Origin of the sequence: Paenarthrobacter sp. TAF1, from assembly GCF_052113825.1 — a bacterium.
In the GTDB taxonomy this organism is placed as follows: Bacteria; Actinomycetota; Actinomycetes; order Actinomycetales; family Micrococcaceae; genus Arthrobacter; species Arthrobacter nicotinovorans.
The window spans coordinates 1-55388 of record NZ_JBFRDO010000005.1 but is presented as its reverse complement, the minus strand read 5'-3'; the positions used below and the strand labels follow the sequence as shown (position 1 = coordinate 55388).

Genomic DNA, 55388 nt, shown 5'->3' with positions numbered 1-55388 from the left:
GCCTAGCCGTTCATGATCTCCCCGCGTTGTTTCATGTAGTCCTCCATGGCGATCTGGCCATTGGTGAACTTCGCATCCAGTTCAGCCAGCTTGCGGGCGCGGTAGCCCTGGGGCTCGGAACCGGCAGTGGGAAACGGCGCGGGAGCGGGCTGTCCGGCCCGGTAGGAATCGCTTGGGTAGGAACCGCTTGGGTAGGAGGCGTTCGACGGCGGCGCGACCTGCGGAGCCTCGTCTGCAGGGCGGATGACTGCCGGCCCTGGCGGGTAGCCCGGGTAATTCTGTTGCGGGTAGTCCTGCGGCGGGTAATTTTGTGGTGGGAAACCCTGTTGCGGATAATCCTGACCACGAAAATTCCCGTTCTGCAGGCGGCGGGCCTTGGACCGGTTGTACATGCGGATTCCCATGGGAATCAGCCACGAGCAGACGATGATCCAGAAGATCAGATTGTTCACAGTGCAGGCCTCCTAGGTCTTAACCCCAGCTTAGCCCTGTGCCCATCACAGCAGCTTGGCCTCCATGCCCAGGAAAATCCCGTAGCGTTCCGCTTCGGCTTCCAGGGCCATCTGCTCTTCCTTGGTTGTCGGCTTGTCCATCCGGACTTCGAGCCCGCACATGCCCCCTGCGAAGCTGTGCCGCCACCATCCGGCCAGCCTGCCGTCCACGAGGACTACATGCATGGGGCCGTTGTCCTCAGGCAAGTACGGTGCGGTGCCGCCCAGGTAGTGGCGGGATTGCGAGTACCCCATCACGTATTCGTCGAAGCATTGGATGAGGTCGACGCGGGGGAGCACGGAACCGGCCGCTGGACCGGCAGGAGCCTCCAGGGCTTCTACGTCAGCCGAGGCGCCGTAAAAGTCCAGGTCATCGAAGGAGACCCGGGCCAACGTTCCCGGTGATAATTCCGCGGCGACGTTGAGTCCCAACGTGACGTCTTTCATGGTCAGCCCGGACCACGCCGAACAGTCCTTCACGGTAGCCGGTCCGCGACTGCTGAAATACCGCAGGGCCATCTGCCCCAGGGCGTGTTCCCGGTCCGCTCCGCTGAGCGGCCCGGAAAAAGGAGCGGTGACGCGTTCGGAGAACAAAGCGTAGGTCTGCTTCAGGGCTCCTCCAGCCGAACGAACCGGAGCGCCGCTCACCAGAATGCCGCTGATTTCGGCGTGCATGAGGTGGTAGATGAAACCCAGCCCCTTGCCGGGAAAGCCGGCCTGGCCCAGAACATCAGCCAACTCCTCGCGGGTCTTGTGGGCACCATCCGCCACGGCTGCTGCAAGAATCCTCCCACTGTGGGCGGCAGTTTCCCCGTCCACCCCGGTCCGCTTGTACATGCCCTTGTTGCCTTGATGCAGCCGGTCAGCGGACAACGCCATCAACCAGCCCAAGTCATCCCTGTGCACAAAATGCCATGTGGGGCGCAGGATGTGCGTCCGCAGGATGGTTCCGTCGGCAACGGCCTGTTCTACTGCAGCTGCAGTGCTCGAGGGCGTCCGCTGCGCCACGGTCCAACGGGCATAGGCGAATTCCTGCGACTGGACGGCCAGGAGATTGCGCACCACATCCCCTGGAGCTGCACCCAGGGGAGGACGTAACTGTTGCCGTCGGAGACGCAACTGCCGGACCCCCGCTGTACGGGGAGAGTCATCACTCGCCATGCTGGTTCACCGGCCCATCGCTCCCGGCTAGCTCCGCGGCATCACGGTACCGGCGGCACCAAAGACCGGTCCCGGCGTCGGACGCTTTGGCGTGATGCCGTCGCCGGACGATTGGTGACGGAGCCTCCGGATAACCCAAGGTACGAAGTATTCCCGTGCCCAGACCAGGTCCGATGAGCGGGCTTCCCGCCATGTCCGGGGAGGAAGGGCCTTGGGTACCAGCGGCTCCAGGGTGTGCTGGACGTTCAATGCCTCCAGGACCATCATGGCGATGGTGTGGTGGCCCAGGGGGGAGAAATGCAGGCGGTCGGCATCCCACATCTGGGTGTCAGCGAGCTGCCGCAAGGACCACATGTCGGCAATGATGGCGTCATGGCGGGCTGCGACCGTTCGCAGGTTCTCGTTGTAGATGGCAACTTTGCCCCGGATGCGGCCAAGGACCGAGGACGCAGTATCCGGACCGTTGAAGAGGACCACCGTGGCCCCACCCGAGCCCAATTCGCCGACGGCGGCGTCGAGTTTCTCGGCCAGAAGGTCGGGATCACCGCCGGGGCGGATGAGGTCGTTTCCTCCGGCGGAAATGGAGACGAGGTCCGGTTGCAGTTCCAGGCAGGGGCCGACTTGCTCGTCGACGATCTGCTGCAGCAACCGGCCCCGGATGGCGAGGTTGGCGTAGGCGAAGTCCTCGTGTCCGCGTCCCAGCTCTTCGGCGACACGGTCCGCCCAGCCGCGGTAACCGCCGGGATTGGCAGGTTCGGGATCGCCGATGCCTTCCGTGAACGAATCACCCAACGCCACGTAACGGCTCCACGGGTGCTTTTGGGCGGGTTCGCCCGGTTTCACTAAATGATTGTTCTCACTCACGCTCATATCCTGCCCCCAGAGGGCCGACCTACGCCACCGTAGGTTGTTACTTACGGGTAACTGCAAGAATGGAGGCATGACTGAAGCCCCCGCTTTTCCAGCACCTGTTGTCCTCTGGTCCCACGAGGAAGCCGAACGCGCCGGCAAGCCCCTCCTGGTCCTGCTGCACGGCTACGGATCCAACGAGGACGATCTCTTCAGCCTGGCCGGGCTCCTCCCCGAGGGGTTCGTCGTGGCATCGCTGCGTGCACCGATGCCCATGGGCCCGGGTTTTACGTGGTTCCCGCTCACTGCGTCCATCGACTACTCCCTGGACGCCGTGAAGCTTGCCGCCGAATACGCCCTGGAATGGCTGGACACGGTAAAGGTCAACCATTCCTCGGTTACGCTTCTTGGCTTCTCCATGGGCATGGCCATGGCGACCACCATGCTCCGGTACCGTCCCGCGGACTTCGCGGCCGTCGTCGGGCTTTCAGGCTTCGTGATCGACGCCGGTGGCGACGCCGCGTTCAAGGACGACGAGCTGGACGGATCGGTGCCGATGTTCTGGGGCCGTGACCAGCAGGATCCTGTCATTACGCCGGACAAGATCGAATACACCATGGGCTGGGTCCGCAAGCATGTGGACCTTACCAAGGTCCTCTACACGGGCATGTGGCACGGCATCAACCAGCAGGAAATCGGGCACGTAGGCGAGTTCCTCACCCACAAGGTCCTCGCCCCCTAAGGGGCGTTGTTTCAGGCGGTGGTGATCCGCACTGTCTGACCGTTGACGGTCACGGTGTCACCGGCGTGGAGTTGGCGGCCGCGCCGTTCATCGATCTCGCCGTTGACCTTCACCAGGCCGTTCTTGATGAGCTCCGTGGCCTCTACGCCGTCCTCCACCAAGCTGGCGAGCTTGAGCAGTTGGCCAAGGCGGATCATGTCGTCACGGATGGGGATCTCTTCAATTTCGGGGTTGCTCATACAGCAATGATGCCTGAAGTAGTGTTGAGACGGTGCCGCAGCCTTCTCCCCGTTCAGCCCTTCCGTTGGCCGTTGGCCTGCCCATTGCAGTAGCAACGGGCCTGGTCATTCCGTTGCAGGGAAGGATCAACGGGGCGCTCGGCGCCAAACTCGACGACGGCATCGCCGCAGCTGTGGTGAGCTTCACCACAGGCCTGCTGCTGATCAGCGCGATATCCTTGGCGACGCCCAAAGGAAGAGCCGGTCTCCAACGAATCATCCCCGCCGTGCGGAACCGCAGCTTTCCCCGCTTCTACGTCATGGCCGGTGCGATCGGTGCATTGTTCGTCTTCGCGCAGTCTTTCACGGTGGCACTGCTCGGAGTCGCGCTGTTCACCGTGGCAGCCGTGACAGGGCAGACGCTGAGCGGTTTGCTCGTTGACCGCATGGGCATCGGGCCGGGAGGGCGCCGCGCCATCACAGGGGTGCGGGTCCTCGGCAGCGTCCTGACCGTCGCCGCCGTCGCCTGGGCTGTCTCGCCGCGCTTCGGCGGAGACGCCGACCTCGCCTCGCTGGTGCTGCCCGTCCTTCTTCCCTTGGCTGCAGGCTTCCTGATGAGCTTCCAGCAAGCCATGAACGGCACCGCCACGGTTCATTACGGCACGCCCGTGGCGGCGACCTTGGTCAACTTCGTGGCAGGTTCAGCGGTTCTCTGGACAGCGTGGCTCATCAAGCTCGCCGTCGCGGGACCGGGTAATCCGCTTCCGGCTGAGTGGTGGTACTACCTCGGTGGCCCCATGGGTTGCGTCTTTATCGGGCTGGCGGCCCTGCTGGTCCGCAGCCTGGGCGTGCTGATCACCGGCCTGGGCATGATTGCCGGGCAGTTGGTCGGGTCTCTGGTGCTCGACGTCGTGATCCCCAGCCCCGGCGCGGTGGTCGCCTTGCCCACGGTGCTGGGTACGGTCCTCACCCTCGCCGCGATCATCGTCGCCACCTTGCCCTGGCCCAAGGGAGCTTTCGCACGGAGAGGTGCGGCGAAAGGCCGGTAGGGTAGGAGTCAGTAAATTTCCCCCAAACCCCGCCGGACAACCTCGTCCGGAATCCGGGGTCAAACCACCGCGGACCGCACCCAGCGGCCCTGTAGAACAAATGGAGTCACCCATGGCAGCAAAATCCGTCCTTGACCAGGTCATTTCCCTCTCCAAGCGGAGGGGCTTTGTCTTCCAGGCCGGTGAAATCTATGGTGGCTCCCGTTCTGCCTGGGATTACGGCCCCCTCGGCGCAGAGCTGAAGGAAAACATCAAGCGCCAGTGGTGGCAAAGCATGGTCCGCGGCCGCGAGGACGTAGTGGGCCTGGATTCCTCCGTTATCCTGCCCCGCCAGGTATGGGAAGCGTCCGGCCACGTGGAGGTCTTCTCCGATCCCCTGGTTGAGTGCCTCTCCTGCCACAAGCGCTACCGCGCGGACCACCTCGAAGAAGAGTATGAGGAAAAGAAGGGCCGCCCGGCAGAGAACGGCCTGGCGGACATCGTCTGCGCCAACTGCGGTACGCGTGGTCAGTGGACCGAACCCCAGGAATTCTCCGGCCTCCTGAAGACCTTCCTTGGCCCCGTGGCCAGTGACGAAGGCATGCACTACCTGCGCCCGGAAACGGCACAAGGAATCTTTGTGAACTTCAACAACGTGCTCACCACCTCGCGCAAGAAGCCGCCGTTCGGCATCGGCCAGATCGGCAAGTCCTTCCGCAACGAAATCACGCCGGGCAACTTCATTTTCCGCACCCGCGAGTTCGAGCAGATGGAGATGGAGTTCTTCGTCGAGCCCGGCACGGATGAAGAGTGGCACCAGTACTGGATGAAGGAACGCATGTCCTGGTACACGGGCCTGGGTATCCGCGAAGAGAACCTGCGCTTCTTTGAGCACCCCTTGGAGAAGCTCAGCCACTACTCGAAGGGCACCACGGACATCGAGTACCGCTTCGGCTTCCAGGGTTCCGAGTGGGGCGAGCTCGAGGGCATCGCCAACCGCACGGACTTCGACCTCTCCACCCACGCCAAGGCCTCCGGCACGGACCTGAGCTACTTCAACCAGGCCACCAACGAGCGCTACACGCCGTACGTCATCGAGCCCGCCGCCGGCCTGACCCGCTCCTTCATGGCGTTCCTGATCGACGCCTACACCGAGGACGAGGCACCCAACGCCAAGGGCGGCGTCGACGTCCGCACGGTACTGAAGCTGGATCCGCGCCTGGCACCGGTCAAGGCTGCCGTCCTGCCGCTGAGCCGCAACGAGGACCTGTCCCCGAAGGCCAAGGCGCTGGGCGCCCAGCTGCGCAAGAACTGGAACATCGACTTCGACGACGCCGGTGCCATCGGCCGCCGCTACCGTCGCCAGGACGAAATCGGTACGCCGTTCTGCATCACCGTGGACTTTGACACCCTCGAAGACCAGGCCGTGACCATCCGTGAGCGCGACACCATGAGCCAGGAACGCGTTTCCCTGGACAAGGTTGAGGGCTACCTGGCCGCGCGTTTGATCGGCGCTTAGCCATGGCCTTGGAATACCGCGAATGGAAGGAAGGCGACGACCTCGCCCTTCTGGAAATCTGGGGTGGTCCTGAGACCCTCCCGGCAGAACAGTTCCGTGCTGCCCTTGCACCATCGAGCAACCAACCGTGGCGCCGGTGCATCGTGGCCGAGGACGTAGTCGACGGCGTACGGATTCCCGTTGCCGCCGGCGTGGTCCACGAGGCTTCCCTGCACCCGGAACGCCTGTGGGCCTACATCGAGGTTGCCAAGGACCACCGCCGCAGCGGCGTTGGTGCCACCCTCCTGACGATGCTTCGCCGCGAAGCCGGGAACTCGCCGTCGGGCGTTTCCAAGCTCCGCAGCAAAGTTGAACCGGACACTGCAGGTGCGGCGTTCGCCGCTGCCGCCGGGCTGGCACCGATCCAGCGCTCCCAGCTGGTGGTGGTGGATCCTGAGCCCCTGACGCTGCCGCGTTTCGGGGACGGTTCCGAGGAAGCAGCATCGGAGCGGGTGGAGGATCTTGCGACCGGCTCGGTTGAGCTCAGCGACGTTGTTGGTAAGTACTACTCCCACGTCCATCATTGGGACAGCCCGGGGGAGCTGAGCATCGCCACTGTCCAGCGACTGTTCCTGCACGATCTCACCGGCGCCCATGGTGCCATTGTGCTGCGGGCACCCAAAGCCAGCGCCTTCGGCGATGGTGTTCCGGCGAGCCGCAAGGGAAAGATCCAGGCTTTTGCCATCAGCTACGCCCAGGGTGGCACCGACGAACCGTCGGACGTCTTCCTTGGGCACGATCCCAGTCTGTCCGCCGAGGACGCTGCGTTTGCGGTGCGGGATCTGCTGGCGCTCATTGCCTATCAGCACCCAGTGTTGCTTGAAGTCGATGAGTCCATGACGGCCCTGCGGACAGTCCTTGGGCCGCTGCTGGAATCCGGTAAGGCCCATGTCCGGGGTGCGGATACGTTGATTGTGAGCGACTGAGCGACTGAGCGATCGACGGCGTCGCGGTCGCCGTTGGACTACTGGCAATCCTGTCTGGCCCATGTTTCATGGGTCAGGCAGGATTTGCCGTTTCCGGGGTGGTTCCCGAAGGTTCTTGACGCGGCAAACGCTCAGGAGTAGTCCTATCGAAGTAAGCCCCCACGCCATCACATCCGGGGGGAGAAGCGTGTGGAAACATCCGGTCTCACGTCTGAATCGATGGTAAGCACTATGAACAAAATCGCCCTCGACGGGCTCCGAGAACAGTTGCGCGGACAACTCGTGACTCCCGAAGATCCTGACTACGACGCGGCACGCGCCGTCTTCAACGCCATGGTGGACAAGCGTCCTGCCGGCGTCATCCGTGTAGCCCAGGTCTCCGACGTCATCGCCGGCGTGAACTTCGCCCGGGAAAACTCCATGCCACTGGCCATCAGGGGAGGTGGGCACAGCGCTCCCGGATTCGGCACGTGGGACGACGCATTGGTTCTGGACTTCGTTAATCGCCCGGGGGTGCGGGTGGACCCGCAAAATTCCAGGGCCCGTGCCGAGGCAGGTACTACCTGGGCCGACTTCAACCACGCCACCCATGCCTTCGGGCTCGCCACCACCGGCGGCATCGTGGGATCCACCGGTGTGGCGGGTCTGACCTTGGGCGGGGGAATTGGCTACCTGGCAAGAAAGTACGGGCTCTCCTGCGACAACCTGGTCTCTGCGGATGTGGTGACCGCCGATGGCAACTTCCTGATCGCCAGCGACGAACAAAATCAAGACCTGTTCTGGGCCATTCGTGGCGGGGGAGGAAACTTCGGCGTGGTGACTTCCCTCGAGTTCCAGCTCCATCCCGTGGATATGGTCCATGCGGGAATCATCATTTATGGTGCCGAGAACATCCCGGCTGTTGCCCGGTTCTACCGCGACTACATAGCATCCGCGCCCGAAGAGTTCGGCGCCTTCCTGGGCTTCCACCAAGGACCGCCCGTTCCTTTCCTCCCCGAGGAATGGCACGGAAAGTCCGTTTGCGTCGTCGTGGGAATGTGGACGGGCGATCCAGCCGAAGGCGAGGCTCGCTGGCAGCCCTTCCTGGACGCCGCCCCGGTGGCGGGCTCCATGGTGGCTCCCATGCCGTATCCGGCCCTGAATGTGGCATTTGACGGGCTCAACCAGAAAGGCATGCAGGGGTATTGGAAAGCCAACTTCCTGCGCGATCTCAACGACGGCGCGATCGCTGCCCACGCACAGTTCGGGGCCACAGTGACCAGCGTCAACACTGCGGTCCACGTCTATCCCATAGATGGAGCAGTGTCCCGCGTAGGCGTGCAGGACACTGCCTTTGCCCACCGCGACATGAAGTTCGCTCCGGTCATCGCCACCCAGTGGCCCGACCCTGCGGACAACGAAGCAAACATCGCATGGGCCCGAGCATATGCAGCTGCGTTGGCCCCGCACTCGGAAGCTGGTGGATACATCAATTTCATGGACTCCGAGGACCAGAACCGAATCGCGGACAATTACGGACCTAACTGGGAAAGGCTGGTAGCGGTCAAAGCCAAATACGACCCCGACAACCTCTTCCGCGTAAACCAGAACATCGCGCCGGCCTGAGTCGGGAGTCCGCACGTAAACGGCACCTATGGCTCGGCATGGCGTCGATAAGCTAACTGGATGACGATGATCGAGGCCTTTGGGCCTACCTTGCTGGGCGTCGTCCTCCTCGTGGCCCTGACCGCGGTAGTGCTGACCGTTTATCGGGTGCCCTACCGGTGGGCGCCGGCTCTGGCGATCCCGAGGGGGACGGTGCAGTTGATGGTCATCAGTGTCATCCTCAGCGGTGTCATCTCGAGTCCATCGTTTGTTGCCGCAGCGTTGCTGGTCATGTTTGCCGTTGCTGCAATGACGGCCACCCGGCGGATGGGCTGGAGTTGGAAGAACCTTGGCCTCGTGGGCGGATCCATGGGGCTCGGTGTTGCCGTGACGCTCGAGGAAGTGGAAGGATGGTTGGCCTTGGGCCGACACCTCGTCAGTCAATGCTGGAGCTGGCCCGCCACACTGTGTATTCGGCGTTGATTCCGTCCATAGACCAAACAAAGACGACGGGGCTTGTGACTCTGCCGGGTGCTTTTGTCGGGGCTATATTCGGTGGCATTTCACCGCTTGAGGCCGGACGGTTCCAGATCGTGGTGCTGGCCGGAATCATGGCGGCCGGTGCTTTGACCGCAGTTTTGGTCATCGCTTCCCGCGCCGCTGTTCAGCTGCGTCCAGCGCCATTGAGCCGGTGATGGGGCTACCGGCGATATTTGAAGGCCCGAGGAGCAGGTAGCTGTTGAGGATGCCCGTGGCCAGCCTATGGCATGGACATTGGGAGAATGATCCTCATACAGGTGCCTTGCGGGCCCGTGGAAACCACGTCAGCGGAGCCTCCGGCGGCGACGGCGATGTCGCGGACAAGGGCCAGCCCGATGCCGAAACTGCGCTGCTGCTGGCCCACGCCTTGATGGGTTGTCCGGGCGAATCGGTCGAAGATCCGGTCCCGGTCAATGCCGGTGATGCCCGGGCCTGTATCAGTCACGGTAATGATGGCCTGGCCGCCGGCAACGTTGGTGGCGACCGCTATCTGGCCGCCTGCCGGAGTATGGACAAGGGCGTTCTCCGCCAGACCCAGGATTGCACGGTGAAGCCTTTGCGGCGCAATGACCGCCCGTGGTTGTCCCTGGTTGGAACAATTCAGGGTAATGTCCCGGTTGGCAGCCAACAGCCGGACGCTGTCCACCACGTCCTGGGCAACGCCAGCGACGTCAGTCACCACAGCATACGGTTCCTGCGCCGCTCCGCTGGCGGATTCAAGGAGTTCGTTGACGATCGCGGTCAGGGCGGACGTGTCGCTTCGGATTCTAGCCAGCGCTTGGCCGTCCGCCGTATCAGGTGTTGTGCTGCGCTGCACCAGTTGAATTCTGGCGTCCAGGATAGCCAGGGGCGTGCGCATCTCGTGACTCGCGTCCTGAACGAAACGCCGTTGGATGGCCAGTGCCTCGCCCAGCGGCCGGATCGCGCTGCGGGCGCTGAGCCAGCCAATACCCCCGGCCAGCAGGACTCCCACCGCCCCGGCGATGGTCATCGCTTTGATCAGATCCTTGGTATCGAGATAGGCGTACACCGCGCCCGGCTCAGCCGGTTCCGGGCTGCCGGACTGGTTGAGCAGGTACAGCGTAGCCGCCGCCAGGAGGCACAGGACCGCAATGGCGCAGGCGGCACTGATGCGAAGAGCGATTCGCAGGGATGCCCGACGCAGGAATGCTTGATCCTGACCCCCAGAAGCGGGTTCTTTAGTCATTCGCATCACCAATCTGATATCCCAAGCCGTGCACGGTCCGAATAACAGATTTCGAAATTTTTCGTCGCAGGTGGTGTACGTAGGTATCGATCATCCCTGGCAGGTCACCCTGGCTTAACGTGGCATTGAGCAGCTCTTCGCGCGTGTAGACGCGATCTGGTTTCGCCGCCATCGTAGCCAACAGTTCGCTCTCCTTCGCCGTCAGGGAGGCTTGGAATCCATGGATGGACCGGATGGACCTGGCAGCAGGGTCCAGTTCCCAATCTCCAATAGTGAAAGTCTTGGGCTCTGGCTGGTAATTGCGGGTCAACGCCCTCAGCCGCGCACCCAGTTCCAGCGCGTCGAAGGGCTTGGTCATGTAGTCATTGGCGCCCGCATCGAGTCCCCTGACCTTCTCATCTGTTGCGCCGAGCGCGGTAAGGATGAGGACAGGGGTGGCGATGCCTTTGGACCGGAGCGCGCCAATCAGCGCGACACCGTCCATGCCGGGCAGGCCCCGGTCCACTACCATCACATCCCAGCTCCGGGAAAGTCCCAGATGCAGGCCCTCATGGCCGTCTACCGCGACGTGGATTTGGTAGTCCGGCTCGAGGAGTTCGGCGATAAGCGGTCCCAGGACGGTGTCGTCTTCGACCAGAAGCAGGGACGGCTTGGTGGGTGTGCTCACGAATCCATTCTCGCTTGTTGGTCACTTTCCGGCTTACGGGCCCGCTTGCGCTTGAGGAACTCGATGCCCCACGGCAACACGGAGACGAGGACCATGACAATTGCTATGAGATCAATGTTCTTCGACACGAAGTCAAACCGCCCCAGCCAGGAGCCAAGCAAGGTCACGGAGGTCGCCCAGAGGATTGCCCCAGTGACATTCCAGAGAGCGAAGGATTTATAGTCATAGCGCGCGATTCCCGCGCTCAGCGGCGCGAAGGTCCGTACCACGGGCACAAAGCGCGCCAGGAGCAGGGCCGGGCCCCCTCGGAGACGGAAGAACTCCTCCGCCTTTGTCAGGCGCGCAGTCTTCAGTACCCGGGCGTCGTCCGAAAACCATCGGCGGCCGAACCGGCGGCCCAGCAGATAGCCCACTTGGTCACCGGCAATGGCGGCCACGGCCACAACGGTGATTAATACCGGCAATGTCAGGTTCAGTTGCTGGTGCAGGAGCCCGGCAGTGAAGAGCAGCGAATCTCCCGGCAGGAACGGAAACAGGACACCGGACTCGATAAAGATGATCAGAGCCACGACCGCCAGCGTTGCAGGGCCCAGACCCTGCAGGAGGCTTGCCGGATCCAGGATAGGCAGCAGTTCGGTGTGGATCAGTGCAGGGGCGAACGTGAGGGCTTCCATGTGGGCTTCTTTCACTGGGGACTCCGGCGGGACCGGGACGACGATGTGGACTGGAGCCGGGCAAAAACCGAGGGGGCATACCGGTTCCATAGGCCAGCCATCAACACGACGGCCGCAAGCGTTGCCGGGAACGACGCCACGACATCCAGGGGATAGTGTGCTCCGATGTACACGCGGGACCATGCGACGATCACTGCCAGGCCTGTTCCGATCCAGAGAACCGGTTTCTCCGCGCGGCTCCCTCGAGAGAGAAAATATGCCGCCAGGGCAAGGGCGACAGCCAGAGACGTGTGCCYGCTGGGAAAGCTGTTGGACACTGGCTCCGGAACAAGGGGATCCAGCAATAGGTCCGGGTCAGGTCGGATCCTGCCGATGACCACCTTGAACAACTGGCAGGTCAACCACCCTGAGCCCACCGTGAGGGCAAAGAGCACAGCTTTCGGGGGCGACCTTCGGATCAGGACGAGGTACAGGCTAGTGGCCAGCACCATCAGCGCTCCGGCCACAGGTCCGAACAGCAGGTTCAACGCCAAAGCCAAACCAGTCAGGACGGGGATGTGGTTGCGGCTGAAGCCTTGGTCCACGGCCAACTCAGCCGACGTGAAACCTGGCACCCACTGGACCGCCAGCCCAACAGTGATGACGGCCACCGCAAGCACCACCGCAACGGTCAGCCAGTGTCGGTGAGCGGGCAGCCGCTGTAGGTGCACAGGGCCGGATGGCGGTTTTTGCAAGATGGGACCCTTCGGCAGGACGTATCGTTCTTCCCATCGTCTGCCAGGACAATTAAGAACCAGTTAAGAAGTCCCCGGACAAGTTGTGCCGTCAAGTTGTGCCGTCAGATGGTGATACGGTCCGCGGGCTCCCTGACCTGTTCCCGAGGCAGCACCGGATCATCCTGACGCCGGATCCTCCAGAAGGAGGTCCGGCGAGCACTGCCGTCCCACGTAGGCTTAACCCCATGAGGTTTTGCAGCTGATGGGCCACAGTCATTCCCACGGTCATTCCGAGGGTTCGGAACCAACTCCGCAGGCGATCGCTTCCCGTAAACGGGCCAACTGGCTGCTGGCGGCCGTCCTGGTGCCGTTGGGTGTGCTCACTCTCGTGGCGATGTTGCTTATGTGGCCGTCGGGCAGCCGGGAGGGAATCAACTTTTCCAGTCCCTACCAGGCTGCCCCGGGGGTCACTTTCGATACCGGCAAAATCCAGAGCGTGGTGGTGGAGAGCTGCTCGCAGACGGGTCAAACGAACAGCAGCCAGTCCGGCAGCAGCCAGCCCGGCAACAGCCAGTCCAACCAAACCGGCGGGTCCCAGTGCACCTTCGCCTACACCGTTCCGGACAAGGGCGGCGAGGCGGTCAAGGTGGTCATCAACCCTGATGTTGCGATGTCCCACGGGGTGGATGTCGGCGACTCCATCCGCTACCTGAACCTTTCCGGCGTCCAAGGAAGCAGTGCGGGCAACGGCGCCCCGGCGTACGTCTTCGTTGATTTTGTCCGCAACATCCCCATAGCCGCCCTGGCGGTGCTGTACGCGGTGGTGGTGATCGCTGTTGCCCGTTGGCGCGGCTTCCGTGCCCTGCTGGGCCTGGTGGGGGCCTACTTCGTCCTGGTCAGCTTCATCCTGCCCGGTCTGGTGGAGGGCAAGCCACCGCTCCTGCTGGCGCTCGTGGGGTCCACGGTGATCATGATCGGGGTCCTCTACTTTGCCCACGGGTTCTCGGCGAGAACGTCCACAGCGTTGCTGGGCACCATCTTCGGCCTGGGAATCACCGCCCTGCTGGCCGCCTGGGCCACGGATGCAGCAAACCTGGCGGGCGTAGGAAACCACGACGCTTCAACGTTGGTGAACATGTCACCGCAGATATCGATCTCCGGGATTATCCTGTGCGGTTTGATTATTTCCGGCCTCGGTGTCCTCAATGACGTCACCATCACCCAGTCCTCGGCCGTTTGGGAACTCTATGAGCTGGCGCCGAACACCAGCGCCCGCAAGCTGTTTTCCTCTGCGATGCGGATTGGCCGGGACCACATTGCTTCCACGGTCTACACCATCGCCTTTGCGTATGCGGGTGCCGCCCTTCCCATTCTGATTATTGTGATGCTGTACGACCGCCCCTTGGCCGAGGCCCTGACCAGCGCCGAACTGTCGGAAGAAGTCATCCGGACCCTGGTGGGCTCCATCGGCCTCGTCCTTGCCATTCCGGTCACTACCCTCATCGCCGTCCTGGTGGTCAAGGCCACCGGGATGAAGCGCCTTGCCGCCGCGGGGACCGCCGTCAGTCCGGACGACCTTGACGACACCGGCGCGCTGGCCGCTGCCGCCGTCGTGGCCGGTTCCGAGAAGGACGAAAGGAACGACGCCGGTACCCGCCCGGGTGCCGGGGACGGGCCGGTGCGGCCCGGGAGTCGCCGGGCGCAGCGCGAAGCCGAACGCCGGGGCAGCGACTAGCCCGATGACATTTGTCATCCCGAACAGGTGACACCCGCTACGGGTGTATGGATGCTCCTCCGGCTTGAATGGGTACACCAGACCTATTCCAGGGAGAGCAATGACAACACCGGGTGTTCCTGCGGTTCGCGCCGCCGGACTTCATAAGAGCTTCGGAAAAGTGCAGGCGGTGCGCGGCCTGGACCTGACGGTTCAACAGGGGGAGGTCGTGGCTTTCCTGGGCCCCAACGGCGCGGGAAAGACCACCACCATCGACATGATCCTGGGCCTGAGCACCCCGGATGCCGGCGAGGTGTCCATTTTCGGCCACAGCCCCAGAGGGGCCGTTTCCCGCGGACAGGTGGCCGCCGTCATGCAGACGGGGGGTTTGCTGCGCGACATCAGCGTCCGGGAAACCGTGCAGCTCACGGCCGCGATGTTTGATTCGGCACGGCCCGTGGATGAAGTCCTGACCCGCGCGGGAATCCTGGACATCGCCGACCGCCGGGTTGAAAAGTGCTCCGGCGGCCAACAGCAACGTCTTCGCTTCGCCATGGCTTTGGTCTCGGACCCCGGCCTGCTGATCCTGGACGAGCCAACCACGGGCATGGACGTTGCGGGGCGCCGGGACTTCTGGTCCGCCATCCGCGACGACGCGTCGAGGGGTCGCACCGTCATCTTCGCCACCCACTACCTCGAGGAGGCCGACGCCTACGCAGACAGGATTGTGCTGGTCCGCCAAGGGACGGTGGTTGCTGACGGCACGGCAGCGCAGATCAAGAACCTGGCGTCCGGGAGGACAGTACGGGCTTCGCTGCCGGCCGGTGACCGCGCGCTGCTGGCAGGATTGCCGCCGGCAGACCATGTGGAGTTCGACGGCGGCCGCGTCACCGTCCGCACCTCCGACTCGGATTCCGTAGTCCGGTTCCTGCTCACCAAAACAGGAGCCCACGATCTTGAAGTGGTTGCGAACAACCTTGAGGAGGCCTTTGTGACCCTCACCGCGGACGAAGCCGGGACGGCCACAACCCCCACGGATCCAACAGCCCCCACGGATCCAACAGCCCCCACGTATACCTCAGCCCCCACTGCTTTGGAAGGGGAGCGGGCATGAGCCAGTCGACAGCAATGCAGGACCGCAAGCCCTCCGCCGGCGGTGTCAACACGACGTTCCTGTGGATCGAAATCAAGCGGATGCTCCGGAACCGCCGGACCATCGTCTTCACCGTGCTCATGCCCGCGATCTTCTTCTTCATTTTCGGGCTGTCCAACAAAGACCAGCAATTGCCCAACGGCCACAGCTACGGCCAGTACATCCTGATCAGCCTGACCGTGTACGCAGCCATGACGGCCGCCACGGGAGCCGGCAGCCAGGTGGCGGTCGAACGTGCCCAGGGATGGAGCCGGCAACTGCGCCTCACGCCCCTGCTGCCCGGGGCGTATATCGCCATCAAGGCAGCTGCGGCGTTGACCCTCTCGCTGGTGGCTGTGATCGCCCAGTTCGTGATCGGAGCCATCGCCGGAGTGACCATGGACGCGCAGACGTGGCTGACCGCCGGGCTGGTGGCCTGGTTGGGTTCCCTGGTGTTCGCCGCCCTGGGACTTTTCGTGGGGTACCTCATGCCCAGCCAGAACGTCATGCAGATCCTTGGACCGGCCCTGGCGATCCTTGCCATGCTGGGAGGCCTTTTCATGCCGATCGAAATCATGGGCGATACCTTCGGGACCATCGCCAAATTCACGCCCGCCTACGGGATCGGTCAGCTGGCGCGCAGCCCCATCACCGGTGAGTTCGACGTCTTGTGGATTCTCAACGTCCTGGTCTGGCTCGCCATCTTCGTCGGCGGCGCCGCCATGGCCTTCCGCCGCGACACCAGCCGCGTCTAAGTTGCTCCGGCGTGGCTAAGGTGGGATCCATGAGCAGCCAGTCCCTGGGGGATGCCTTCCGCGGTCCCGGACCCCGCAAATGGTTCATCGGCGCCGGCTTTTCCATTGTCCTCTGGGCGTGGCCCACCTGGAACCTCGTGTGGTCCGTGGACGAACCGGCAGGCTGGAAGGTACTGGCCTCGGCGTCGTTGGTGGCCTTCTTCGCCGCCTATGCCGTTTTGCCGATGTTCAGCCGGGTACGGGACAGTCGGACCGGCCTGCTGTGCCTCGCGATCCTGCTGGCACTCAACGGCCTGGTGATCCTTCTGGTGGGCAGGGAAGCGCTGTGGACGTGGCCTTTCCTGGCGTGCGCCATTGGAATGACCACACTTCCGCCGCGCGTCGACTTCGCTGTGATCGTGGCGCTTTCGGGAATTTCACTTGCGTCGGAACTCGCCGGCGGCAACCCTGGACAGGCTTTCTTCCAACCGGCCCTCATCCTGTCCCTGGGATTCATGATGTCCTCGTTTGCGCGCCTGATCCGCCAGACCGTTGAACTCCGGACCGCCCAGACTGAACTGGCGGATGCCGCCGTCGCCGCCGAACGCAGCCGTGTGGCCAGGGACATGCACGACATCCTGGGGCATTCCCTCACTGTCATAGCGGTCAAAGCCGAGTTGGCTGCCCGGCTGTTGGAGCAGGCACCCGGCGGACCGGCCAAGGACAAAGCCTCAGCGGAAATCGTGGAAGTCCAGGAGCTGGCGCGTGGTGCGCTCGCAGATGTCCGGGCCACAGTTGCCGGCTACCGCGGGGTCAATGTCCTGGCAGAACTCGCGGCGGCCCGGACGGCGCTGGAATCGGCGGGTATCGACGCTGATCTTACGGGGACTGTGGAGCAGGTGCCCGCCAAGCACCGTGAGCTGTTCGGCTGGGTACTGCGCGAGGGCGTGACGAACGTTGTGCGGCATTCCGGTGCCGGGCGTTGCCGGGTCCGGTTGACGGCGTCGACGGTTCTGGTGGAGGACGACGGCGTGGGGCCGGGTCCGGCAGCGGGCGGCAACGGGCTGGCGGGGCTTCGGGAGAGAGTGGCCAGTGCCGGTGGCACAGTAAACATAGGTGCGAGCGACCTGGGAGGGTTCAGATTGGCTGTTGACGTATGACCATCCGGTTGGTGATCGCGGACGACCAGGCGCTGGTGCGCGGTGCCCTTGCCGCCCTTCTGGGGCTTGAAGAGGACATCGAGGTGGTGGCGGAGCTGGCGGACGGCGCAGGCGTTGTGTCGGCCGTGCTGGAGCATGCCGCCGACGTGGCGATGCTCGACGTCGAGATGCCCGGTCTGGATGGCATCAGCGCTGCCGCGGCAGTCCGCCGTGCGGTACCGACATGCCGCGTCCTGATGGTCACGACGTTCGGCAGGCCGGGTTATCTCAGGAGGGCCATGCAGGCCGGAGCCTCCGGGTTCGTGGTCAAAGACACGCCTGCGCGGCAGCTGGCCGAAGCCGTGCGTCGCGTGCACAGCGGGCTCCGCGTGGTGGACCCGATGCTCGCCGCGGAGTCTCTGACCTCCGGTGACAGTCCGCTGACCGAGCGGGAGGTCGAGGTGCTGAAGGCTGCATCCGACGGCGGTACGGTGGCGGACATTGCCAAAGCGGCGATGCTCTCAGAGGGCACGGTACGGAACTATCTCTCAGCGGCGATGGCCAAGACCGGCGGCCGGACGCGGGCGGAAGCCGTGCGCCTGGCACATGAGAACGGGTGGCTTCTGTGAGGGCCTGCGCCCCCGATTTGCCCTGCTTTGCAACAATGGATAGGTGACTGTAGTAGCAACGCCTCCCGCACCAAAGCTTGAGCTCCCGCCCCTGAAGCTCGGCGGGATTACCGTGGACACCCCGGTAATCCTTGCGCCGATGGCCGGAATCACCAACTCCGCCTTCCGCAGGCTCTGCCGTGAATACGGTGGCGGCTTGTACGTGGCCGAGATGGTGACCTCGCGTGCCTTGGTGGAGCGGACGCCGGAATCGCTGCGCATCATCTCCCATGACGAGGACGAGAAAGTCCGCTCCGTCCAGCTCTATGGCGTGGACCCCGTAACCGTAGGCGCAGCGGTGCGGATGCTCGTGGACGAGGACCGCGCCGACCACATCGACCTCAACTTCGGCTGCCCCGTCCCCAAGGTCACCCGCCGCGGGGGAGGGTCCGCGCTGCCGTGGAAGATCGACCTCTTCACCTCGATCGTGCAGACCGCGGTCAAGGAAGCCTCCAAGGGCGGAATCCCGCTGACCATCAAGATGCGCAAAGGCATCGACGATGACCACCTGACCTACCTGGAGGCAGGACGCATCGCCCGTGACTCCGGAGTTGCCGCAGTGGCACTCCATGGTCGGACGGCTGCACAGTTCTATTCCGGCCAGGCCGACTGGTCCGCGATCGCCCGCCTCCGCGAGGCCCTCCCTGACATCCCGGTGCTCGGCAACGGCGATATCTGGTCCGCTGAAGACGCTGTCCGGCTGGTGCGCGAAACCGGCGTCGACGGTGTTGTCGTCGGCCGTGGGTGCCAGGGCCGTCCCTGGCTGTTCGGCGATCTCCAGGCTGCTTTCGAAGGCAGCGACCAGCGGCACCGGCCCGGGCTGCGCGAGGTTGCCGAGGGCGTCTACCGTCACGCGGAACTGATGGTGGAGACCTTCGGGAACGACGAATACAAGGCTCTCCGCGAGATCCGCAAGCACATGGCCTGGTACTTCAAGGGCTACGTGGTGGGCGGGGAGCTGCGGGCGAAACTTGCCACAGTGCCCACCCTGGAGGTCCTTCGGGAATTGCTCAACGAACTGGACATGGATCTTCCTTATCCGGGCGTCGATTCCGAGGGCCCCCGGGGGCGTGCCGGATCCCCGAAAAAGCCGGCGCTGCCCAAGGACTGGCTGGACAGCCGTCAGCTGAACGCTGAACAGAGCGCGGATATCTCCGCAGCGGAGCTGGACGTTTCGGGCGGTTAGCCTCACACGTGTAAGACTGGCTCAAGAAGCTCCACACCCCGGCGCTTGAAGGAGGCAGATACCCATGGGAACCGAAGCAATGCTTGGCCACGATGCAGCAAGCCACGATTTTGTGCTGGCCATCCCCGGATACGCCGAGGCAGACTCTGCCCGGTGGGTTGAAGAGCCGCGCAAGAGCAACTACCGCTCCGACTTTGAACGGGACCGCGCCAGGGTCCTGCATTCCTCCGCGCTGCGACGCCTGGGCGCCAAAACACAGGTCGTGGCCCCAGATACCGATGACTTTGTCCGCACCCGGCTCACGCACAGCCTCGAGGTAGCGCAGGTAGGCCGCGAACTGGGCCGTTCGCTGGGTTGCGATCCCGATGTCGTGGACACCGCTTGCCTGAGCCACGATCTTGGCCACCCTCCGTTCGGCCACAACGGCGAATCCGCATTGAACGAAGTGGCTCACACGATCGGCGGTTTCGAAGGCAACGCCCAGACGCTTCGGTTGCTGACCCGCCTCGAACCCAAGGTGCTCGCTGCGGACGGCAGGCCGGCAGGGCTTAACCTGACCCGCGCGAGCCTGGACGCCGCCTCCAAATACCCGTGGTCCGCCGTCGACGCCCCCGTGATCCATGGCCACCGCACCAGCAAGTTCGGCGCATACGAAGACGACCTTCCCGTATTTGAGTGGCTGCGCGAGGGCGCGCCCGGCAACCGCTCCTGCATCGAGGCGCAGGTGATGGATCTGGCCGATGACATCTCGTACTCGGTGCACGATGTGGAAGATGCGATCGTTGCCGGCCACTTCCAGCTGAAGTGGATGGAGAACCCTGACCATCGGGCCCGGGTGGTGGGCTACACCAAGCAGTGGTACCTCCCGCACAACGACCCCGCCGAAATTGATGCTGCCCTTGCCCGGCTCGAGGCCACCAAGGTCTGGGTCCGGGAAGCTGACGGCAGCCGCAAGTCGATGGCGGCGCTGAAGGACATGACCAGCCAGTTGATCGGCAGGTTTTGCCAGAGTGCCATGGAAACAACGCGGGCGCATTTCGGACCGGCCAACCTCACCCGTTATGACGCCGAACTCATGGTCCCCGAGGAGACCGTGACGGAGATCGCGGTGCTCAAGGGATTGGCCACCACCTTCGTCATCTCCACGGACCACCGGCAGCCTGTCTACGAACGCCAACGCGAAGTGCTGCACGCGCTCGTGGGCGTCTTGAACGCCACAGGCGACCGCCACCTGGAGCCGATGTTCGCCGCCGACTGGAGGGACGCCGTCGACGACGGTGCCCGCCTGCGCGTCGTCATCGACCAGGTGGCGTCCTTGACGGATGTCTCTGCCCTGGCCATGTACGAGCGTCTGGTGGGCAGCCTCCCGTCGCTTTGGTGAGGCGCGCCCGGGAGCCGGGCGGTTTGGTCGATGCGACTAGGATGGACACGTGGCTGGCCTGATCAAACGTGAAGATATCGACGAAGTACGCCAGCGCACGGACATCAAGGAAGTCGTTGACGGATACGTCACACTCAAAGGTGCCGGACTGGGCAGTTTCAAAGGCCTGTGCCCTTTCCACGACGAACGTTCCCCCTCCTTCACCGTCCGCCCGCAGGTGGGCAGGTACCACTGCTTCGGCTGCGGCGAGGATGGCGACGCCATTTCCTTCGTCCAGAAGATGGATCACAGTTCCTTCCACGAAGCCGTGGAAAAGCTCGCGGCCAGGATCGGTTACGAGCTGCGGTACGAAGACGGCGGGACGGGTCCCAGCCGCGAGGAAGTGGGCAAGCGCCAGCGCCTGCTGGACGCCCACAAGATCGCCGATGAGTTCTTCCGCGCACAGCTTCTGACCCCCGGAGCTGCGGAAGGCCGTAACTTCCTGGATGGCCGCGGGTTCGACCGTGCTGCCGCCGAACACTTCGGAGTGGGATACGCGCCACAAGGCTGGGACGCGTTGTTGAAGCACCTGCGCGGACGCGGCTTCACGGATGCTGAGTTGAAGCTCACTGGAATGTTTTCAGAAGGCAATCGCGGCATCTACGACCGCTTCCGCGGCCGGCTGATCTGGCCTATCCGGGACATCGCGGGGGACACCATCGGTTTTGGTGCGCGCAAGCTCTACGAAGACGACCAGGGCCCAAAATACCTGAACACCCCGGAGACCACGCTCTACAAGAAATCCCAGGTCCTCTACGGCATCGATCTCGCCAAACGGAACATCGCCAAGGAGCGCCAGCTGGTAGTGGTGGAGGGGTACACGGACGTGATGGCCTGCCACCTTGCAGGGATCACGACGGCGGTAGCCACCTGCGGTACAGCCTTCGGTACCGAACACATCAAGGTGGCCCGGCGGCTGCTTTCCGACGACGGCAGCGGGGGAGAGGTCATTTTCACCTTCGACGGTGATGCTGCCGGCCAGAAGGCCGCTCTCAGGGCGTTCGAGGAGGACCAGCGGTTCACGGCCCAGACCTACGTGGCTGTCGAGCCTTCCGGTGCCGATCCCTGTGACCTTCGCCAGCTCAAAGGTGATGCCGCGGTGCGCGAGCTCATCGGCACCCGGAAACCGCTCTTCGAATTCGCCATCAGGGCCACCTTGCGGCGGCACAACCTGGACACCGTGGAGGGCCGCGTAGCAGCGCTCCGTGAGGCTTCTCCGGTGGTGGCGCAGATCAGGGACTCAGCCACAAGGCCCGAGTACACGCGGAACCTTGCCGGCTGGCTGGGCATGCCCATCGAGGAAGTCAGCCGATACGTTGGCGCGGCTGCTAAACGGGGGACAAGCGGCAGCAATCCTGCAGGCAGCGGCGAGCAAGCAGCGGCCGCGGCAGCACCGCCGTCGGGCGGTCCGGTGTTCAACCGTCCCAACCCCCGCGACCCCGTAGCGGGGATGGAACGCCAAGCACTCGAGGTGGTGCTTCAGGATCCCGCAGTGCTCGGTGGAGTGGCGTGGGACCGCTTTGCGGCTACGATGTTCGCCACGCCGGCCTATGCTGCCGTCCATGCGGCGATCCGCGCCACTGGGCTCGGCCATACGGCAGACCCGGTGTCATGGGTGGAGCAGATCCGGCAGGAAGTACCCGAACCCCYGCGCAATCTGGTGTCCGAACTTGCTGTGACACCACTGCCCGCCAGCACCCCGGAAGCGATGCAACGGTATTGCCGGGATATCCTGGCCCGACTCTTCGAGCTTCAGATCACCCGCATCAAGGCCGACAAGATGGGGCAGCTCCAACGGCTCGACGCTGCCTCCCAGCCTGAGGAATTCCAGCGGCTGAACCGTGAGTTGATGCAACTCGAAATGGAACGCCGGGCGCTGCGCTCGGACGGCTGAGATCCTCGATTTCGTTTTCCGGCAGCCCCCTGTTAAGCTAGTAACCGCTTCATTCCTCCGTAGCTCAATTGGCAGAGCATTCGACTGTTAATCGAAGGGTTACTGGTTCAAGTCCAGTCGGAGGAGCGCACAATACCCCCGTTCCGGTTCGCCGGAGCGGGGGTATTTTTATACCCCCAGGGGGTACCGCCGACCGATTTCACATCCGGTAAAACCTTTGCTAAAGTCATAACCGCTTCATTCCTCCGTAGCTCAATTGGCAGAGCATTCGACTGTTAATCGAAGGGTTACTGGTTCAAGTCCAGTCGGAGGAGCACAAGGACCCCGTACCCGCCTAATGGCTGGTGCGGGGTCTGCTTTTTAAACGAAATCCATCTCCACCTGGAGGAAGCGCGCGGCTTCCGCCACAGCCGCCATGAACGAGTCCTGCTCGGTGGGAGGGGTCCTGGGCTCACGCGGATGCCACTCATGCGGCGCCGAGTAGACTCTCGTGAAACCGCCGCCCGGAGGGGCATAGAAAATCCCGAACCTTTGGACCGGCCACTCCGGCGAGGTCTCCGGAGCGACCAACAGTGCGGCATCCGTTTCGGGGTTGTACCACTGGGCTATGGGCCGTCGCCGGTCGTCCGTGAAGAGTCCACCCGCGTACAAAGCGGCCGACGGCGGACTGGTCACCGAGCACAGGCGCTCCCACCACAGCGGGAGGATGCGGTCATCCTTGCGCTGCCACGGTGCCGGTAACGGGTTCAGCTCTTGCCAATGTGGCACATCTCAATTTTATCGCCGGTGGGTGGCCGCGAAAAGAGCTTCTAGCGGGACAGCCCCAGGCGCGGGTACAGCACTTCGAAGCCCTTCTCCAGGCCTGCGTTCAATGCCAGGCCCACGTGTCCGCCGTTGGGTACCTCGTAGTACGTCACTTTCATTCCGGACGCCTGCGCCGCCGCGGACACGGCTTTCGCGGCGGCCACGTAGGTGGGGTCGTCCGAGCCGGCAGTGAACACGGCAGTTGTGTCGGGGAACTGTTTGCCCTTCATGATGTTGATGGGCTTTTGGGCATCATAGGCGGCTTGGTTACCGCCAAAGATCCCGGCCAGGTTCTCCGCGGGGTCCTCTGCGCCGGGGAACTCCTCGCCTGAGATGTCCACCACGTTGCCCCACATTCCGGGGTACTTGACGGCGAAGGAGATGGCGCATTGGCCGCCGTTGGAATAACCGGCGATGGTCCAGTGGTCCCTGTCCGGAAGGATGCTCAAGTTGTCCTTGGCCCAGTTCACCACGTCCTGGTTGATGTACTTCTCGACGTTTCCGTACTTAGGGGTGTCCAGGCACAGGGTGTCATCCTGGTCCGGGCCGATCTGGTCGGCGACGATCGCAATGGGGGCCAGTCCATTGTTTTTTGCAGCGAACTCGTCTAGGGCGGCGGAGACGTACTGCGGATCGGGGAGGCCCGGCTGGCCCATCATGAGGACGAACAGGGGAAGCCTCGGTGGATTGGCAGTCAGGGCAGCCGGTGGAAGGTAGATACCGGCCGGGCGCGCGTCGAAACCCGACACCGTGGCCGGGATGACTTGGGTCCCCACCTTGCCTTTCGAGGGCATGTTGGCGGGCGGAGTCCAGTGCTGCCACAAGGGTCCGGCCGGAATGGACGCATCCGGGTCCGGCTTGTTCAGTTCAATGACGTCCTCGGTTGAGATCCCCAGGGCCGAACCCAGGGTGTTGTTCAGTCCGAACTCGGCGTTGATTTGCAGGGCGGAGACAGTGACGAAGACGGGGACCGAGATGATGGCCACCACTTTCCGCCAGCGCGCGCTGTGGAGAAAACTCACCGCGACCAACCCCAAAGCGGCGAAGCAGCTGATCGACCAGAACCATACCCGCGGGGTCAGTCCCACGTGAAAGACGTCCAGCACGTCCTCCACGATCCACACGGTGAACCACCCCACCAGCCCTGCCACCACAATGGCGCTCATCGCCGTGAGGACCCAGCGGGCAGACGGCCGGAGGAAGAGCACCAGGAAGAACCCGACGGCGATGATCCCGGCGATCGTCAGGACTACGGGGCTGCTGATTTCGAGTTTCAGGACATCGTTCATGGACGCACCGCCGGATGACCGGTCATGCGGCAGGCTCCCGGGCCACCATCTGCCTCAACAAACCARCGCTTTGTGCGGGCGAGAGCCCGGGCAGGTAGGCCGAGCCGACCGCCAGTCCGATCGATGGCAAGGCCAGGGGGTCCTGGTAGTACATGTACAAGGTCCGGTGCTCGGGTTGGAACCTTGACTTGAAGGCAGCCAATGATTTGAAGCCGTACATCGGCTCCAGGGCATTTCCCAACAGGGCCAGGACGCGGTCCAGGGTGCTTCGGTCACCTTCCGCGCCTCCGGTCCCCGCATTGGCCAATGGAGAGCCTGAGAGGGAGATCTGCGGAACTTGCTCCTTGAAGTGCGTCACGGCTGAGGCGATCAGGAATTCCATGACGCCCTTGAAGCCTGTTGTGCGGCGCCTCATGAAGTCGAGGGTCCAACCGGAGATCTCGCCGTTGCTGAAAACGGGAAGCCAGCTGGTCACCCCGTGGACCAGGCCGTCGTCGTCCACCGCCACGCAGCAGAGAACTTCGGGATCCTTGAGTTCGTTCAAGCCGCCTAAGGTGAATCCCATCTCGGGTAGGGCCTTGTCAGCCACCCACTCCTCGGAAATCTCAGCCAGTTGGGCCCTGATGCCCGGCGGCATGATGCCGTAGTGGTACCAGAGGTCCTTGATGGACAGCTTCTCAGCGCGGTTCAGCGCAGTGCGGACGTTCTGCCACTCTTTGCCCTTGAATGTCATTGCCTGGACGTTGAGAAGTGTTTCCTCCGCGACCTCCAGTTTCCTGAAGCCGTAGGGGAGTAGCGGGCCATCCAGCCCGGAGTCGGCGGAATAGAAACATGGGACCAATCCCAATGCCGAACAGTGCGCCACAAAACCAAGCGCTGCCTCGTCATGGTGGCCGGCATCGCCGTAGGGACCGGCGACGGTCAACGCCACCCCGTTGTGGACCTGGTAGGCGACGCCGGCCTTCCTGTCCGGAGTGAACCAGTACTGGTTGTTGTCCCACAATGCCATCCAGGACAAGGTGCCACCGCCCTGGTGCAGCAGCTCGCGGGTGTGGCCGAGATCGGCAGCAGGGTCGGTGGCGATCATCCTGAAGCGGCGGAAGTTGTTGAGGACCAGGACCAGGATGAGAAGCCAGATGACGTCTCCTCCCAGGCCGTACAGCACAGTGCTCAGCAGCCCCTGGGGCAGCGCCACAACGAACGGGACGGGGAAGGGCACCAGGATGTGCGTCAGCTGTCCGGCGAGGTCCCACAGGGTTGACTGGCCCGGGTTGCCCTCCAGGAACCAGAACGCCACGTAGAGGGCCACTGAAGTCACGGCCAGGATCAAGGCAGCCCGGCCGAGGGCGCGGTATCCGGCGTCGCTGGACTCCACCCTGAACCTGTGCCGGTTTGCCAGCAGCAGTGCCACGATGATGATTGGCGCCAGGAGCGCGGGGACCACGTACAGGAGGAGGTAGCCGAAATCGTCGTCGCCCATGGTGACATCCGGGTCGCTGATGTATTGGACAATCGCCAGGACGGTCACCGCAGCCAGATACACCTGGATGATCAGTGTCAGCCGATAAGCCAGGCGGCGACCGCGTCGCAGGCCTTCGGCGCAGACCAGCAAGAGCAGGACAGGGATCACCGTCAGGATGGCCGCACCAAAGCTCCGGACACCAACGATGTTTTGCAGGGCCACGCAGTTCGCTTCGTTCCTGCAGGCCTCCTGAACCTCATCGACGTCGGGGCTGGCCTGGAGCATGACCTCGGAGACCACCGAGAGCGGGCCCACCTCCCAGGTGCCCGTCAGTTGGGTCAGCAGAGGCCCCAGGGCGAAGACGCCCACCACCGTGCCGACCAGGAAACGCGTCTCACGGAGGCTGGAGGCACTGAACGATCCGCCGCTCTTGTGAAGGACCACGGAGTGCGCGGCCCAGCCGGCGACGATTCCGATCACTGCGCCGGCGAGGGCCTGCAATGTTTGGGCCACTCCAACGAAGAGGGCGAACATCAGAGCCGCAGCGAGCAACCACGTCCGGAGGCGACGCCGCCACAGCGAGTCAAGTGCCGCCGTCGAAAATCCCAGGGCAGCCGCGGCTCCGCCGTAAGCGCCCACCGCGTACTCCCCGCCGAGGAAGCTCAGCCATTGGTCGCTGTTGTCGGTACCGAAAGCCACCAGCGCGACCAGCACCAGTGCGCTGAGGGCGGAGCCGGCGATGAAGGCAGCCAGGGCCAGCCACGGGCCCATGACCCTTTCGGCAATACCGACCCCCAGCAGGATCGCTGCGGTGCACGCCAGGTAGTCGAGAAGCGAGGAACCGAAGAACGTTGACGTGAAGACCGACCACCACGGCCCGGGTTCCACGGCCAAGCCAAGCCCCACCTGCTCCAGAAGTGCTTCGGGAGGACCGTTAAGGACGCTTCCCGTCGCCAGTGCCAAAACCCAGAGGACCACCACCAAGGCAAGCGTCAGCGGCAAACTCCGCACGGTTGCCAGGCCCCGTAGGGTGCCACGAAATCCGACCGCCGTGCTCATGTGATGTCCCCTTCACCGGTTAGGCACCGGTAACACCGGCTGGCCACCATTCTGCCCTGCGGCAGGGCTTTAGGGGAGGCTTTGAAACGTTCGACGCCGGAGGGTCGGCAAGAGCCGCCGCTTAGTCACGGTTCCTGCCTGGTCACGATTCCTGCCTAGTCACGGTTCCATGGTCCAGGATTGACCCGGTACAGAACCGCGGCGCCGATCACGGCACCGAGCAACGCGCCGAAAACCGCGCTTCCTGCAGCGCGGCCGATGAGTGCCCCGGCCACCGCGCCCAGCATCGCACCGAGAAAGAGGCCCCTGCCATTACGGTGCGGTTTGTTCGTCATAGTGACAGCCTACGGTGCGGTTGATGGATGGCAGCTAGTGGATGGAGGGCACGGTCCGTGGCCGCACAACCAACCAAAGTGCGGTCATGGAACCCGTGATGCAGACGGCCATCACAGCTCCCATGGGGACGGCGGAGGTGACCCCCAGCCAGCCGACCACCGGAGGAACGATGCCCGCCATCATGAACTGTGAAGCGCCAAGGAGGGAGGCCGCCGTGCCGGCTTGTGCGCCGTGGTTGGCCAGGGACAACACCTGGACGCACGGAAACATAAACCCGGTGGCGCAGATGTAGAACCACAGGGGAATCAAGGTGCCCCACAGCCCCACGTGGAACAGATCAAGCACGACGATCACAAGGGACATGCACAACATGAACAGCGTTGCTCCGGCCACAATCCACTGCGGGGCTACGCGCCGGATCAAGCGGGAACTGATCTGGACACCGGCCACGATGCCCAATGAATTGATGCCGAACAGGATGCCGTATTCCTGGGGGGAGAAGCCGTAGACCTTCTGGAAGAGGAAGGTGGACGCGGACAAATAGGCGAACAGGCCGCCGAAGTTGAGGCTGCCCACCAGCACCATGCCCACGAAAATCCGGTCCGTAAGTACCTTCTTGTAGCGCTGTCCGACCGTCACGGTGGACTTGCCGCGCTGTTCGGCAGGCAAGGTCTCCCGGATAAAGAAGATGGAGGCGATGATGACCAGCAGGCCGTAGCACGCCAGGAAGTAGAAAATCCCGGGCCAGGGAAAGACAAGGAGCAGTTGTGACCCGATCACCGGAGCCAGGATGGGCGCGAGCCCGTTGACCAGTGACATGCGGGAGAACATCCGCACCATGGAGTAGCCGTGGAAAAGGTCCCTGACCATTGCCATGGCCACCACGCCACCTCCGGCCGCCCCGATTCCCATGAGGACACGGAAAACGGAAAGCATGCCGATGTCGGTTGCCAGCGCAGCGCCCAGGGAAGAGCCAATATGCACGGCTGTGGCCAGGATCAGCGGCAGCCTGCGGCCTACCTTGTCGCTGAACGGTCCCACCACCAACTGGCCAAGGCCGAAGCCGACGGTTGTTCCGGTCAGGGTGAGCTGGATTGCCGCTTCCGAGACGTTGAAACTTGATTCCAGGGCCGGGAACGCGGGGAGGTAGAGATCGATGGTGAAGGGACCCAAGGCCGTCAAGGCGCCCAGGAGGAGAATGTAGACAAGCTTTTCGCGTCGGCTCAGGGAATCGCCCGGGGCAATGGGAGGGGTCACGATCATCTATCCTATGGCCCGGATCATATTTATTGCTGCTATGACGGGCGCGCCGGAGCGTGGCCCCGAAAGTTCAGCAGGAACCTGAATGATAGCTTTGAGGACAGGTGTCCGCGGCGGAGTTTTCCGCTGCGTTCGCCCGACACGATGCCAAGAGGAAGCAGTTAGGCGGAACCCATGAGTGGACGTCACACCGGCCGGACCAGTCAAGGACCAGCCATTCGTACTTTGCCGAAGACCCTCAAGCTCGTTGCACGCTTGGCCCCACGGCAAATCAATGATGAGATCGCCCTTGCCAAGGTGGAACTCAAACGCAAGGCCACACAGCTTGGCGTGGCCGGCGCCTTTTTCGGTGTTGCCCTCGTCTTCATGGCGCTGCTGGTCATTGCACTGGTGGTGGCAGCCATTCTGGGCCTGGCCACCATCATGCCCGGCTGGCTCGCGGCTCTGCTCGTCTCAGCGTTTTTCCTTGTGGTTGTCGCCATCGCATCGCTGATCGGCATCGCCAAGTTCAAGAAGGCCATGCCGTTGGTCCCCGAGGACACCATCCGGGGCATCAAGCATGACCTCGGGATCGCCAAGGAAGGCTCAGCGTTCGACGAGTCGATCCTCGACCCGAACTCGCCTGCCGCGAAGGCCGCCAAAGCCGAAAAGGAAGCCGCAGCTGAGAAGGCCAAGGCCGAAAAGGCAGCAAAGGAAGCTGCCAAGGAAGCCGATGCCGTCAAGGCGCCCACGGAAGCCGAGCTTCGCTCCCGCTTGAAGAGGCGCCGCGAACACCTGACGGGTGTCCGCGATGAGCTGGGTGAACAGCTGGACGTCAAAAAGCAGGGCCAGGCCTTGCTCGAGAGCGCCAACGTCAGGTTCCAGGAGGGCAAGGAATTCGCTGCCGCGAAGTTCGCCGACCTCGGCGATTCAGTTCCCCAAAGCGTCAGCGAGCGGATGGCCGCGCACTGGAAAGACCTTGCAGCTTTCGCCACCGCCGCGGTGGTCTTCGTGGTTGCGCTGAGGAAGCTGCTGAAGAAATAGCAGGTTTCTGAGCACCGGATACTGAACACGAGGAAGGGGGACACATGAGGCTGATCGGTGCTGGTTCGCACCCGGATCGTCCGCAGGTCGACCATGACCTCATCTTCACTGTCCCCAATATCCTCACCGTCCTGCGTTTCATGGGCGTGCCTCTCTTTGTCTGGCTCGTGCTCTCCGAACAGGAGTACGGGTTCGCGGTCCTGGTGCTCGTCGTCATGGGCAGCACGGACTGGGTGGACGGCTACATCGCCAGGCGGTTCGACCAGACCTCCAAGTTGGGCAGGATCCTGGATCCGATGGCCGACCGGGCCGCCCTCCTGGCCGTGGCTTTCACTTTGGCGATTGCCGGCGTCGTGCAGTGGTGGTATCTGGCGGCGCTTCTGGTCCCTGACGCGATCCTGGCGATCGCATCGTTGATCTATTTCCGGAGCCACCCGGATCTTCCCGTGAGCATCGTCGGGAAAATCCGCACCGCCCTGCTGCTGGTGGGCACGCCATTGCTCGTCCTGTCCAAACTGCCCATACCCTTGACTGACGTGTATTTCGTGGCGGCGTGGACGTTCCTGGGCCTGGGCCTGGTGGGCCACTGGATTGCGGCATACAACTACTTCTGGGCCATCCTGCGAAAAGGAAAAGAATTGAAAACCGACGACGGCGGACTCGGCTGATGGTCTGGCTGGCGGTTTGCCTGGCGGTACTTGGGGCCTTCTTCCTCGCCATCGGCGCCCAGCGGCAGGGGAGCGCGGTGAAAGCCGATACGGGTGGCCTGGCGCTGAGCTCCAATGGCTTCCTGCGGCTCCTGCGGAATCCGCGCTGGATGCTGGGCCTGCTGTTCCTTGCCTTGGGCATGGTGATGAATGCCATTGCATTGGTGTCTGCGCCCTTGACGGTGGTGCAACCGATCGGCGCCATTGCGCTGGTCATCACCACGGTGGTCAATGCCAAAGACCAAGGACTGAGCATCAACCGGGCAACAGTTGTGGCGATCAGCGCCTGTGTCACCGGTTCCGCGCTGTTTGTATTGCTGGCCGTGTTCGTCACACAGGAAAATCACCACGTCAGCGGTGACGATGAGCTGACGATCGTGCTGCTCCTTGCCCTGGCCGTCGGTATTTTCGGCACCCTGGCCGTCTTGTTCAAACACCGGATGAGCGCCTTCATTTACATCCTGGGCGCAGGCGTCCTGTTCGGTTTCGTGGCCGTACTGACCCGGATTATCGGCAAGCACTTGCTCGATCCCAACGGACTCTTCCTGCTCAACGTCCAGTGGTACACGCTGATAGCCATCGTTGCTGCAGGTGGCCTGGGTTCATGGTTTGTCCAGAGTGCGTACTCTGGTGGACCGCCGGACCTCGTGATCGCGGGATTGACTGTGATTGACCCGATGGTGGGCATTGCGATCGGCATCGTCATCCTTGGTGAGCTTCGTCCCGATGTCCACGCCGTGATGGCGATCGCCATGGCAGCGGCCGCTACGCTTGCTATCGTGGGGGTTATTGCCCTAAGCAGGCACCATCCGGAAGTCACCAAGCGCAAAAAGGACGCGAAGGCGGCTGCCAGCCGGAAGGCCTAGGGCAGATCTTTACCTTGCGCCACCGCTTTTGCGGGCGGCAACCCGGCGACACCGCAGCATTGCCACAAGCAGTGCTGTCCGCACCGTGACCATCAGGAGTTCTCCACGTGACCATTCCCGACACCAACAAGCCCCTCACCATCCTGATTGCCGCGGACACCTACCCGCCGCATGTCAACGGCGCTGCCCAGTTCGGCTACCGCCTGGCCAAGGGGATGACGGCACGCGGACACAACGTTCACGTGTTGGCCTGCCGTCCGGATTCGGGCAAGAGCTACACGGAATTCCGCGACGAGGCCACCGTGCACCGGCTGCGCTCCCATGGCGTTTTCACCCATGAGTACTTCCGCATCTGCTTCCCATGGGAAATCAAGAAGGAAATCAGCCTCCTGTTCGACAAGGTGCAGCCCGATGTCGTGCACATCCAAAGCCACTACATGATTGGCGAACACGTCCTTTATGAGGCCGTCAAACGCGGCATCAGGATCATTGCCACCAACCACTTCATGCCGGAAAACCTGAACCCGTTCCTGCCGTTCCCGCAGTGGTTCAAGGACATCGTGGGCCGCATTTCCTGGAAGGACATGGGCAAGGTCATGGGACAGGCTGACGTTGTCACCACCCCTACGCCTCTGGCCGCCAAGGCGATGCACCAGCACGCCTTCCTGCGCAAAGTCCTGCCGCTGTCCAACGGCATCGATTCTTCGGCGTATGAGCTTCACCCCGGTGAAGTCATTGAACCGCACAGCCATCCCACCGTGCTTTTCGTTGGGCGCCTCGCGGAGGAGAAGCACATCGATGTGCTGATCGACGCCGTGGCCAAGACTCCCCCGGAGTTGAACGTCAACCTTGAAATCGTGGGCGGCGGAGAAGTCCGTCCGGCCTTGGAAGCCCAAGTGGCCCGGCTTGGCCTGGGAGACCGGGTCAAATTCCTCGGGCTCGCGAGCGACGAGGACCTGCGTGAGGCCTACATCAAGGCCGACATCTTCTGCATGCCCGGCACGGCCGAACTGCAGTCCCTGGTGACGCTGGAAGCCATGTCCGCTTCCACCCCTGTCCTGCTTGCCAATGCCATGGCGCTGCCGCACCTGGTCCGCGACGGAGAAAACGGCTACCTCTTCACACCCAACGACAGCTCTGAACTCGCCGCGAAAATCACCAAACTGGTTCAGCTTCCCGAGGACGAGCTGGAAGCCATGGGCAAGGTGAGTCGCGAAATGGTGGAGCCGCACAGCCTTAACGGCACCCTGCAGACCTTTGAGGACCTTTACCGGGGCGCGTCCTATGAGGACATGGTGGTGTGACCAAAGCACTCCCCGTTAGCTATTAGTATTGCTAGAGTGCTTTGCCCGGAACGGCTGCTGGACGGCGGCTGTTCGGGCATTACGGGGCTATAGCTCAGCTGGTTAGAGCGCGGGACTCATAATCCTAAGGTCCTCGGTTCAAGTCCGAGTAGCCCTACCGGAAGATCCCCCTTGCCGACTCAAAGTCGGCAAGGGGGATTTTTTTTGTGTTGCCGGCCCTGGGTAAGCAGCACCATGCACCGTTGCAGGAGGTGGCGTCATGCGGTAAGTTACTGATCAGTAACTTATTACCCGCCGGTAACTTGGCTGCCCTGCCGACTCCCGGGTCACAGTGCAGTCCTTCCGGGACCTTGACGTGGTCGCAGGTGACCACCCTTGAAGGAGCGAACATGTCCAACACCGCATTCGACGCCACCACTCTTCCTTACGCCGATGGTGACTTCTATGCCTTCGAGCAGTTGCTGACAGGCAAGGAGCAGGACCGTCTGGCCGAAGTGCGGGAGTTCCTTGCCCGCGAGGTCACTCCGATCGCAGTGGACTGCTGGAACCGCGGCGAATTCCCCATGGACCTCATTCCCAAGCTTGGCGAGCTGGACCTCGTAAGCCCGGTTCGGCGCCAGGGATACTCCAATCTCTTTGCCGGCATGCTCCATGCCGAAGTGACCCGAGCGGATGCTTCCATTGCCACGTTCATGGGCGTCCATGACGGCCTCTTCACGGGCTCCATTGAAGCCCTCGCCTCCCAGGAGCAAAAGGATGCGTGGCTGCCGGACATCTACTCCCTGAAGAAGATCGGCGCTTTCGGGCTGACCGAGCCGCTGGGTGGTTCCGATGTTGCAGGCGGAACCCGCACGACGGCACGACGTGAAGGCGACACGTGGATTCTCAACGGTGCAAAGCGCTGGATCGGCAATGCCACCTTCTCGGACTGGGTGGTCATCTATGCCAAGGACGTGGCCGACAACCAGGTGAAAGCGTTCCTGGTGGACACCACCCTGCCGGGCTATTCCGCCAGCAAGATCGAGAACAAGATTTCCCTCCGCACGGTCCAGAACGCGGACATCACCCTGGATAACGTGGTGGTGCCCGACTTCTTCAAGCTGGCCAACGGCAACAGCTTCCGGGATACCAACAAGGTCCTGAAGGTCACGCGCCTGGCTGTGGCGTGGCAGGCCGTCGGACTTCAGATGGCCGCCTTCGACGTTGCCCGCAACTACGCCGTGGAGCGCCAGCAGTTCGGGCGCCCGTTGGCAGCCTTCCAGCTGGTCCAGAACCAGTTGGTGCAGATCCTGGGCAACACAGTCGCCTCAATGGGCATGATGGTCAGGCTTGCACAGCTTGAGGACGCGGGCGTTGCCAAAGACGAACAGTCCGCCCTGGCCAAGGCTTTCACCACTGCACGCATGCGCGAAAGTGTCGCCCTGGGGCGCAGTATCCTCGGCGGCAATGGCATCGTTACGGACTACGGCATGGCCAAGATCTTCTCCGATGCCGAGGCGATCTACTCCTACGAGGGCACCCACGAAATCAACACTCTGGTGACCGGTCGGGCCATCACGGGCGTTTCTGCCATCGTCTAGAACCTCCGCGGACGGCGCGGCGGGGCTCACTCCAGCGGCAGCAACACTGATGGGCGCAGGTCGGACACAAAGCCCAGTGGATTGAGGTACTCCTCGCCGCGCCGAACACCCCAATGCAGGCACGTGGTGCTTCCGCAGTGTCCCGACTGCAGGGTGCCGACCGTTTGCCCTTTGGCCACGTGGTCGCCCTGCTTAAGGCTGCTGGCCACGGGTTCGAAACTGCTCCTGAGTCCGTCGCCGTGATCGATGGTGAGGACCGGGCGGTCAACCACGACGCCGGCGAAGGCCACCACGCCATCGGACGGCGCGGTGACCTGTCCGCCGTCGGGCCTTGGGCCTAAATCCACGCCGCGGTGTCCGCTCAGCCACGGCTTGTCCGGAGGATCAAACGTCCGCAGGACGGACGGCTTGGGGGACAGCGGCCAGCTCCATCTTCCCTGGGGAGCGTCCGGGGCGCCGTCCGCCCCGGACGGGATGCTGAGAGTGATGTTGAGGGTAAGGATCAAGGTGGCTGCCAGCTTCAGGAAGGACATGGATCCAGCCTTCCCTTTGCGTGATCCCGGGGCTATACGGGGGAGCCGGTATGTGGACAACTGCCGGTGATGGGCGGTCCGTTGGGCGGTATGGCTGTAGTACACTTGGTGGAGCAGTTTGCTGTGCCCTCAAGCTTGTTCAGGAACATGTCTCATTCAGATGTGTGGGGGTGCCAGGCTGACTACGCGTATCCAGCCCTCCTCCAGCGAAGCCCATGGTTTCATGCTGCGGAGGATTGTGCCTCTTGCGGTCCGGAGGAGCCTTTGGTTCCATGCCGGATGAGAAGCGCAATGGATGCCAGGAGCCGCGCCCGTCCGGGCAGAGGCTAAACAACCGTCAACTATTGGCAGGGTAAGAGCAGCCCCATGGGCTCTCTCATGAATGACCTGCCGGAAGGAGCGTCGGCATGCCCGTCGTAACCATGCGCCAGCTGCTTGACAGCGGCGTCCACTTTGGACACCAGACCCGTCGTTGGAACCCGAAGATGAAGCGCTTCATCTTCACGGAACGCAACGGCATCTACATCATCGACCTTCAGCAGTCGCTGTCCTACATCGACCGCGCCTACGAGTTCGTCAAGGCTACTGTCGCCCACGGCGGCACCGTCCTGTTCGTCGGCACCAAGAAGCAGGCTCAGGAAGCAATTGCCGAGCAGGCTACCCGTGTTGGCCAGCCGTACGTCAACCAGCGTTGGTTGGGCGGTATGCTCACCAACTTCCAGACCGTCGCCAAGCGTATCCAGCGCATGAAGGAACTCGAAGAGATCAACTTCGACGACGTCGCCGGCTCCGCTTACACCAAGAAGGAGCTCCTGCTCCTCAAGCGTGAACTCACCAAGCTCGAGTCCAACCTCGGCGGTATCCGCAACCTGACCAAGGCTCCCTCGGTTCTGTGGGTTGTTGACACCAAGAAGGAACACCTTGCTGTTGACGAAGCCAAGAAGCTGAACATCCCGGTTGTTGCCATCCTGGACACCAACTGCGATCCCGATGAAGTCGACTTCCCGATCCCGGGCAACGACGACGCCATCCGCTCCGTCAACCTGCTCACCCGCGTTGTTGCCGACGCCGTAGCTGAGGGCCTCATCGCCCGCAACCAGCGCGCAACCGGTACCACCGAAGCTCCGGAAGAGCCGCTGGCCGAGTGGGAGCGCGAGCTCCTCGAAGGCAGCAAGGCTGAAGAAGCAGCAGCAGCTGAGGCTCCGGCCGCAGAAGCTCCCGCAGCAGAAGCTCTGGAAACAACTGAAGCTGCAACCGGCGAAGCCGAAGCCAAGTAAATCTGGACCTTCCCTGATGCTGGAGACAGCGTCGGGGGCAACTGACAGGATGGCGGCTCACACGGTGGGCTGCCGTCCTGTCAGTCCGTAAACACACAAATTTCTAGACAGAGGGGTTCACATGGCGAACTACACTGCTGCTGACATCAAGGCCCTGCGCGAGCGCACCGGCGCCGGCATGATGGACGTCAAGAAGGCTCTTGACGAGGCCAACGGTGACGCTGAGAAGGCCATCGAGATCATCCGCATCAAGGGCCTCAAGGGTGCCACCAAGCGCGAAGGCCGTTCCACGGCTGAGGGCCTGGTTGCTGCCAAGGTCAACGGCGGCGTTGGCGTAATGATCGAAGTCAACTGCGAGACCGACTTCGTTGCCAAGGCTGACAAGTTCATCCAGCTGGCCGACAAGGTCCTCAACGTTGCAGTCGAGTCCGGCGCAGCCGACCTCGAAACCCTGCTGGCAACCGAAGTCGACGGCAAGCCGTTGTCCGAGGTCGTCGTCGAAGAGGGCGCTGTCCTCGGCGAAAAGGTTGTTGTCCGTCGCATCTCCCGCGTTGAGGGCACCAAGGTTGACGCCTACCTGCACAAGACGTCCAAGGACCTCCCGGCCCAGGTCGGCGTCCTGTTCGCTGTTGACGGTGAAGGCGAAGCCGCTGCCACCGCCGCACACGACATCGCTGTCCACGTTGCAGCAATGGCACCGAACTACCTGACCCGCGAAGACGTCCCGGCCGAACTGGTCGAGTCCGAGCGCCGTATCGCCGAAGAGACCGCGAAGGCTGAAGGCAAGCCCGAAGCTGCTCTCCCGAAGATCGTAGAAGGCCGCGTTACGGGCTTCTACAAGGGTGAAGTTCTGGTTGACCAGGCATTCGCCAAGGATTCCAAGAAGACTGTTGCACAGGTCCTCGAAGAAGCCGGCGTCAAGGCAACCGCAGTAACCCGTTTCCGCGTCGGAAACTAGTAATTCATGAAAAGGGGTGGTCACTTCGGTGGCCGCCCCTTTTTCATGCACGCGTCCGGGTAGTACCTGCGCGGACCCCCAGCACGATAATCTAGCCAGAGTCCACCAACGGGAAGGCACCATGGAAACCGTCAACACTGCAATCCAGCCCGAGAAGACCCGCCGACGTGTACTTCTGAAACTTTCCGGCGAAGTCATCGGCGGAGGCAAGCTCGGCGTCGATCCCGAGACCGTCAGGGCCATTGCCAAGCAGATCGCAGCAGGTGTTGCGGATGTGGAAGTTGCAATCGTTGTTGGCGGCGGCAACTTCTTCCGGGGCGCTGAACTGTCCCAAAGCGGCATGGATCGCTCCCGCGCCGACTACATGGGCATGCTGGGCACCGTCATGAACTGCCTCGCGCTGCAGGACTTCCTGGAGCAGGCCGGAGTGGAGACCCGTGTCCAGAGCGCCATCACCATGGGCCAGGTGGCCGAGGCCTACATTCCCCGCCGCGCCATCCGCCACATGGAAAAAGGCCGGGTAGTCATTTTCGGTGCAGGCGCCGGCTTGCCGTATTTCTCCACCGACACGGTGGCTGCGCAGCGTGCGCTGGAAGTGCACGCAGATGTTGTCCTGATGGCCAAGAGCGGCGTGGACGGCGTTTACACGGCCGACCCGAAGAAGGACCCCACCGCCGAGAAGCTCGATGTCCTCAGCTACGACGACGCCCTGCGCCGCGACATCCGCGTCATGGACCAGACCGCCATGACCATGTGCAAGGACAACAACCTCTCCATGGTGGTCTTCGGCATGGAGGGCGAAGGCAATGTCACCCGGGCGATCCTCGGCGAAACGCTGGGAACCCTGGTAACTCCCTAGCAAGGGCTAGGATATTTCTAGGACCGTCCGCCCCTGGTGGCGGATCTTTACTGTGCATTGCCGCCTGCAGCTGGGCAGCAACTATTTCTGAGGAGAAACCCGTGATCGAAGAGACCTTACTCGAAGCCGGCGAGAAGATGGACAAAGCCGTGGAAGTAGCCAAGGACGATTTCGCCACGATCCGTACGGGCCGGGCCAACCCCGGTCTCTACAACAAGGTCATCGTTGAGTACTACGGCACACCCACCCCGCTCCAGCAGCTGGCGTCCTTCGGTGTGCCCGATGCCCGTACCATCCTGATCACGCCTTATGACAAGACCGCGCTGCGCGACATCGAAAAGGCCCTGAGTGACTCCGAAGTCGGGGCCAACCCGTCCAACGACGGCAACGTCATCCGCGTCACCATCCCGGAGCTCACCAAAGAGCGCCGCAAGGAATACGTGAAGATCGTCAAGGGCAAGGGTGAGGACGCCAAGGTCTCCATCCGAAGCATCCGCCGCAAGGCAAAGGACACCCTGGACAAGCTCGTCAAGGACGGCGAAGCCGGTGAAGACGAGGGCTCGCGCGCTGAGAAGGAGCTCGATGCCCTGACCAAGCAGCATGTCGACAGCATCGACGAGCTGCTCAAGCGCAAGGAAGCCGAGCTGCTCGAGGTCTGATGAGCCAGGCTGAGCCGGCGCCCGCTGAACGGGTCCCGACACGCGATACCCCCAAGCGCGCACGGCGTGTGCGGGCGAACCCCACACCCAAGGCAGGCCGCAACCTGCCCGCGGCCATCGGCGTCGGCCTTGCCATGCTGCTGGCCGTCCTGGGCGGGCTGCTGTTCCTCCCGTTGGGGTTCGTCCTGCTCACCACGGCCTTCGCGGTCCTTGGTGTTTGGGAAGTTTTCCGTGCCCTCGAAGCCCAAGGCACCAGGATGCCGATCGTTCCAGTGATGGTCGGCAGCCTGGTGATGCCGGTTTCGGCCTACTTTGGTGGTCTCGAAGGCCTGCTCTTCACCATGACAGCCAGCTCGGTGGCCGTACTGCTCTGGCGCTCCATCGAAAGCGCAGCCGGGGCGCCGCGCAGCGTCTTCGCGGGTGTCTTCACTTTGGCGTGGATACCGTTCCTGATCAGTTTCGCTGCGCTGCCGCTTCACGCCACTGGCGGAGCCACCCCCGTGGGCTTCTGGCCGCATGGAATCCCGGACGGGGCATGGCAGATCGCCTCCATGCTGCTGCTGGTGGTATCGAATGACACTTTCGGCTACATCGTGGGAGCTTCGTTCGGCAAGCACCCGATGGCTCCGAAGATCAGTCCCAAGAAGTCCTGGGAGGGGTTCGCGGGATCTGTGGGTGGTGCCATGGTGATCGGTGTCCTGGCCTGCATCTTCCTGCTGGACCGGCCTTGGTGGGTCGGCCTTGTCCTGGCCGTTGGAATGGTTGCCGCAGCAACCGCTGGCGACCTTGCCGAGTCCATGGTCAAGAGGGAACTCGGCGTCAAGGACATGAGCAGTATCTTGCCGGGCCATGGTGGTGTGATGGACCGTCTTGACTCGATCGTGTTCGCGGCCCCTGTGGCCTATGTTTTGTTCGCGCTGCTGAGCGGCGTCTGACAACCGATGAAGGAAAAATAGTGGCCTTGGATATTCGACGCCAGATCCCCGCGACGTTCGACCGCGTGGAACGCAGCAAATACGGTTATAACGCCAAACAGGTAGACGAGTTTCTCCAGCGCGCACGGACGTCGTTTGAGAACCCTGTTGGCGCCGCGGACCAGGTTGCCAGCGTGGATGTCCGTGAGGTGGCTTTCGACCCCGTCAAGGGTGGCTACGACGCCCACAGCGTGGACGCCGCCCTGGACCGCCTTGAGGACGCGTTCGCACGCCGTGAGCGGGACGAACTGATCAGCCAACAAGGCGAGGAAGCCTGGTTGCGCCAGATCGGGAAGCTTTCCGGGATACTTCGCGGCAGGCTGCACAGGCCCGACGGTGAGCGTTTCCGCCGCCCGGCACGCAAGCGGACGCGCAGTTACAACGTCCAGGATGTCGATGCCCTGTGCGTTGAGTTGATCGGCTACCTGGAAAACGATCAGCCCTTGAGCGTAGACACCGTTCGACGCGCCGTGTTCCGTGCAGCCAAGGGCGATGAGGGCTACGAAGAAGCGCAGGTCGATGCCTTCCTCGCCCGAGTCGTGGAGCTGATGGCGGCCATTGACTGACGCCTACCCGGGCTGGTGAGGCGTGGGGGAGAGCGGCGGATTGTTCTTCCATACGTCCATGTAGTGGCGCCTGCCCCGTACCAAGGACGTGGCGAAGAACGCCAGGGCCACAACAACTGCGATGGCCACGGCAAACACAACAGGCAGGCCGGCTGCCAGCAGGGCTGATCCGAGCAGCAGGGCGATCAGGGCAGAGTTGGCGAAGCCCATGAAAACCATGCTGCTGCCTGCCACCTGGCTGAAGTCCTTCCTGCCGCCCAGGAAGTAGTAGGTGTGCTTCGAGCCTTCTTCGTCGTCGTGGTACCCGGCCATCAAGTACGGAGCCATTCCCGGGTCCAGGTCCACGTAGGCGGCACGGAGCCGGTTCATGGCAATGACGTACATGAGGTCCTCCATGCCGACGCTCATGACGCGGATATGCGTCAACAGGCCCACCACCAAGTCAATGCCCAGAACGGTCAGGGCAAAGGCCCGGAAGGCGCCGGAGAATTGGGTTGCCTGGCCCACCAGTGCCACGCTGAGCAGGCTGGCCGAGGTGAACGTCAGGAACATGCTGATCCGGGTGAGGACTTCCCCTTGTGTGGTGCTACGTGACGCCAGCAGGCTCCAATGCTCGGTGGCCAGCAGTTGCGCGCGGACGCTGGGCGTCAACTCCGCGGGACCGGCCGCTGGTTGCCCGTGGCCGGCAGTTTGTGGTTCCTCGGACATGGCGACATTGTCCTCCCGGGCCGTTGCGCGGACAACAGCTTTCAGCGCTCGGTAGCTACTGGCCGCTCAGGTACATGCAGCCGTGACATCACCCGGTTGACTGAGGCGGGAACGCGGTTCCGCGTCACGATGGACACGATTACCGTGACGGCGAAGGCTGAAGGCACACTCCACGCCGCGGGCTGGGCCAGCCAAGCGGGAGCGTTCCCTGTCCCAGTCAGGGTGCCCGCCACCATGGCACCCCCACACAGCACTGCGCCTGTGACCATCCCTGCGATCGCACCAAAGTCCGTCAGGCCGCGCCACCAAATGCCCAACAGCAGGACAGGACAGATGGTGGAAGCGGTGAACGCGAAGACCAGGCCGACGCTGCCGGCCAGGGCCAGGGTGTCCGTCATGAAAGCAAAACCCAAAGGCACGACGGCGGCCATCACCGCCGCGAGGCGGAACCCCCTCACACTTCCCCCGAACAGGTCCTGGCTGATGACACCGGACAGCGACACCACCAGGCCGGATGTCGTGGACAGGAAGGCAGCGAAGGCGCCTGCCACCACGAGCGCTGACAACAGGTCACCTGGCACCCCGCCGATCAGCTTGCCCGGGAGGAGGAGGATCAGGGCGTCCGCTTGTCCGGAGTGTGCGAGCTCGGGGGCGAACATCCGTCCCAAGGCGCCGGAGAGAGTGGGGAAGAGGTAGAACACGGAAAGCAAGCCCAGGACGATCAGCGTGGTCCGGCGCGCAGATTGGCCGTCCGGGTTGGTGTAGAACCGCACCAGCACATGCGGCAGGCCAAGGGTTCCGAACAGCAAGGCCACCAGCAGCGAGATGTGTTGGTAGGCACCCGCAGCGGCCTGGCCGGTGGGATTGACCGGCAAGGGCGCCTGCGGTGGTGTTCCGTTGCCAACCAGCACCAACAGGATGAAGACCACAGGCACGGCAAGGGCAGTCAATTTCAGCCAGTACTGGAAAGCCTGGACAAACGTAATGGACCTCATGCCACCTGCCACCACCGTGAGGCACACAACCGCCACCACCGCCGTCGAGCCTACCCACGACGGCAGGCCGGTGGTTATCCGGATGGTGAGCGCGGCGCCGTGCAGTTGCGGAACGATGTAGAGCCAGCCCACGGCCACCACCACCAGGCTCGTGACGCGGCGGACCAAGGGGGAGTCCAGGCGGGCCTCGGTGAAATCGGGGATGGTGTACGCGCCGGAGCGGCGCAGCGGTGCTGCCACGAAGAGCAGGAGCATCAGGTAACCGGCCGTGTAGCCAACGGGGAACCAGAGAGCGTCGGTGCCGGAGAGCAGGATCAGCCCCGCTACCCCCAGGAAACTCGCGGCCGAAAGATACTCGCCGCCAATCGCGGAGGCGTTCCACCACGGAGGGACGGTGCGTGAGGCCACGTAGAAGTCGCTGGTGGTCCGGGAGACGCGCAACCCGTAAAAGCCGATGACCGCCGTGGCGAGGGAAACGGCGAGGAACGCGAACAAGCCAACGGCCGGGTTCACTTGTCCTCCACCAGGTCCCGGTAGCGGGCCTCGTTGCGTGCTGCTGCCCGGTTGTAAAGCCAGGCGCTCAGGCCGATTACCGGATAGATGCCCACCCCAAGCGCCAGCCAATCCAAGCGGATTCCCACAACGCGCGTCTCCGACACGCCGGGACCGTAGACCAGGATCGTTGCAAGTACAGCGAGGATGATCAGGAATCCGCACGCCACCACCAGCGCCAGGCGAAGCTGGGAGCGGATGAGGGAACGGACAAAGATCCGGCCGGCGTCCGAGTCCTCTGCGGCCTCATGTGGGTACGGCACCCGGCCGGTGGCCGGCGCGGCCGACTGGCGTGGAGCGGTAACGCGGACCCGGGTCATGCCTGTGGCCGGATGCGGGTGGACTGCAGCTTGTCCCTGACCGAGGGCAGGTGCCGCCTGCTGATGGGCAGCTCAGCACCCGAGACAGCGACGCTCGGTCCGGTAGTGGAAAGCTTGAGGTGTTGCACGTGCTGCAGCGCGATCAGGTAGGAGCGGTGAATCCTGATGAACCCGGCGTCCGCCCATTTCTGCTCGAGATCGGTGAGGGAAACCCGGATGAGGTAGCTGGCCTCGGCGGTGTGCAGCCTTGCGTAGTCGCCTTGTGCTTGCACGTACGTGACATCGTCCCGGCGGATCATCCGGGTGGTGCTGCCGAGGTCAACGGTAATCATTTCCGGGGCAGGAGTGCCGTCCTTGATGAGTTCACTGATCCGGTCCACCGAACGGGCCAGCCGTTCCGCCCGGAGCGGCTTGAGCAGATAGTCGACGGCGGCGAGGTCGAAGGCCTCCAGTGCGCAGTCTTCGTCAGCGGTGACGAAGACGACGGCGGGCGGGCTGCTGCTGCGGGAAATGGCGCGGGCAATGTCCAGGCCTGACAGGGCGGGCATATGGATGTCCAGGAAGACGGCATCGACGGACTCCGTTTCCAGCTTGCGGAGCGCCTCGGTCCCGGAGGACGCGCGATGGATGGCGCCAATCCGCGCATCCCGTCCGAGGAGGAAGGCAAGTTCTTCCACCGCGGGCAGTTCGTCATCGGCGACGAGCACGTTGATCATGATTAAAGACTAACCGCCGCCTCAGGCGTCGTGGCCGGGTTGCGACTTCGGGACCCGCAGCGTGATCAGGGTACCTTCGCCGGGGGCCGTATCGATCACCAGGCCGTGCTCATCTCCGTAGACCTGACGCAGCCGGGCATCGACATTGCGGAGCCCCACATGGTCGCCATCCGTATGTCCGGCGAGGACTGACCGCAGGTGCTCCGGATCCATGCCCACGCCGTCGTCTTCGATGGTGACTTCGGCAAACGCCCCGGAATCATTGGCGCAGATGGTGATGTGCCCCGGACCTTCCTTCGCTTCCAAACCGTGCCTGACCGCGTTTTCCACCAACGGTTGGAGGCTGAGGAACGGAATGACGGTGCTCAGCACTTCGGGTGCGATCCGCAGGCTGACTTGGACGCGCTCACCGAAGCGTGCCCGCTCCAGCAGGAGGTAACGGTCGATGCACCGCAGCTCCTCCGCCACCGTGGTGAAGTCGCCGTGCCTGCGGAAGGAGTACCTGGTGAAGTCGGCGAATTCCACCACGAGTTCCCTGGCCCTGGCCGGGTCCGTGTTGATAAAGGACGCAATGGCGTTCAACGAGTTGTAGATGAAGTGCGGGCTGATCTGCGCGCGCAGGGCCCGCACTTCCGCTTCCATCAGCAGGGTCCTTGAGGCCTCCAGCTCCGCCAGCTCCAGTTGTGCCGCAATCCAGTCAGCAACCTCACTGGTCGCCCGCACCAGACCTGCTCCGGCGGCGGGAGCCAACGCCGCAACCGAACCGACAACCCTGGATCCTGCCCTGATCGGGGCGATGACAGCACTGAAATCAGGCCCGGCTTTGTCCGTGGAATGGCCTGCGTGGGGAACCACGGCAGTCCGCCCGGTCGCAAGGACTTCGGCTGCGAGCCCCATCAGTGCTGGCCGGAGTTCCTCCGCCGCCCCGTCCCAGGCAAGTACAGAGGCGGTGTCCGTCATGGCGAAGGCGTCGCAGCCCAGCAGGACGCGCAGCTGCCTGCTGGCTTTGGCAGCTCCCGCAGGCTGGAGGCCCGCGCGCAGATGCTGGCCCGCCCGCGATGCTGCGTGCAGCGTGTTGTACGTGGCGCGTTCGGCGTCCGTGCCGAGGTCCCGGAAGGAGCGGATCACCTTCAGGCCAACGCCCACGACGACGGCGACCGCCAGCACGATCACGGCGATGGCGGCTGCGGTGAAGAGCGGGGAATCGGGCATAAGGCCAGCGTAGTCCGATGTGTTCCCCGAACCCCGATATCGCCTGTGGCCTGCTGCAACCCACCGTTTGGCGCAGCGGTACAGCCGCTGGGCGACGCCGACCGGCGTATCTATGGATGGGAAGCCGGAGCGCATTCGATAGTGATTGCAGTCACATCAGCCGCGCGCGCTGACGTGGACTCATCACAACCAGGAGGAACCATGGGTAATGAGGCCCAACCCCAGGACGCAACGGCGTCCGTGGACTTCCAGGAAGTCCAGCAGACGGAACGGTTCAAGACGCTGCGCAAGCGGCACCGCAGCTTTGTCTTTCCCATGGCAGTGATCTTCCTGCTGTGGTATTTCGCGTACGTTCTTTTGGCCGACTATGCCGTCGCCTTCATGTCCACCAAAGTCTGGGGCAACATCAACGTGGGCCTGATTCTTGGCCTGCTCCAGTTCGTCACCACTTTCGGCATCACGGCCTGGTACGTGAGCTACTCCAACAGGAAGCTGGATCCCATCGCTGCCGAAATCCGCAATGAGATCGAGGGGCACCAATTCGATAAGGACGGCAACGTCATCCACGGAGGAGCCAAATGAACGCCACCATGGTCCCGGCAGTAGAGGTCGCTGCCCTAAAAGACACCACGCTCCTGAACATGGGCATTTTCGCCCTTTTCGTCGCCGTCACCATGGTGATTGTCTTCAGGGCAAGCCGCAACAACAAGACAGCTGCCGACTACTACGCAGCCGGACGTTCCTTCACCGGCTCCCAGAACGGTACCGCCATCGCCGGGGACTACCTTTCTGCGGCCTCGTTCCTTGGCATCACGGGCGCCATCGCCATCAACGGCTATGACGGTTTCCTCTACTCCATCGGCTTCCTCGTCGCCTGGCTGGTGGCCCTGCTGCTGGTGGCCGAACTGCTCCGGAACACCGGCAAGTTCACCATGGCCGATGTCCTGTCCTTCCGGTTGAGGCAACGCCCCGTGCGCATCGCGGCGGCACTGTCCACCCTCGCCGTCTGCTTCTTCTACCTCCTCGCCCAGATGGCCGGTGCGGGCAGCCTGATCTCGCTCCTGCTGGGTATCAGTGACTGGGGCGGACAAGCCCTGGTGATTATCGTCGTCGGGGCCTTGATGATCATGTACGTGCTTATCGGCGGCATGAAGGGCACCACCTGGGTGCAGATCATCAAAGCCATCCTGCTCATCGCCGGTGCCGCCGTCATGACGGCCATGGTCCTCGCGATCTACGGTTTCAACCTCTCCAACCTGCTGGGATCAGCAGCGGAAGCGGCCAACAACCCGAACATCCTCAACCCGGGCCTGCAGTATGGCAAGACCGAAACGTCCAAGCTCGACTTCATGTCCCTTGGCCTGGCATTGGTCCTTGGAACAGCCGCCCTGCCGCACGTCCTGATGCGCTTCTACACCGTCCCGACGGCCAAGGAAGCCCGCAAATCCGTGGTGTGGGCCATCTGGCTGATCGGCCTGTTCTACTTGTTCACTTTGGTGCTGGGCTACGGCGCAGCAGCCCTGGTGGGTGCAGAAACCATCAAGTCCGCACCCGGCGGCGTGAACTCGGCCGCCCCGCTCCTGGCGTTCCACCTGGGTGGCCCGCTGCTGCTTGGATTCATCTCGGCCGTAGCCTTCGCAACCATCCTTGCGGTGGTGGCCGGACTGACCATTACTGCGGCAGCATCCTTCGCCCACGACATCTACGCAAACGTCATCTCCAAGGGCAAGGCGGACGCCACCACGGAAGTCAAGGTCGCCCGGCGTACAGTGGTGGTGATCGGCGTCCTCGCCATCCTGGGAGGCATCTTCGCCAACGGCCAGAACGTGGCCTTCCTGGTGGCGCTCGCCTTCGCTGTTGCGGCATCAGCAAACCTGCCCACCATCGTGTACTCCCTCTTCTGGAAGAAGTTCACCACCCAGGGCGCAGTCTGGAGCATGTATGGCGGCCTCGCCGCAGCCATCCTGCTGATCACTTTCTCGCCCGTGGTCTCCGGCGCCAAGACGTCCATGATCCCCGGCGCCAACTTCGCCATTTTCCCGCTGAGCAACCCGGGCATCGTGTCCATCCCGTTGGCGTTCTTCCTGGGCTGGCTCGGAACTGTCCTGGACAAGCGGCGCGAGGACCCGGCCAAGCAAGCTGAAATGGAAGTACGTTCTCTGACCGGCATCGGCGCCGAAAAGGCGGTGAACCACTAAGACCGGAACAAAAGGCTCCCCTGGAAACAGCGTTTTCCGGGGGAGCCTTTTGCGTGCGTCATTTCTTCAGGCTGAGCCACTCTTTCAATTGGGCCAGCGGCCAGGTAGTCACGATGCGTTCCATCGGCACCCCCAGGGCTTCCGCTCGCTCGGCACCATACTGCAGGAAGTCGAGCTGGCCGGGAGCATGGGCATCGCTGTCGATGCTGAACAAGCAGCCGGCGTCGAGGGCCATCTTGACGAGGTCATCCGGTGGGTCCTGGCGCTCGGGCCGCGAGTTGATTTCGACGGCGACGCCCCACTCGGCGCATTCCTTGAAAACCTTGGGGGCGTCGAATTCCGATTGGGGCCGGGTCCCGCGTGATCCCTGGACCAGCCGACCGGTGCAATGACCCAAAACGTTGGTGTGGGGGTCGCTGATACCGCCAAGCATCCGTTCGGTCATGGTCTTCTTGTCGGCTCGGAGCTTGGAGTGGACACTGGCGACCACGACGTCGAGCTTGTCCAGCATTGCAGGGGTCTGGTCCAGTGTGCCGTCCTCCAGGATGTCCACCTCGATGCCCTTGAGYAAGCGGAAGTCGTCCTGGGAAGAATTGATCCCTTCCACCACGTCCAGCTGTTTTTCGAGCCGTTCGACGCTGAGGCCGTTGGCGATGGTGAGGTTGGGGGAGTGGTCGGTCAGGGCCAGGTATTCGCGTCCGAGCGTGCGGGCCGCAGCCACCATGGCTTCGATGGGCGAGCCGCCGTCGGACCAATTGCTGTGACTGTGCAGGTCGCCGCGCAACGCGGCCCTGAGTGTGTCTCCGCCGGAGGCAAGGGCTTCGGTGCCCTTCCCGCGGAGGTCGTCCAGGTAGTCGGGGACGCGGTCCTCCAGTGCCTGGGTGATGACTTCGGCGCTGCGGCTGCCTACGCCTTTGAGGCTGGTAATCCTGCCGCTGGCGACGAGTCGGGCCAGTTCATCTGTTGAGAGTTTCCGTGCGGCGTCGGCTGCCTTCCGGAAAGCCTGGACCTTGAAGGTTGGTGCTTGGCTGCGTTCCAGCCAGAAAGAAATTTCGTCGAGCGCCTCAATGGGATCCATGGCTCCATGATCCACGAACCAGGCGCACCATCAACAGTGGGCACGGTTTGATGGTGCGCCGGTCCGTGACCGCCACCTAGTGGTGGTGGCCCGGATCCAGGGCGGGATTGGAGCCCTGGCCGTTTTCTCCGACGGGTGCCTGGCCGTGTTCCCCGTGCGGAACGGCGTACTGGCCGGCCATCGACGCGGCCAGTCCGGGTGTTGCTACTGAGGCAACAACGACGGCGGCTCCGAACGCGGCTGCCAGAAGCCGCCCGGTCCTTGGCTGGCCGTGGGCGCCGCCGTCGTTGGTCTTGTGCTGCCGCCTGAGCCAGCCTGCCCCGGCAAGTGCCATGAGGGTCAGGCCGAAGGCGGCAAAGTGGCTGACGTCGAGGGAGCGCTGGGAGGTGATCCCTGCAGCCATGGCCGCTACGTGCGCGACCGCTGCCGTGGCGAGGGCCGGGAGCGCGAAACGGGYCAGGACGAGGGAATTGCGGTGCAGGCCCCACAGCGACCAGGCCATGAAGGCCAGGCCCGCCGCGAGGGCTGCACCGCCGGCAACAACCATGCCCAGGGCGGCGGATCCAGTTCCAGCGAGGTACCCGGCGGCCAGGGACAGTTCAACCATCCCGGCTGCCATCGCAGCGAAGTATACGAACAGCACTACAGCTGCCCTCAGGGTGGGGTGGTTCACGCGGTGCATGGCTGTTACCGTCCTCGTCCTTTGGAGTCGATGATCAGGCGCGGGCGGAAGCTACGGTGGCCTTGTCCTGGGACAATGCAACGCCCAGCAGTACCACGGCGCTGGCGAGGTGCAGGACGTTGTCCGCGCCGTTCAGGGCGATGATGTTCAGTGAGCTGCCCACCAGGAAGAGGCCCACGATGCCGACCAGCAGGTAGACGCCGCCGACTGCGGTGTTGATGGACTTGGACAGCGTGACGCTGTTCATGCCGGCGATGAGGAGGGCTGCGCCAATGGCCAAGTGGATGATGTTGTGAAGCGGGTTCACGGCGAAGATGATCAAATTGGCGCCCTCGGTGGCGAAGAAGCCGATTCCCGAGGTGACGAAGAATCCGAGCACGCCTACCAAGAGGTAGACGGCTCCGAAGATGGTGGCGATCAAGCGATTGGGCGAAGTACGCATTGGTCCGAGCCTTCCGGTGATGGCCGGGATTCCCGGCCGACCTGCTGAGTCCCGGTCGGGACTCTCAAGCAGTGATTCGGATCATGCGTTTGCGTGGATGGGTGGATGGGCGGATTTATTTCTTGCCGGCTAGGGGCGGAGGCGGATGCTGCTCATTTTGAGGTCGTTGGTGCCCTCGAAAACGTACTGGAGGTCGATCGTCTTGCCGTCACATTGCAGTTTGCCTGCGAGGTTGGCCTTGTTGTTCCCGTTGTTCGAGTCAACGCTTACGGAGTTGTAGTTCGGCTTGCACGAGCTGTCCAGTTCCAGGCTGGCGATGCCGTCCACGAAGGACTGCTTGTCCAGTTCGTCCTTGAGGGGCTGGCTGAGGTAGTTGTCGTAGGCCTGTTCGGTCTGGCCGGAGACCACAAGGTTGGTGAATTCGTCCGCCAGCGACCGGGCCTTGGAGGTGGCATTGCCCACCACATTGACCAGGATGAGGACGCCGACTACCGCCAGCACGATGACGCCCGCCACGATGCCGAGGACGATCCACAGAACTTTTCGGTTCTTCTTGGGCGGTTGCTGGCCGTACTGGCCTGGTTGGTACTGCCCGGGCGGGTATTGGCCCGGTGGGTACTGGCCCGGCTGATATTGGCCTGGTTGATACTGCCCTGGTGGGGTTTGTCCCTGGGGATAGGGGTTCTGTTGGCCGGGAGCCGCGTATTGCGGGTTCCCGCTTTGGGGATCGGATGACGGCGGCTGTTGCCACTGCGGCGACGCTCCGGTCTGCGGCGGGTAACCGGGCCCCGGGGGAACCGGTGGCGGGTTGTACCCGGGCTGGTTCTGGCTGGGTTCTTGCGGGTTGCTCACGGTAGTGCCCCTTTCGGCAGCCTTCGGCAGCGCCACCACCTGGCCGGGAACCTCTGGGCGGCCCCCGGTGCGTCCTCTTGAATCAAAGCGCATTTCCGCTTCCGCGGGCAAGAGGCGCGACGGAACACCGCAGGTGAAGTGGCGGTTCAAGCCCCGGAACGACGTCCCAGGAGCGGCTGCACGCGGTACGGGATCATCTCACGCATGGCCAGCGCGGTGTCCGTCCTGTCTACTCCGTCGCAACCGAGGATCTTTCCATTGATGCGGTAGAGGTCTTCCGCATCCAGCGCAACGACACGCAACAACAGGTCAGCGGAGCCGGTGAGGCCGAAACCTTCGAGGATTTCCGGGATGTCGGCCAGGTCCCGCGCCAGGGAAGCGAGCTTCTGCTGCTGCACGTGGACGGTGATGAAGGCTGTCAGGGGGTAGCCGAGGGCCACGGGGTTGATGCGTCGTTCGAACGACAGAAAGGCGTGCTTCTTTTCGAGCAGCGCCATGCGGGCCTGCACCGTGTTGCGGGAGAGGCCGAGCTTCTGCGCAAGGGCAACCACAGTGCCACGGGGATCCTTCGCCATGGCGGAAAGAAGGCGGGTGTCGGTGCCATCCAAGGGTTGCATAATGCGCAAGATTAGCACGCCCCAGATACTCCGAATAGTGCATAATGCTCAACTTCATCCCGGGTAGTTGTACCCGATGCGTTCTGTGAGTAGGGTCACAATTAACTCCGGCGAAGGTGCCGGAGGGCCGGCGTGCGGCAGGATCACAAGTCCTGCGAGCGCCGACGAAAACGAGCCGGAAGGTTGCGATCACCTGTGTTGACGGATCAGGCGGGCAAGGGAGTGCGACATGATGCTCCGGGCCCGGAACAAAGTGCACATATCTCCTTGCGGACTGGCGGCGATTTGCTCCAGTTGGTGTCTCCGGACGGCGAGCGCATCAGCCATCCCGAGTTTGATCTTTGGGTTAAGGATGTCGGCGACGAACAATTGTGCTCGCTCTACGAGGACATGACGGTCATCCGCCGTATCGACGCAGAAGCCACGGCACTCCAACGCCAGGGTGAACTGGCCTTGTGGCCGCCCCTCCTTGGCCAGGAAGCGGCACAGATCGGTTCAAGCCGTTCTCTGCGCGACGACGACTTCGTCTTCCCGAGCTACCGGGAAAGCGGAGTGGCCTACGTCCGGGGTGCCCATCTTTCCGAGATCGCGCGAGTCTGGCGTGGTAACGCTTCGTACGGTTGGGACCCGCAGCGCATCAACCTGGCGACTCCCCAGATCATCATTGGTTCCCAGAGCCTGCACGCTACGGGCTACGCCATGGGTGTGCAGCTGGACGGAGCCAACACGGCAGTCCTCGCGTACTTCGGCGACGGCGCCACGAGCGAAGGCGATGTCAACGAGGCCATGGTGTTCGCAGCCAGCTACCAAGCTCCTGTGGTGTTCTTCTGCCAGAACAACCACTGGGCAATTTCGGAGCCCGTGCGCATCCAGTCGCACGTTCAGTTGGCCGACAGGCCCACCGGCTTTGGTATTCCCAGCATGCGCGTGGACGGCAACGATGTCCTGGCTGTCATGGCGGCCACTCGTGTGGCGCTTGACCGGGCGCGCAAGGGCGGGGGACCAACCTTCATTGAAGCCGTCACCTACCGAATGGGTCCGCACACTACCGCTGATGACCCCACCCGCTACCGTGATCCGATTGAGCTGGAGGATTGGGCTGCCAAGGACCCGATTCTTAGGCTCCGGAAGCTCCTGCAGGCCAAGGGCCTGCTCACGGAGGATGTGGAAGCCCGCGTCAAGGCCAAGGCCGATGCCGTTGCAGCCGATCTCCGTTCGAGCTGCATTGGCATGCCCGACCCGCAGCCATTGGACGTGTTCAACCACGTCTACAGCACTCCGAATTCCTGGATCGAGCGCCAGAAGGACCACTACTCCCGCTACCTGAACAGTTTCAACCAGCCCGTCGAGGAAGGTGCACTCTGATGTCCAAGCTCACTTTTGCCCGGGCAATCAACGCCGGCCTCCGGAAATCGCTCGAAAATGATCCCAAAGTGGTCCTCATGGGTGAGGACATTGGCTCCCTTGGTGGCGTTTTCCGTGTCACCGACGGGCTGCAGAAAGACTTTGGAAAGCACCGCGTTATTGATTCTCCCCTGGCCGAGTCCGGGATCATCGGCACCGCAGTGGGGTTGGCCTACCGCGGTTACCGACCGGTGTGCGAGATCCAGTTCGACGGTTTCATCTACCCTGCGTTCGACCAGATCGTCAGCCAGGTAGCCAAGATGCATTACCGCACCCAGGGGCGCGTCAAGATGCCCATCACTATCCGGGTGCCTTTTGGCGGCGGGATCGGATCGCCGGAACACCATTCCGAATCGCCGGAAGCCTACTTCACCCACACTTCGGGTTTGCGCGTCGTGGCCGTTTCCAACCCCCAGGATGCCTACACGATGATCCAGCAGGCCATCGCATCGGACGACCCCGTCCTCTACTTTGAGCCCAAGAGGCGCTACCACGACAAGGGTGATGTGGATGAGTCGCTCGACCTCGCCACGGCGTTGCCCCTGGATAAGGCTGCTGTCGTCAACGCCGGCTCCGACGTCACCCTGATTGCGTACGGTCCGCTGGTCAAAACAGCGAAGGATGCCGCCTTGGCCGCCGCTGACGAAGGCATATCGGTTGAAGTGATCGATCTCCGGTCATTGGCCCCAGTGGATTACCCGGTAGTGGAAGCCTCCGTCCGCAAGACGGGACGACTCGTGATCACCCACGAAGCAGGACAATCCGGTGGCGTTGGCGCGGAGATCGCGGCGAGCATTACGGAACGCTGCTTCAACTACCTGGAGTCCGCGCCAGTCCGGATTACCGGCTTTGACGTGCCGTATCCCTACTCCAAGCTCGAAATGCACCACTTGCCGGATCTGGACAGGATCCTCGACGGCGTGGATCGCGCCCTCGGCCGCCCCAACTCCCTGAGTGGACTGGAAGGATGACCGCCACCATGATCAAGGAATTCAGGCTCCCGGATTTGGGTGAGGGGCTGACGGAATCGGAAATCCTGAGTTGGAAGGTGGCAGTGGGCGACACTGTCACGTTGAACCAGGTCATCGCCGAGGTCGAAACCGCCAAAGCCGTGGTGGAGTTGCCGTCACCGTTTGCAGGAACGGTGGCCGCGCTCCACGAGCAGCCCGGAACGGTCGTGGAGGTCGGAAAGCCGATCGTCTCTTTCGAAGTCGACGACGCCGGGTCCTCCAACGGGGCTGGCTCGCCGCCCGCTGGTGCCGGGTCCGCCGTCGGGGCCTCTGCGCATGGTGCGCCTGCCGCCAGCGGTGTTGAAGCGGTGGGGACCCCCGCGAAACGTGAGCCGAACCTGGTGGGTTACGGTGCCGTCGTCGAACACTCCGGACGTCCAACGCGACGTGCCCGCGTTCAGGCGCCCGCAGCAGTGCAGGCTACGGTGCAGGCGGAAGTTCCGGCGATCCCGGAACCGGTCGCCGAGCCGCAGGCGGAGGTCTCGGGGGAGCGTCCGAGGTCCACGCCTCCGGTGCGCAAGTTGGCCCGCGACCTCGGGATCGACCTGGAACTGGTGCCAGGAACCGGCCCGGGCGGACTTATTACCCGCGAGGATGTCCAGAACTTTTCCGGCACAGCGGATGAGCTTGCCGTGGCGCCGGTTGCTGCAGGGCAGGGCGAGCGGGAAACCCGCACGCCCATCAAGGGAGTCCGGAAGTTCACCGCCGCCGCCATGGTGCAGAGCGCCTTTACGGCACCGCATGTCACGGAATTCCTGACAGTGGATGTTACAGCGACCATGGAATTGCTGGCCAGGCTCAAGGGCAACAGGACCTTCGAAGGCTTCAAACTGACGCCGCTGACCATCGCAGCCAAGGCGGTCCTGGTGGCCCTGCGGAACAATCCTTCGCTGAACTCCCGCTGGGATGAGGCGAACCAGGAGATTGTCCAGTTCAACTATGTGAACCTGGGTATCGCGGCCGCGACGCCGCGGGGCCTGACCGTCCCGAACATCAAGGACGCTGACCAACTGTCGCTGCGCGAGCTCTCCACTGCGTTGACCCAGCTCACCGACACGGCGCGGGCAGGCAAGACGTCTCCGTCCGATCTCTCCGGTGGCACGATCTCGATCACGAACATCGGCGTGTTCGGGATCGACGCGGGCACGCCGATCCTCAATCCGGGCGAGGCCGCGATTGTGGCCCTTGGTGCTGTCAGGAAGGCGCCATGGGTGGTGAACGATGAACTGGCAGTGCGCCAGGTCATGTCCCTTAGCCTGTCCTTCGACCACCGGCTGGTGGACGGGGAACAAGGCTCGCGGTTCCTGGCGGACCTGGGCGCCATCCTGTCCGACCCCGCCATGGTCATGACCATGATCTGACGCTCCCAAGCTGCGGCGGCCCATCCCCTTACGAGTGCATGCAGGAAACTGCAGCCAGGGGATGGGCCGTCGCGCGTCGGGGCACAATGGTGCCGCGTCCGTGCTGAGCGTTAGTCCTCGGTGGGAGTGGTGCGGTTGGAGTGGACGTTGCGCCAGCTGTGCTCAGGTTCGAAGCCCAACAGCTTGCGCGCCTTATCGATGGACAGCATGGTTTCGTGCTCGCCCAGTTCCTTGAGAACCTCGACGCCGGGGAAGACTTCCGCTGCCAACTCAGCGCTGCTGCGGCTCATCACGGTATCGGCCGCGGCGATGATGAACGTCTCGAATCCCGGTTCCCCGTGTTCCAGAGCACGCACCACGGCCAGGGCCCCGTCCCGGGCATCGATGTAGCCCCAAAGGTTCCATTTGCGCAGTGTGGCGTCGGCGTCGAAGGACGGGAAGGCATCGTAGTCCTCGGGGTCCATGACATTGGAGAAACGAAGCGCCGTGATGCTCAGGTCGGGATCCCACCGCGTCAGCTGGATGGCCATCTGCTCCTCGAGGTGCTTCACCAGTGAGTACGTGCTTTCCGGGCGGGCGGGGTACTCCTCATCGACCGGAATGTAGGGAGGGTCGATGTCGAAGGGGAGGCCAAGGACGGTCTCGCTGGAGGCATAGACCACTTTTTTGATGCCGGCACGCCGTGCTGCCTGGAAAACGTTGTAGGTGGAGACCATGTTGTTTTCGAAGATCGCGGCGTCGGGGGCGAGGCCCGGCGCTGGGATGGCGGCCAGGTGAACTATTGCATCGAGGCCGTCATGTTGGTCATCCAGGCCCAGGATGACGTCCAGGACCTGTCCATAGTTCCGAAGGTCCACACTGACGTAGCCTCGTCCGCGTGTGCCGGCCCGGTCCATATTGAGAACCTGGTGGCCATCCTGCGTGAGGCGACGCACCACGCTCCTGCCCAGTTTCCCGCTTCCGCCGGTGACGGCAATCCTCATGGTGTGCTCCTTGATAGTGGCTGGACCTTGCCCTGCTGCAGTGTGCTTTCCAGCGGGGTTCGGTTTTCCAGCCTAGGCCGCACGCGTGCCGTGCGCAGCCCCTAAGGCAGGCTCTGTGAGTCCTAGGAATACCGGAGCGACCCACGTGCGTGGCAGTGCAGGCGTGCGAACGACGGCAGCTGTCGTGGCCAGCGCGTTGGGAGCAGTGCATGTCCGGGGGCACGTCCGGCGCCCTTTCGGGTTCCTGTTTAGCTGCGTCTTGGGCCTGTCTTAGGCGCGCGGGCATTGGGTTGCGTATTGGTTTTCCCGCCCTGGGGTCACGTTCTTCCCRCTCGGTGTCATGTTTTGGGTGGTGTGTGGTGGTGGTTGCGTCGGGGTGTTTGGTGGGGGTCGATGTGGGGTGGGGGGATGAACCAGGGGACGCCGTTTTGGATGGTGATGCGCCAGTGTTCTTTGTGGATGAGGTGGTGGTGGTGGGAGCAGAGCAGGGAGGG

At 63.3% G+C, this 55388-nt stretch carries 56 protein-coding genes, 3 tRNA genes and 1 pseudogene; 34 read left to right on the top strand and 26 right to left on the bottom strand.

Translation table 11 applies throughout. From position 1 onward, the window contains the following. Positions 1-2: 2 nt before the first annotated feature. Genes AB4Y81_RS08585 through AB4Y81_RS08575 form a run of 3 tightly spaced genes read right to left on the bottom strand, consistent with a single transcriptional unit; the run spans position 3 to position 2522 of the window. The gene (locus AB4Y81_RS08585; protein ID WP_064721838.1) at positions 3-452 is read right to left on the bottom strand and encodes a hypothetical protein; all 450 of its coding nucleotides are present in this window, start codon (positions 450-452) and stop codon (positions 3-5) included. A gap of 45 nt (positions 453-497) precedes the next feature. Then, a complete protein-coding gene (locus AB4Y81_RS08580; RefSeq protein ID WP_039240449.1) occupies positions 498-1652 on the bottom strand; it encodes a winged helix DNA-binding domain-containing protein in 1155 nt (384 codons plus the stop codon). Positions 1653-1679: 27 nt separating this feature from the next. Next, positions 1680-2522 carry an SGNH/GDSL hydrolase family protein gene (locus AB4Y81_RS08575; RefSeq protein WP_189075830.1) on the bottom strand — a complete coding sequence of 281 codons (843 nt, stop codon included), beginning with the start codon at positions 2520-2522 and terminating at the stop codon, positions 1680-1682. Between the two features lie 70 nt (positions 2523-2592). On the opposite strand from AB4Y81_RS08575, the gene AB4Y81_RS08570 reads away from it, so the two are divergent. After that, positions 2593-3243: an alpha/beta hydrolase gene (locus AB4Y81_RS08570; protein WP_189075829.1), complete on the top strand. Its 651-nt coding sequence runs from the start codon at positions 2593-2595 to the stop codon at positions 3241-3243. Between the two features lie 11 nt (positions 3244-3254). On the opposite strand, the gene AB4Y81_RS08565 is transcribed toward AB4Y81_RS08570, so the two are convergent. Further along, positions 3255-3482, bottom strand: a complete 228-nt coding sequence (locus AB4Y81_RS08565; protein ID WP_018777454.1) for an RNA-binding S4 domain-containing protein — start codon at positions 3480-3482, stop codon at positions 3255-3257. Between the two features lie 32 nt (positions 3483-3514). On the opposite strand from AB4Y81_RS08565, the gene AB4Y81_RS08560 reads away from it, so the two are divergent. The 6 genes from AB4Y81_RS08560 to AB4Y81_RS08535 all read left to right on the top strand — a co-directional run bounded on the left by AB4Y81_RS08560 (position 3515) and on the right by AB4Y81_RS08535 (position 9252). Next, a complete protein-coding gene (locus AB4Y81_RS08560; protein WP_018777455.1) occupies positions 3515-4510 on the top strand; it encodes a DMT family transporter in 996 nt (331 codons plus the stop codon). A 112-nt stretch (positions 4511-4622) separates the two neighbouring features. Continuing rightward, complete coding sequence (locus tag AB4Y81_RS08555) at positions 4623-6008, top strand: glycine--tRNA ligase (protein ID WP_018777456.1); 1386 nt, start codon at positions 4623-4625, stop codon at positions 6006-6008. A 2-nt stretch (positions 6009-6010) separates the two neighbouring features. Next, a complete protein-coding gene (locus tag AB4Y81_RS08550; protein ID WP_189075828.1) occupies positions 6011-6973 on the top strand; it encodes a GNAT family N-acetyltransferase in 963 nt (320 codons plus the stop codon). A gap of 231 nt (positions 6974-7204) precedes the next feature. Then, positions 7205-8578, top strand: a complete 1374-nt coding sequence (locus tag AB4Y81_RS08545; RefSeq protein WP_189075827.1) for an FAD-binding oxidoreductase — start codon at positions 7205-7207, stop codon at positions 8576-8578. 60 nt (positions 8579-8638) lie between these two features. Continuing rightward, positions 8639-9040 (top strand): ABC transporter permease, encoded by a 402-nt coding sequence (locus AB4Y81_RS08540; protein WP_307730319.1) that lies wholly within the window; start codon positions 8639-8641, stop codon positions 9038-9040. After that, a complete protein-coding gene (locus AB4Y81_RS08535) occupies positions 8968-9252 on the top strand; it encodes an ABC transporter permease (RefSeq protein ID WP_307807985.1) in 285 nt (94 codons plus the stop codon). Before AB4Y81_RS08540 ends, AB4Y81_RS08535 begins: the two co-directional genes overlap by 73 nt. Positions 9253-9317: 65 nt before the next feature. On the opposite strand, the gene AB4Y81_RS08530 is transcribed toward AB4Y81_RS08535, so the two are convergent. The 4 genes from AB4Y81_RS08530 to AB4Y81_RS08515 are packed head-to-tail and all read right to left on the bottom strand — an operon-like array spanning position 9318 to position 12379. Beyond that, positions 9318-10304, bottom strand: a complete 987-nt coding sequence (locus tag AB4Y81_RS08530; protein ID WP_039240454.1) for a sensor histidine kinase — start codon at positions 10302-10304, stop codon at positions 9318-9320. Beyond that, the gene (locus AB4Y81_RS08525; RefSeq protein WP_039240455.1) at positions 10297-10971 is read right to left on the bottom strand and encodes a response regulator transcription factor; all 675 of its coding nucleotides are present in this window, start codon (positions 10969-10971) and stop codon (positions 10297-10299) included. The genes AB4Y81_RS08530 and AB4Y81_RS08525 overlap by 8 nt, the downstream gene beginning before the upstream one ends. Next, positions 10968-11645, bottom strand: a complete 678-nt coding sequence (locus AB4Y81_RS08520; protein WP_441995668.1) for a DedA family protein — start codon at positions 11643-11645, stop codon at positions 10968-10970. The genes AB4Y81_RS08525 and AB4Y81_RS08520 overlap by 4 nt, the downstream gene beginning before the upstream one ends. Before the next feature lie 11 nt (positions 11646-11656). Further along, positions 11657-12379, bottom strand: a complete 723-nt coding sequence (locus AB4Y81_RS08515) for a phosphatase PAP2 family protein (protein WP_441995667.1) — start codon at positions 12377-12379, stop codon at positions 11657-11659. Between the two features lie 244 nt (positions 12380-12623). Here AB4Y81_RS08515 and AB4Y81_RS08510 point away from each other — a divergent pair, with 244 nt between their 5' ends. From AB4Y81_RS08510 to AB4Y81_RS08465, 10 genes are all read left to right on the top strand, one after another. Next, entirely contained in the window at positions 12624-14096 is a 1473-nt protein-coding gene (locus tag AB4Y81_RS08510; protein ID WP_189075826.1) for a YibE/F family protein, read from the top strand. Between the two features lie 100 nt (positions 14097-14196). Continuing rightward, the gene (locus AB4Y81_RS08505; RefSeq protein ID WP_189075825.1) at positions 14197-15189 is read left to right on the top strand and encodes an ABC transporter ATP-binding protein; all 993 of its coding nucleotides are present in this window, start codon (positions 14197-14199) and stop codon (positions 15187-15189) included. Then, positions 15186-15962 (top strand): ABC transporter permease, encoded by a 777-nt coding sequence (locus AB4Y81_RS08500; protein WP_035733434.1) that lies wholly within the window; start codon positions 15186-15188, stop codon positions 15960-15962. The genes AB4Y81_RS08505 and AB4Y81_RS08500 overlap by 4 nt, the downstream gene beginning before the upstream one ends. Before the next feature lie 29 nt (positions 15963-15991). Continuing rightward, positions 15992-17101: a sensor histidine kinase gene (locus AB4Y81_RS08495; RefSeq protein ID WP_441995666.1), complete on the top strand. Its 1110-nt coding sequence runs from the start codon at positions 15992-15994 to the stop codon at positions 17099-17101. Beyond that, positions 17098-17709 (top strand): response regulator transcription factor, encoded by a 612-nt coding sequence (locus AB4Y81_RS08490; protein ID WP_055975094.1) that lies wholly within the window; start codon positions 17098-17100, stop codon positions 17707-17709. The genes AB4Y81_RS08495 and AB4Y81_RS08490 overlap by 4 nt, the downstream gene beginning before the upstream one ends. A 43-nt stretch (positions 17710-17752) precedes the next feature. Next, entirely contained in the window at positions 17753-18934 is a 1182-nt protein-coding gene (gene dusB, locus AB4Y81_RS08485; RefSeq protein ID WP_441995665.1) for a tRNA dihydrouridine synthase DusB, read from the top strand. 64 nt (positions 18935-18998) lie between these two features. Next, positions 18999-20315, top strand: coding sequence for a deoxyguanosinetriphosphate triphosphohydrolase (locus tag AB4Y81_RS08480; protein ID WP_018777470.1), 1317 nt, complete (start codon positions 18999-19001; stop codon positions 20313-20315). 49 nt (positions 20316-20364) lie between these two features. After that, on the top strand, positions 20365-22248 hold the full coding sequence (gene dnaG, locus AB4Y81_RS08475) for a DNA primase (protein ID WP_441995664.1): 1884 nt from the start codon (positions 20365-20367) through the stop codon (positions 22246-22248). A 53-nt stretch (positions 22249-22301) separates the two neighbouring features. Further along, positions 22302-22374 (top strand) — tRNA-Asn (locus AB4Y81_RS08470). 115 nt (positions 22375-22489) lie between these two features. After that, positions 22490-22562, top strand: a tRNA-Asn gene (locus AB4Y81_RS08465). A gap of 46 nt (positions 22563-22608) precedes the next feature. Here AB4Y81_RS08465 and AB4Y81_RS08460 read toward each other — a convergent pair. The 5 genes from AB4Y81_RS08460 to AB4Y81_RS08440 all read right to left on the bottom strand — a co-directional run bounded on the left by AB4Y81_RS08460 (position 22609) and on the right by AB4Y81_RS08440 (position 28461). After that, the gene (locus tag AB4Y81_RS08460; RefSeq protein ID WP_039240465.1) at positions 22609-23016 is read right to left on the bottom strand and encodes a hypothetical protein; all 408 of its coding nucleotides are present in this window, start codon (positions 23014-23016) and stop codon (positions 22609-22611) included. 41 nt (positions 23017-23057) lie between these two features. Next, a complete protein-coding gene (locus AB4Y81_RS08455) occupies positions 23058-24341 on the bottom strand; it encodes an alpha/beta hydrolase (protein ID WP_055975100.1) in 1284 nt (427 codons plus the stop codon). A gap of 22 nt (positions 24342-24363) precedes the next feature. After that, positions 24364-26862: a bifunctional lysylphosphatidylglycerol flippase/synthetase MprF gene (locus tag AB4Y81_RS08450; RefSeq protein ID WP_441995663.1), complete on the bottom strand. Its 2499-nt coding sequence runs from the start codon at positions 26860-26862 to the stop codon at positions 24364-24366. 155 nt (positions 26863-27017) lie between these two features. Then, positions 27018-27197 (bottom strand): glycine zipper domain-containing protein, encoded by a 180-nt coding sequence (locus AB4Y81_RS08445; RefSeq protein WP_018777475.1) that lies wholly within the window; start codon positions 27195-27197, stop codon positions 27018-27020. A 34-nt stretch (positions 27198-27231) separates the two neighbouring features. Then, positions 27232-28461 (bottom strand): multidrug effflux MFS transporter, encoded by a 1230-nt coding sequence (locus tag AB4Y81_RS08440; protein WP_189075823.1) that lies wholly within the window; start codon positions 28459-28461, stop codon positions 27232-27234. Between the two features lie 171 nt (positions 28462-28632). On the opposite strand from AB4Y81_RS08440, the gene AB4Y81_RS08435 reads away from it, so the two are divergent. The 6 genes from AB4Y81_RS08435 to AB4Y81_RS08410 all read left to right on the top strand — a co-directional run bounded on the left by AB4Y81_RS08435 (position 28633) and on the right by AB4Y81_RS08410 (position 33938). Then, on the top strand, positions 28633-29481 hold the full coding sequence (locus tag AB4Y81_RS08435) for a phage holin family protein (RefSeq protein WP_055975109.1): 849 nt from the start codon (positions 28633-28635) through the stop codon (positions 29479-29481). A 44-nt stretch (positions 29482-29525) separates the two neighbouring features. Next, the gene (locus AB4Y81_RS08430; RefSeq protein WP_055975112.1) at positions 29526-30149 is read left to right on the top strand and encodes a CDP-alcohol phosphatidyltransferase family protein; all 624 of its coding nucleotides are present in this window, start codon (positions 29526-29528) and stop codon (positions 30147-30149) included. Next, a complete protein-coding gene (locus tag AB4Y81_RS08425; RefSeq protein WP_039240471.1) occupies positions 30149-31054 on the top strand; it encodes a DMT family transporter in 906 nt (301 codons plus the stop codon). The genes AB4Y81_RS08430 and AB4Y81_RS08425 overlap by 1 nt, the downstream gene beginning before the upstream one ends. 107 nt (positions 31055-31161) lie before the next feature. Further along, entirely contained in the window at positions 31162-32358 is a 1197-nt protein-coding gene (locus AB4Y81_RS08420) for a glycosyltransferase (RefSeq protein ID WP_189075822.1), read from the top strand. 83 nt (positions 32359-32441) lie between these two features. After that, positions 32442-32515 (top strand) — tRNA-Ile (locus AB4Y81_RS08415). 232 nt (positions 32516-32747) lie between these two features. Further along, the gene (locus AB4Y81_RS08410) at positions 32748-33938 is read left to right on the top strand and encodes an acyl-CoA dehydrogenase family protein (RefSeq protein ID WP_055975119.1); all 1191 of its coding nucleotides are present in this window, start codon (positions 32748-32750) and stop codon (positions 33936-33938) included. Between the two features lie 26 nt (positions 33939-33964). On the opposite strand, the gene AB4Y81_RS08405 is transcribed toward AB4Y81_RS08410, so the two are convergent. Next, positions 33965-34471 (bottom strand): M23 family metallopeptidase, encoded by a 507-nt coding sequence (locus AB4Y81_RS08405; protein ID WP_018777482.1) that lies wholly within the window; start codon positions 34469-34471, stop codon positions 33965-33967. A 407-nt stretch (positions 34472-34878) separates the two neighbouring features. Here AB4Y81_RS08405 and rpsB point away from each other — a divergent pair, with 407 nt between their 5' ends. The 6 genes from rpsB to AB4Y81_RS08375 all read left to right on the top strand — a co-directional run bounded on the left by rpsB (position 34879) and on the right by AB4Y81_RS08375 (position 39764). Continuing rightward, positions 34879-35748 (top strand): 30S ribosomal protein S2, encoded by an 870-nt coding sequence (gene rpsB / locus AB4Y81_RS08400; protein ID WP_441995662.1) that lies wholly within the window; start codon positions 34879-34881, stop codon positions 35746-35748. Between the two features lie 121 nt (positions 35749-35869). Further along, positions 35870-36706: a translation elongation factor Ts gene (tsf, locus tag AB4Y81_RS08395; RefSeq protein ID WP_441995661.1), complete on the top strand. Its 837-nt coding sequence runs from the start codon at positions 35870-35872 to the stop codon at positions 36704-36706. A 121-nt stretch (positions 36707-36827) separates the two neighbouring features. Continuing rightward, on the top strand, positions 36828-37565 hold the full coding sequence (pyrH, locus tag AB4Y81_RS08390) for a UMP kinase (protein WP_018777485.1): 738 nt from the start codon (positions 36828-36830) through the stop codon (positions 37563-37565). A gap of 101 nt (positions 37566-37666) precedes the next feature. Then, positions 37667-38224 (top strand): ribosome recycling factor, encoded by a 558-nt coding sequence (gene frr, locus AB4Y81_RS08385; protein WP_018777486.1) that lies wholly within the window; start codon positions 37667-37669, stop codon positions 38222-38224. Then, a complete protein-coding gene (locus AB4Y81_RS08380) occupies positions 38224-39159 on the top strand; it encodes a phosphatidate cytidylyltransferase (protein WP_079581017.1) in 936 nt (311 codons plus the stop codon). The genes frr and AB4Y81_RS08380 overlap by 1 nt, the downstream gene beginning before the upstream one ends. 20 nt (positions 39160-39179) lie before the next feature. Further along, complete coding sequence (locus AB4Y81_RS08375) at positions 39180-39764, top strand: DivIVA domain-containing protein (protein ID WP_018777488.1); 585 nt, start codon at positions 39180-39182, stop codon at positions 39762-39764. Between the two features lie 3 nt (positions 39765-39767). Here the strand turns inward: AB4Y81_RS08375 and AB4Y81_RS08370 are convergent, their stop codons facing one another. From AB4Y81_RS08370 to AB4Y81_RS08350, 5 genes are read right to left on the bottom strand one after another with little or no spacing between them, the layout of a single operon-like run. Beyond that, a complete protein-coding gene (locus AB4Y81_RS08370) occupies positions 39768-40472 on the bottom strand; it encodes a hypothetical protein (protein WP_189075819.1) in 705 nt (234 codons plus the stop codon). 41 nt (positions 40473-40513) lie between these two features. Further along, positions 40514-41980: a sodium/solute symporter gene (locus tag AB4Y81_RS08365; protein ID WP_018777490.1), complete on the bottom strand. Its 1467-nt coding sequence runs from the start codon at positions 41978-41980 to the stop codon at positions 40514-40516. Next, positions 41977-42339: a hypothetical protein gene (locus tag AB4Y81_RS08360; RefSeq protein ID WP_189075818.1), complete on the bottom strand. Its 363-nt coding sequence runs from the start codon at positions 42337-42339 to the stop codon at positions 41977-41979. Before AB4Y81_RS08360 ends, AB4Y81_RS08365 begins: the two co-directional genes overlap by 4 nt. Next, positions 42336-43055, bottom strand: coding sequence for a LytR/AlgR family response regulator transcription factor (locus tag AB4Y81_RS08355; RefSeq protein WP_039240480.1), 720 nt, complete (start codon positions 43053-43055; stop codon positions 42336-42338). The genes AB4Y81_RS08360 and AB4Y81_RS08355 overlap by 4 nt, the downstream gene beginning before the upstream one ends. A gap of 21 nt (positions 43056-43076) precedes the next feature. Next, positions 43077-44267, bottom strand: a complete 1191-nt coding sequence (locus tag AB4Y81_RS08350) for a sensor histidine kinase (RefSeq protein ID WP_018777493.1) — start codon at positions 44265-44267, stop codon at positions 43077-43079. 201 nt (positions 44268-44468) lie between these two features. Between AB4Y81_RS08350 and AB4Y81_RS08345 the strand changes: the two genes are divergently transcribed. Continuing rightward, a complete protein-coding gene (locus AB4Y81_RS08345) occupies positions 44469-44849 on the top strand; it encodes a DUF485 domain-containing protein (RefSeq protein WP_055975136.1) in 381 nt (126 codons plus the stop codon). After that, positions 44846-46465 carry a solute symporter family protein gene (locus tag AB4Y81_RS08340; protein WP_018777495.1) on the top strand — a complete coding sequence of 540 codons (1620 nt, stop codon included), beginning with the start codon at positions 44846-44848 and terminating at the stop codon, positions 46463-46465. The genes AB4Y81_RS08345 and AB4Y81_RS08340 overlap by 4 nt, the downstream gene beginning before the upstream one ends. Before the next feature lie 58 nt (positions 46466-46523). Here the strand turns inward: AB4Y81_RS08340 and AB4Y81_RS08335 are convergent, their stop codons facing one another. The 5 genes from AB4Y81_RS08335 to AB4Y81_RS08315 form a co-directional block, all read right to left on the bottom strand. Then, positions 46524-47543, bottom strand: a complete 1020-nt coding sequence (locus tag AB4Y81_RS08335; protein ID WP_189075817.1) for a PHP domain-containing protein — start codon at positions 47541-47543, stop codon at positions 46524-46526. A gap of 76 nt (positions 47544-47619) precedes the next feature. Further along, positions 47620-48225 carry a hypothetical protein gene (locus AB4Y81_RS08330; RefSeq protein WP_441995660.1) on the bottom strand — a complete coding sequence of 202 codons (606 nt, stop codon included), beginning with the start codon at positions 48223-48225 and terminating at the stop codon, positions 47620-47622. A gap of 34 nt (positions 48226-48259) precedes the next feature. After that, the gene (locus AB4Y81_RS08325; RefSeq protein ID WP_018777498.1) at positions 48260-48667 is read right to left on the bottom strand and encodes a DUF4383 domain-containing protein; all 408 of its coding nucleotides are present in this window, start codon (positions 48665-48667) and stop codon (positions 48260-48262) included. A gap of 129 nt (positions 48668-48796) precedes the next feature. Beyond that, the gene (locus tag AB4Y81_RS08320; RefSeq protein WP_231375223.1) at positions 48797-49519 is read right to left on the bottom strand and encodes a hypothetical protein; all 723 of its coding nucleotides are present in this window, start codon (positions 49517-49519) and stop codon (positions 48797-48799) included. A 146-nt stretch (positions 49520-49665) separates the two neighbouring features. Then, positions 49666-50136, bottom strand: a complete 471-nt coding sequence (locus tag AB4Y81_RS08315) for an Lrp/AsnC family transcriptional regulator (RefSeq protein ID WP_441995659.1) — start codon at positions 50134-50136, stop codon at positions 49666-49668. Between the two features lie 195 nt (positions 50137-50331). Between AB4Y81_RS08315 and pdhA the strand changes: the two genes are divergently transcribed. Genes pdhA through AB4Y81_RS08300 form a run of 3 tightly spaced genes read left to right on the top strand, consistent with a single transcriptional unit; the run spans position 50332 to position 53911 of the window. Next, a complete protein-coding gene (pdhA, locus tag AB4Y81_RS08310) occupies positions 50332-51501 on the top strand; it encodes a pyruvate dehydrogenase (acetyl-transferring) E1 component subunit alpha (protein WP_422758376.1) in 1170 nt (389 codons plus the stop codon). Continuing rightward, complete coding sequence (locus tag AB4Y81_RS08305) at positions 51501-52511, top strand: alpha-ketoacid dehydrogenase subunit beta (protein ID WP_039240487.1); 1011 nt, start codon at positions 51501-51503, stop codon at positions 52509-52511. The genes pdhA and AB4Y81_RS08305 overlap by 1 nt, the downstream gene beginning before the upstream one ends. Beyond that, positions 52508-53911: a dihydrolipoamide acetyltransferase family protein gene (locus AB4Y81_RS08300; protein WP_275778816.1), complete on the top strand. Its 1404-nt coding sequence runs from the start codon at positions 52508-52510 to the stop codon at positions 53909-53911. The genes AB4Y81_RS08305 and AB4Y81_RS08300 overlap by 4 nt, the downstream gene beginning before the upstream one ends. Before the next feature lie 110 nt (positions 53912-54021). Here AB4Y81_RS08300 and AB4Y81_RS08295 read toward each other — a convergent pair whose 3' ends face one another. Together AB4Y81_RS08295 and AB4Y81_RS08290 are read right to left on the bottom strand one after the other, a co-directional pair. Next, positions 54022-54894 carry an NAD-dependent epimerase/dehydratase family protein gene (locus AB4Y81_RS08295; RefSeq protein WP_018777504.1) on the bottom strand — a complete coding sequence of 291 codons (873 nt, stop codon included), beginning with the start codon at positions 54892-54894 and terminating at the stop codon, positions 54022-54024. 338 nt (positions 54895-55232) lie between these two features. Then, positions 55233-55388: pseudogene (locus AB4Y81_RS08290) on the bottom strand (DUF222 domain-containing protein); the annotation flags it as partial.

Excerpts from the sequence above, each read along its gene's own strand:
- AB4Y81_RS08580 (WP_039240449.1), bottom strand. The coding sequence starts at position 1,652 with ATGGCGAGTGATGACTCTCCCCGTACAGCGGGGGTCCGGCAGTTGCGT.
- AB4Y81_RS08575 (WP_189075830.1), bottom strand. The coding sequence starts at position 2,522 with ATGAGCGTGAGTGAGAACAATCATTTAGTGAAACCGGGCGAACCCGCC.
- AB4Y81_RS08570 (WP_189075829.1), top strand. The coding sequence starts at position 2,593 with ATGACTGAAGCCCCCGCTTTTCCAGCACCTGTTGTCCTCTGGTCCCAC.
- AB4Y81_RS08565 (WP_018777454.1), bottom strand. The coding sequence starts at position 3,482 with ATGAGCAACCCCGAAATTGAAGAGATCCCCATCCGTGACGACATGATC.
- AB4Y81_RS08555 (WP_018777456.1), top strand. The coding sequence starts at position 4,623 with ATGGCAGCAAAATCCGTCCTTGACCAGGTCATTTCCCTCTCCAAGCGG.
- AB4Y81_RS08550 (WP_189075828.1), top strand. The coding sequence starts at position 6,011 with ATGGCCTTGGAATACCGCGAATGGAAGGAAGGCGACGACCTCGCCCTT.
- AB4Y81_RS08545 (WP_189075827.1), top strand. The coding sequence starts at position 7,205 with ATGAACAAAATCGCCCTCGACGGGCTCCGAGAACAGTTGCGCGGACAA.
- AB4Y81_RS08540 (WP_307730319.1), top strand. The coding sequence starts at position 8,639 with ATGACGATGATCGAGGCCTTTGGGCCTACCTTGCTGGGCGTCGTCCTC.
- AB4Y81_RS08535 (WP_307807985.1), top strand. The coding sequence starts at position 8,968 with ATGGTTGGCCTTGGGCCGACACCTCGTCAGTCAATGCTGGAGCTGGCC.
- AB4Y81_RS08530 (WP_039240454.1), bottom strand. The coding sequence starts at position 10,304 with ATGACTAAAGAACCCGCTTCTGGGGGTCAGGATCAAGCATTCCTGCGT.
- AB4Y81_RS08520 (WP_441995668.1), bottom strand. The coding sequence starts at position 11,645 with ATGGAAGCCCTCACGTTCGCCCCTGCACTGATCCACACCGAACTGCTG.
- AB4Y81_RS08510 (WP_189075826.1), top strand. The coding sequence starts at position 12,624 with ATGGGCCACAGTCATTCCCACGGTCATTCCGAGGGTTCGGAACCAACT.
- AB4Y81_RS08505 (WP_189075825.1), top strand. The coding sequence starts at position 14,197 with ATGACAACACCGGGTGTTCCTGCGGTTCGCGCCGCCGGACTTCATAAG.
- AB4Y81_RS08500 (WP_035733434.1), top strand. The coding sequence starts at position 15,186 with ATGAGCCAGTCGACAGCAATGCAGGACCGCAAGCCCTCCGCCGGCGGT.
- AB4Y81_RS08495 (WP_441995666.1), top strand. The coding sequence starts at position 15,992 with ATGAGCAGCCAGTCCCTGGGGGATGCCTTCCGCGGTCCCGGACCCCGC.
- AB4Y81_RS08490 (WP_055975094.1), top strand. The coding sequence starts at position 17,098 with ATGACCATCCGGTTGGTGATCGCGGACGACCAGGCGCTGGTGCGCGGT.
- AB4Y81_RS08480 (WP_018777470.1), top strand. The coding sequence starts at position 18,999 with ATGGGAACCGAAGCAATGCTTGGCCACGATGCAGCAAGCCACGATTTT.
- AB4Y81_RS08455 (WP_055975100.1), bottom strand. The coding sequence starts at position 24,341 with ATGAACGATGTCCTGAAACTCGAAATCAGCAGCCCCGTAGTCCTGACG.
- AB4Y81_RS08445 (WP_018777475.1), bottom strand. The coding sequence starts at position 27,197 with ATGACGAACAAACCGCACCGTAATGGCAGGGGCCTCTTTCTCGGTGCG.
- AB4Y81_RS08440 (WP_189075823.1), bottom strand. The coding sequence starts at position 28,461 with ATGATCGTGACCCCTCCCATTGCCCCGGGCGATTCCCTGAGCCGACGC.
- AB4Y81_RS08435 (WP_055975109.1), top strand. The coding sequence starts at position 28,633 with ATGAGTGGACGTCACACCGGCCGGACCAGTCAAGGACCAGCCATTCGT.
- AB4Y81_RS08430 (WP_055975112.1), top strand. The coding sequence starts at position 29,526 with ATGAGGCTGATCGGTGCTGGTTCGCACCCGGATCGTCCGCAGGTCGAC.
- AB4Y81_RS08425 (WP_039240471.1), top strand. The coding sequence starts at position 30,149 with ATGGTCTGGCTGGCGGTTTGCCTGGCGGTACTTGGGGCCTTCTTCCTC.
- AB4Y81_RS08410 (WP_055975119.1), top strand. The coding sequence starts at position 32,748 with ATGTCCAACACCGCATTCGACGCCACCACTCTTCCTTACGCCGATGGT.
- AB4Y81_RS08405 (WP_018777482.1), bottom strand. The coding sequence starts at position 34,471 with ATGTCCTTCCTGAAGCTGGCAGCCACCTTGATCCTTACCCTCAACATC.
- rpsB (WP_441995662.1), top strand. The coding sequence starts at position 34,879 with ATGCCCGTCGTAACCATGCGCCAGCTGCTTGACAGCGGCGTCCACTTT.
- tsf (WP_441995661.1), top strand. The coding sequence starts at position 35,870 with ATGGCGAACTACACTGCTGCTGACATCAAGGCCCTGCGCGAGCGCACC.
- pyrH (WP_018777485.1), top strand. The coding sequence starts at position 36,828 with ATGGAAACCGTCAACACTGCAATCCAGCCCGAGAAGACCCGCCGACGT.
- AB4Y81_RS08380 (WP_079581017.1), top strand. The coding sequence starts at position 38,224 with ATGAGCCAGGCTGAGCCGGCGCCCGCTGAACGGGTCCCGACACGCGAT.
- AB4Y81_RS08370 (WP_189075819.1), bottom strand. The coding sequence starts at position 40,472 with ATGTCCGAGGAACCACAAACTGCCGGCCACGGGCAACCAGCGGCCGGT.
- AB4Y81_RS08360 (WP_189075818.1), bottom strand. The coding sequence starts at position 42,339 with ATGACCCGGGTCCGCGTTACCGCTCCACGCCAGTCGGCCGCGCCGGCC.
- AB4Y81_RS08355 (WP_039240480.1), bottom strand. The coding sequence starts at position 43,055 with ATGATCAACGTGCTCGTCGCCGATGACGAACTGCCCGCGGTGGAAGAA.
- AB4Y81_RS08350 (WP_018777493.1), bottom strand. The coding sequence starts at position 44,267 with ATGCCCGATTCCCCGCTCTTCACCGCAGCCGCCATCGCCGTGATCGTG.
- AB4Y81_RS08345 (WP_055975136.1), top strand. The coding sequence starts at position 44,469 with ATGGGTAATGAGGCCCAACCCCAGGACGCAACGGCGTCCGTGGACTTC.
- AB4Y81_RS08340 (WP_018777495.1), top strand. The coding sequence starts at position 44,846 with ATGAACGCCACCATGGTCCCGGCAGTAGAGGTCGCTGCCCTAAAAGAC.
- AB4Y81_RS08325 (WP_018777498.1), bottom strand. The coding sequence starts at position 48,667 with ATGCGTACTTCGCCCAATCGCTTGATCGCCACCATCTTCGGAGCCGTC.
- AB4Y81_RS08315 (WP_441995659.1), bottom strand. The coding sequence starts at position 50,136 with ATGCAACCCTTGGATGGCACCGACACCCGCCTTCTTTCCGCCATGGCG.
- AB4Y81_RS08305 (WP_039240487.1), top strand. The coding sequence starts at position 51,501 with ATGTCCAAGCTCACTTTTGCCCGGGCAATCAACGCCGGCCTCCGGAAA.
- AB4Y81_RS08300 (WP_275778816.1), top strand. The coding sequence starts at position 52,508 with ATGACCGCCACCATGATCAAGGAATTCAGGCTCCCGGATTTGGGTGAG.
- AB4Y81_RS08295 (WP_018777504.1), bottom strand. The coding sequence starts at position 54,894 with ATGAGGATTGCCGTCACCGGCGGAAGCGGGAAACTGGGCAGGAGCGTG.